General features: G+C 68.5%; 53 protein-coding genes, 1 tRNA gene, 1 other RNA gene and 1 pseudogene (1 of these 56 running past the window's edge). 28 read left to right on the plus strand and 28 right to left on the minus strand.

What is annotated here, in order from left to right; genetic code table 11:
• The 5 genes from sucB to DQP58_RS08195 all read left to right on the plus strand — a co-directional run.
• Positions 1–719: 2-oxoglutarate dehydrogenase, E2 component, dihydrolipoamide succinyltransferase (gene sucB, locus DQP58_RS08175; RefSeq protein WP_112707940.1), on the plus strand; the 719-nt coding region annotated here is incomplete at its 5' end.
• 30 nt (positions 720–749) lie between these two features.
• The gene (locus DQP58_RS08180; RefSeq protein WP_112707941.1) at positions 750–1673 is read left to right on the plus strand and encodes a TIGR01777 family oxidoreductase; all 924 of its coding nucleotides are present in this window, start codon (positions 750–752) and stop codon (positions 1671–1673) included.
• A gap of 48 nt (positions 1674–1721) precedes the next feature.
• Positions 1722–2423, plus strand: coding sequence for a lipoyl(octanoyl) transferase LipB (gene lipB, locus DQP58_RS08185; RefSeq protein WP_112707942.1), 702 nt, complete (start codon positions 1722–1724; stop codon positions 2421–2423).
• Positions 2420–3343, plus strand: a complete 924-nt coding sequence (gene lipA / locus DQP58_RS08190; RefSeq protein WP_112707943.1) for a lipoyl synthase — start codon at positions 2420–2422, stop codon at positions 3341–3343. Before lipB ends, lipA begins: the two co-directional genes overlap by 4 nt.
• Before the next feature lie 58 nt (positions 3344–3401).
• Positions 3402–4154, plus strand: a complete 753-nt coding sequence (locus DQP58_RS08195; RefSeq protein WP_112707944.1) for a DUF4191 domain-containing protein — start codon at positions 3402–3404, stop codon at positions 4152–4154.
• Between the two features lie 50 nt (positions 4155–4204).
• Here the strand turns inward: DQP58_RS08195 and DQP58_RS08200 are convergent, their stop codons facing one another.
• Complete coding sequence (locus DQP58_RS08200; RefSeq protein WP_112707945.1) at positions 4205–4627, minus strand: RDD family protein; 423 nt, start codon at positions 4625–4627, stop codon at positions 4205–4207.
• 244 nt (positions 4628–4871) lie between these two features.
• On the opposite strand from DQP58_RS08200, the gene glnA (DQP58_RS08205) reads away from it, so the two are divergent.
• The 3 genes from glnA (DQP58_RS08205) (at position 4872) to DQP58_RS08215 (ending at position 10873) form a co-directional block, all read left to right on the plus strand.
• The gene (gene glnA / locus DQP58_RS08205) at positions 4872–6308 is read left to right on the plus strand and encodes a type I glutamate--ammonia ligase (protein WP_112707946.1); all 1437 of its coding nucleotides are present in this window, start codon (positions 4872–4874) and stop codon (positions 6306–6308) included.
• Between the two features lie 179 nt (positions 6309–6487).
• Positions 6488–9661 carry an adenylate/guanylate cyclase domain-containing protein gene (locus DQP58_RS08210; protein ID WP_276310499.1) on the plus strand — a complete coding sequence of 1058 codons (3174 nt, stop codon included), beginning with the start codon at positions 6488–6490 and terminating at the stop codon, positions 9659–9661.
• 198 nt (positions 9662–9859) lie between these two features.
• Positions 9860–10873 carry a zinc-dependent alcohol dehydrogenase family protein gene (locus tag DQP58_RS08215; RefSeq protein WP_112707947.1) on the plus strand — a complete coding sequence of 338 codons (1014 nt, stop codon included), beginning with the start codon at positions 9860–9862 and terminating at the stop codon, positions 10871–10873.
• Positions 10874–10942: 69 nt separating this feature from the next.
• On the opposite strand, the gene DQP58_RS26765 is transcribed toward DQP58_RS08215, so the two are convergent.
• The 11 genes and pseudogenes from DQP58_RS26765 to DQP58_RS27595 all read right to left on the minus strand — a co-directional run bounded on the left by DQP58_RS26765 (position 10943) and on the right by DQP58_RS27595 (position 22832).
• Positions 10943–11416, minus strand: a complete 474-nt coding sequence (locus tag DQP58_RS26765) for a hypothetical protein (RefSeq protein WP_165827829.1) — start codon at positions 11414–11416, stop codon at positions 10943–10945.
• A gap of 108 nt (positions 11417–11524) precedes the next feature.
• Positions 11525–12385 (minus strand): TIGR03619 family F420-dependent LLM class oxidoreductase, encoded by an 861-nt coding sequence (locus DQP58_RS08225; RefSeq protein WP_112707949.1) that lies wholly within the window; start codon positions 12383–12385, stop codon positions 11525–11527.
• The gene (locus DQP58_RS08230; RefSeq protein ID WP_112707950.1) at positions 12382–13026 is read right to left on the minus strand and encodes a PaaI family thioesterase; all 645 of its coding nucleotides are present in this window, start codon (positions 13024–13026) and stop codon (positions 12382–12384) included. Before DQP58_RS08230 ends, DQP58_RS08225 begins: the two co-directional genes overlap by 4 nt.
• On the minus strand, positions 13023–16007 hold the full coding sequence (locus tag DQP58_RS08235; protein WP_112707951.1) for a bifunctional [glutamine synthetase] adenylyltransferase/[glutamine synthetase]-adenylyl-L-tyrosine phosphorylase: 2985 nt from the start codon (positions 16005–16007) through the stop codon (positions 13023–13025). Before DQP58_RS08235 ends, DQP58_RS08230 begins: the two co-directional genes overlap by 4 nt.
• A 73-nt stretch (positions 16008–16080) precedes the next feature.
• On the minus strand, positions 16081–17421 hold the full coding sequence (gene glnA, locus DQP58_RS08240; protein WP_066862795.1) for a type I glutamate--ammonia ligase: 1341 nt from the start codon (positions 17419–17421) through the stop codon (positions 16081–16083).
• Between the two features lie 122 nt (positions 17422–17543).
• Positions 17544–17915, minus strand: coding sequence for a DUF732 domain-containing protein (locus tag DQP58_RS08245; protein ID WP_165827830.1), 372 nt, complete (start codon positions 17913–17915; stop codon positions 17544–17546).
• A 548-nt stretch (positions 17916–18463) separates the two neighbouring features.
• Positions 18464–20032 (minus strand): alpha/beta hydrolase, encoded by a 1569-nt coding sequence (locus DQP58_RS08250; RefSeq protein ID WP_165827831.1) that lies wholly within the window; start codon positions 20030–20032, stop codon positions 18464–18466.
• A 154-nt stretch (positions 20033–20186) separates the two neighbouring features.
• Complete coding sequence (locus DQP58_RS08255) at positions 20187–21743, minus strand: alpha/beta hydrolase (RefSeq protein WP_112707953.1); 1557 nt, start codon at positions 21741–21743, stop codon at positions 20187–20189.
• Complete coding sequence (locus tag DQP58_RS27585) at positions 21701–22384, minus strand: WS/DGAT domain-containing protein (protein WP_430915741.1); 684 nt, start codon at positions 22382–22384, stop codon at positions 21701–21703. The genes DQP58_RS08255 and DQP58_RS27585 overlap by 43 nt, the downstream gene beginning before the upstream one ends.
• Before the next feature lie 60 nt (positions 22385–22444).
• Positions 22445–22650, minus strand: a pseudogene (locus DQP58_RS27590) (wax ester/triacylglycerol synthase domain-containing protein); the annotation flags it as partial.
• A 62-nt stretch (positions 22651–22712) separates the two neighbouring features.
• Positions 22713–22832 carry a wax ester/triacylglycerol synthase domain-containing protein gene (locus DQP58_RS27595; protein WP_430915733.1) on the minus strand — a complete coding sequence of 40 codons (120 nt, stop codon included), beginning with the start codon at positions 22830–22832 and terminating at the stop codon, positions 22713–22715.
• Between the two features lie 132 nt (positions 22833–22964).
• On the opposite strand from DQP58_RS27595, the gene panB reads away from it, so the two are divergent.
• Together panB and DQP58_RS08270 are read left to right on the plus strand one after the other, a co-directional pair.
• The gene (panB, locus tag DQP58_RS08265; RefSeq protein ID WP_112707994.1) at positions 22965–23813 is read left to right on the plus strand and encodes a 3-methyl-2-oxobutanoate hydroxymethyltransferase; all 849 of its coding nucleotides are present in this window, start codon (positions 22965–22967) and stop codon (positions 23811–23813) included.
• 178 nt (positions 23814–23991) lie between these two features.
• Positions 23992–25182 carry a 1,4-beta-xylanase gene (locus tag DQP58_RS08270; protein WP_112707995.1) on the plus strand — a complete coding sequence of 397 codons (1191 nt, stop codon included), beginning with the start codon at positions 23992–23994 and terminating at the stop codon, positions 25180–25182.
• Between the two features lie 10 nt (positions 25183–25192).
• Here DQP58_RS08270 and DQP58_RS08275 read toward each other — a convergent pair whose 3' ends face one another.
• The gene (locus tag DQP58_RS08275; protein ID WP_205869373.1) at positions 25193–25573 is read right to left on the minus strand and encodes a heme-binding protein; all 381 of its coding nucleotides are present in this window, start codon (positions 25571–25573) and stop codon (positions 25193–25195) included.
• A gap of 183 nt (positions 25574–25756) precedes the next feature.
• On the opposite strand from DQP58_RS08275, the gene DQP58_RS08280 reads away from it, so the two are divergent.
• Together DQP58_RS08280 and DQP58_RS08285 are read left to right on the plus strand one after the other, a co-directional pair.
• Positions 25757–26005 (plus strand): hypothetical protein, encoded by a 249-nt coding sequence (locus tag DQP58_RS08280; RefSeq protein WP_112707954.1) that lies wholly within the window; start codon positions 25757–25759, stop codon positions 26003–26005.
• Between the two features lie 99 nt (positions 26006–26104).
• On the plus strand, positions 26105–27649 hold the full coding sequence (locus DQP58_RS08285; RefSeq protein ID WP_112707955.1) for a CYTH and CHAD domain-containing protein: 1545 nt from the start codon (positions 26105–26107) through the stop codon (positions 27647–27649).
• A 4-nt stretch (positions 27650–27653) separates the two neighbouring features.
• Here DQP58_RS08285 and rnpB read toward each other — a convergent pair.
• Positions 27654–28054: RNase P RNA component class A (rnpB, locus tag DQP58_RS08290), an RNA gene on the minus strand.
• Between the two features lie 78 nt (positions 28055–28132).
• On the opposite strand from rnpB, the gene DQP58_RS08295 reads away from it, so the two are divergent.
• On the plus strand, positions 28133–28843 hold the full coding sequence (locus tag DQP58_RS08295) for a 2OG-Fe(II) oxygenase (protein ID WP_112707956.1): 711 nt from the start codon (positions 28133–28135) through the stop codon (positions 28841–28843).
• Between the two features lie 5 nt (positions 28844–28848).
• Here DQP58_RS08295 and DQP58_RS08300 read toward each other — a convergent pair whose 3' ends face one another.
• Complete coding sequence (locus DQP58_RS08300; protein ID WP_112707957.1) at positions 28849–29481, minus strand: class I SAM-dependent methyltransferase; 633 nt, start codon at positions 29479–29481, stop codon at positions 28849–28851.
• Positions 29482–29528: 47 nt separating this feature from the next.
• Between DQP58_RS08300 and DQP58_RS08305 the strand changes: the two genes are divergently transcribed.
• Together DQP58_RS08305 and DQP58_RS08310 are read left to right on the plus strand one after the other, a co-directional pair.
• Complete coding sequence (locus tag DQP58_RS08305; RefSeq protein WP_112707958.1) at positions 29529–30104, plus strand: helix-turn-helix domain-containing protein; 576 nt, start codon at positions 29529–29531, stop codon at positions 30102–30104.
• 60 nt (positions 30105–30164) lie between these two features.
• Positions 30165–32117, plus strand: coding sequence for an aconitate hydratase (locus tag DQP58_RS08310; RefSeq protein WP_112707959.1), 1953 nt, complete (start codon positions 30165–30167; stop codon positions 32115–32117).
• 3 nt (positions 32118–32120) lie between these two features.
• On the opposite strand, the gene DQP58_RS08315 is transcribed toward DQP58_RS08310, so the two are convergent.
• Genes DQP58_RS08315 through cobC form a run of 4 tightly spaced genes read right to left on the minus strand, consistent with a single transcriptional unit; the run spans position 32121 to position 36140 of the window.
• Entirely contained in the window at positions 32121–33251 is a 1131-nt protein-coding gene (locus DQP58_RS08315; protein WP_112707960.1) for a bifunctional RNase H/acid phosphatase, read from the minus strand.
• Positions 33248–33985, minus strand: coding sequence for a zinc ribbon domain-containing protein (locus DQP58_RS08320; RefSeq protein ID WP_112707961.1), 738 nt, complete (start codon positions 33983–33985; stop codon positions 33248–33250). Before DQP58_RS08320 ends, DQP58_RS08315 begins: the two co-directional genes overlap by 4 nt.
• On the minus strand, positions 33982–35115 hold the full coding sequence (locus tag DQP58_RS08325; RefSeq protein WP_112707962.1) for a Nif3-like dinuclear metal center hexameric protein: 1134 nt from the start codon (positions 35113–35115) through the stop codon (positions 33982–33984). Before DQP58_RS08325 ends, DQP58_RS08320 begins: the two co-directional genes overlap by 4 nt.
• Positions 35112–36140, minus strand: a complete 1029-nt coding sequence (gene cobC, locus DQP58_RS08330; protein ID WP_112707963.1) for an Rv2231c family pyridoxal phosphate-dependent protein CobC — start codon at positions 36138–36140, stop codon at positions 35112–35114. Before cobC ends, DQP58_RS08325 begins: the two co-directional genes overlap by 4 nt.
• 90 nt (positions 36141–36230) lie before the next feature.
• On the opposite strand from cobC, the gene DQP58_RS08335 reads away from it, so the two are divergent.
• The 3 genes from DQP58_RS08335 to DQP58_RS08345 are packed head-to-tail and all read left to right on the plus strand — an operon-like array spanning position 36231 to position 38231.
• The gene (locus DQP58_RS08335) at positions 36231–36911 is read left to right on the plus strand and encodes an HAD-IA family hydrolase (protein ID WP_205869374.1); all 681 of its coding nucleotides are present in this window, start codon (positions 36231–36233) and stop codon (positions 36909–36911) included.
• Entirely contained in the window at positions 36904–37401 is a 498-nt protein-coding gene (locus DQP58_RS08340; protein WP_112707965.1) for a low molecular weight protein-tyrosine-phosphatase, read from the plus strand. Before DQP58_RS08335 ends, DQP58_RS08340 begins: the two co-directional genes overlap by 8 nt.
• A complete protein-coding gene (locus DQP58_RS08345; RefSeq protein WP_112707966.1) occupies positions 37401–38231 on the plus strand; it encodes an SURF1 family cytochrome oxidase biogenesis protein in 831 nt (276 codons plus the stop codon). The genes DQP58_RS08340 and DQP58_RS08345 overlap by 1 nt, the downstream gene beginning before the upstream one ends.
• Here DQP58_RS08345 and DQP58_RS08350 read toward each other — a convergent pair.
• Positions 38213–39169, minus strand: coding sequence for a cobalamin biosynthesis protein (locus DQP58_RS08350; RefSeq protein WP_112707967.1), 957 nt, complete (start codon positions 39167–39169; stop codon positions 38213–38215). The genes DQP58_RS08345 and DQP58_RS08350 overlap by 19 nt on opposite strands.
• A gap of 162 nt (positions 39170–39331) precedes the next feature.
• Here DQP58_RS08350 and DQP58_RS08355 point away from each other — a divergent pair, with 162 nt between their 5' ends.
• Positions 39332–39727 carry a VOC family protein gene (locus DQP58_RS08355; RefSeq protein ID WP_112707968.1) on the plus strand — a complete coding sequence of 132 codons (396 nt, stop codon included), beginning with the start codon at positions 39332–39334 and terminating at the stop codon, positions 39725–39727.
• 5 nt (positions 39728–39732) lie between these two features.
• Here the strand turns inward: DQP58_RS08355 and DQP58_RS08360 are convergent, their stop codons facing one another.
• A complete protein-coding gene (locus tag DQP58_RS08360; RefSeq protein ID WP_112707969.1) occupies positions 39733–40851 on the minus strand; it encodes an epoxide hydrolase family protein in 1119 nt (372 codons plus the stop codon).
• 114 nt (positions 40852–40965) lie between these two features.
• Between DQP58_RS08360 and DQP58_RS08365 the strand changes: the two genes are divergently transcribed.
• Together DQP58_RS08365 and DQP58_RS08370 are read left to right on the plus strand one after the other, a co-directional pair.
• Positions 40966–41610 (plus strand): adenosylcobinamide amidohydrolase, encoded by a 645-nt coding sequence (locus DQP58_RS08365; RefSeq protein ID WP_112707997.1) that lies wholly within the window; start codon positions 40966–40968, stop codon positions 41608–41610.
• A 56-nt stretch (positions 41611–41666) separates the two neighbouring features.
• On the plus strand, positions 41667–42464 hold the full coding sequence (locus DQP58_RS08370) for a DJ-1/PfpI family protein (RefSeq protein ID WP_112707970.1): 798 nt from the start codon (positions 41667–41669) through the stop codon (positions 42462–42464).
• A 27-nt stretch (positions 42465–42491) separates the two neighbouring features.
• On the opposite strand, the gene DQP58_RS08375 is transcribed toward DQP58_RS08370, so the two are convergent.
• The 4 genes from DQP58_RS08375 to DQP58_RS08390 form a co-directional block, all read right to left on the minus strand.
• Positions 42492–42563: transfer RNA gene (locus DQP58_RS08375), tRNA-Val, on the minus strand.
• A gap of 54 nt (positions 42564–42617) precedes the next feature.
• Positions 42618–43079: a peroxiredoxin gene (locus DQP58_RS08380; RefSeq protein ID WP_112707971.1), complete on the minus strand. Its 462-nt coding sequence runs from the start codon at positions 43077–43079 to the stop codon at positions 42618–42620.
• Positions 43079–43501, minus strand: a complete 423-nt coding sequence (locus DQP58_RS08385; RefSeq protein WP_066862735.1) for a DUF3052 domain-containing protein — start codon at positions 43499–43501, stop codon at positions 43079–43081. Before DQP58_RS08385 ends, DQP58_RS08380 begins: the two co-directional genes overlap by 1 nt.
• 84 nt (positions 43502–43585) lie before the next feature.
• Positions 43586–44173: a hypothetical protein gene (locus DQP58_RS08390; RefSeq protein WP_066862732.1), complete on the minus strand. Its 588-nt coding sequence runs from the start codon at positions 44171–44173 to the stop codon at positions 43586–43588.
• Positions 44174–44358: 185 nt separating this feature from the next.
• Between DQP58_RS08390 and aceE the strand changes: the two genes are divergently transcribed.
• From aceE to DQP58_RS08425, 7 genes are all read left to right on the plus strand, one after another.
• Positions 44359–47148, plus strand: coding sequence for a pyruvate dehydrogenase (acetyl-transferring), homodimeric type (gene aceE, locus DQP58_RS08395; protein WP_112707972.1), 2790 nt, complete (start codon positions 44359–44361; stop codon positions 47146–47148).
• Between the two features lie 153 nt (positions 47149–47301).
• Positions 47302–48627, plus strand: a complete 1326-nt coding sequence (locus DQP58_RS08400; RefSeq protein WP_112707973.1) for a PucR family transcriptional regulator — start codon at positions 47302–47304, stop codon at positions 48625–48627.
• Between the two features lie 140 nt (positions 48628–48767).
• Complete coding sequence (locus DQP58_RS08405) at positions 48768–49676, plus strand: ACP S-malonyltransferase (RefSeq protein ID WP_112707974.1); 909 nt, start codon at positions 48768–48770, stop codon at positions 49674–49676.
• An 87-nt stretch (positions 49677–49763) separates the two neighbouring features.
• Positions 49764–50111 (plus strand): meromycolate extension acyl carrier protein AcpM, encoded by a 348-nt coding sequence (gene acpM, locus DQP58_RS08410; RefSeq protein ID WP_007770614.1) that lies wholly within the window; start codon positions 49764–49766, stop codon positions 50109–50111.
• Entirely contained in the window at positions 50108–51358 is a 1251-nt protein-coding gene (gene kasA / locus DQP58_RS08415; protein ID WP_112707975.1) for a 3-oxoacyl-ACP synthase KasA, read from the plus strand. The genes acpM and kasA overlap by 4 nt, the downstream gene beginning before the upstream one ends.
• Before the next feature lie 80 nt (positions 51359–51438).
• Positions 51439–52698, plus strand: a complete 1260-nt coding sequence (kasB, locus tag DQP58_RS08420; protein ID WP_205869376.1) for a 3-oxoacyl-ACP synthase KasB — start codon at positions 51439–51441, stop codon at positions 52696–52698.
• A gap of 32 nt (positions 52699–52730) precedes the next feature.
• Complete coding sequence (locus tag DQP58_RS08425; protein ID WP_066869770.1) at positions 52731–54152, plus strand: acyl-CoA carboxylase subunit beta; 1422 nt, start codon at positions 52731–52733, stop codon at positions 54150–54152.
• Between the two features lie 35 nt (positions 54153–54187).
• Here DQP58_RS08425 and DQP58_RS08430 read toward each other — a convergent pair whose 3' ends face one another.
• The 3 genes from DQP58_RS08430 to DQP58_RS08440 all read right to left on the minus strand — a co-directional run.
• Positions 54188–55765, minus strand: coding sequence for an FAD-dependent monooxygenase (locus DQP58_RS08430; protein WP_112707977.1), 1578 nt, complete (start codon positions 55763–55765; stop codon positions 54188–54190).
• 101 nt (positions 55766–55866) lie between these two features.
• Complete coding sequence (locus DQP58_RS08435) at positions 55867–57408, minus strand: glycerol-3-phosphate dehydrogenase/oxidase (RefSeq protein WP_112707978.1); 1542 nt, start codon at positions 57406–57408, stop codon at positions 55867–55869.
• A protein-coding gene (locus tag DQP58_RS08440; RefSeq protein WP_112707979.1) for a TetR/AcrR family transcriptional regulator crosses the window boundary here: on the minus strand, positions 57405–57671 show its end. Its footprint extends 303 nt past the window's final position; the window shows 267 of its 570 coding nt (coding positions 304–570); the start codon falls outside the window, past its right edge; it ends in the stop codon at positions 57405–57407. The genes DQP58_RS08435 and DQP58_RS08440 overlap by 4 nt, the downstream gene beginning before the upstream one ends.

Genomic DNA, 57671 nt, shown 5'->3' on the forward strand with positions numbered 1-57671 from the left:
GGGGCACCACCCAGAAGGCCAGCCGGATCCGGCAGATCACCGCGAACAAAACCCGCGAATCCCTGCAGGCCACAGCGCAACTCACCCAGACCCACGAGGTCGACATGACCAAGCTGGTGGGGTTGCGGGCCAGGGCCAAGGCGGCGTTCGCCGAGCGCGAGGGCGTGAACCTGACCTTCCTGCCGTTCATCGCCCGGGCGGTGATCGACGCACTGAAGATCCACCCCAACGTCAACGCGAGCTACAACGAGGACACCAAGGAGATCACCTACTACGACGCCGAGCACCTCGGCTTCGCGGTCGACACCGAACAGGGCCTGCTCTCCCCCGTCGTGCACAACGCCGGCGACCTGTCGCTGGCCGGGCTGGCCCGGGCGATCGCCGACATCGCCGCGCGCGCCCGCTCGGGCAACCTCAAACCCGACGAGCTGTCCGGCGGCACCTTCACGATCACCAACATCGGCAGCCAGGGCGCGCTGTTCGACACCCCCATCCTGGTTCCGCCGCAGGCCGCCATGCTGGGTACCGGCGCCATCGTCAAGCGGCCGCGGGTGATCGTCGACGAGTTCGGCAACGAATCCATCGGTGTCCGCTCGATCTGCTATCTGCCGCTGACCTACGACCACCGGCTGATCGACGGCGCCGACGCCGGCCGCTTCCTCACCACCATCAAGCACCGTCTCGAAGAGGGCGCGTTCGAGGCCGACCTTGGCTTGTAACGTAGGCCTGTAAGCGAAGGACAACCGACCGTGGCTCGCGCCGGCCAGCAGGCCCTCATCGCCATTGCGGGTTCGTCCGGCCTGATCGGTTCGGCCCTGGCCGCGGCCCTGCGCGCGGCCGATCACCGGGTAATGCGCATCGTGCGCCGCGCACCGGCGAATGCCGATGAGCTGCACTGGAATCCCGAGAGCGGCGCCTTGGATCCCGACACGCTGACCGGAGTCGACGCCGTCGTCAACCTGTGCGGCGTCAACATCGGCAAGCGGCGGTGGTCGGGCGCCTTCAAGCAGAGCCTGCGCGACAGCCGCATCGCCCCCACCGAGGTGCTGGCCCACGCCGTCGCCGACGCGGGGGTGGCGACCCTGGTCAACGCCAGCGCGGTCGGCTTCTACGGCAACACCAAGGACCGCGTGGTCGACGAAAACGACCGTGCGGGAACGGGTTTCCTGGCGCGGTTGTGCGAGGACTGGGAGGCCGCCACGCTGCCGGCCCAGTACGGCGGCGCCCGGGTGGTGCTGGCCCGCACCGGGCTGGTGTTCTCCCCCGCGGGCGGCTCGCTGGGCCGGTTGCGGCCGTTGTTCCGTGCCGGGCTCGGCGCCCGGCTGGGCGGCGGACGGCAATACATGTCATGGATCACCCTGGAAGACGAAGTGCGCGCGCTGCTGTTCGCGATCTTCAACCCCGACCTGTCCGGGCCGGTGAACATGACCGGGCCGGCGCCGGTCACCAACGCCGAATTCACCACCGCGTTCGGGCGGGCCGTCAATCGCCCAACGCCGTTGATGGTGCCCGGTTTTGCCATCCGGGCCGCGCTGGGTGAGTTCGCCGACGAGGGGCTGCTGACCGGGCAGCGGGCCATCCCGTCCGCGCTGGAGCGCGCCGGTTTCGTCTTCCACCACAACACCGTGGGCGAGGCCCTCGCCTACGCCACCGCCAGCCGCGACCACGACTAGCGGCACCGGACCGGGTCCGTCCGGCCCGAGCCGAGTACCGTCGCGAACGTGATCGATTCCATCCGGTCCAGCCAGGCTCTGATCGACGTCCGACCGCTCGGCATCGTCGACTACCGCGTGGCCTGGCAGCAGCAACGCGATCTGGCCGACGCCCGGGTGGCCGGCGGCAGCGACACGCTGCTGCTGCTCGAGCACCCCGCGGTCTACACGGCGGGCCGGCGCACCGAACCGCACGAACGGCCGGTAGACGGCACTCCCGTCATCGACACCGACCGCGGCGGCAAGATCACCTGGCACGGCCCGGGCCAGCTGGTCGGGTATCCGGTCATCGGCCTGGCCGAACCGCTCGACGTGGTGAACTACGTGCGGCGGCTAGAAGAGGCGCTGCTCAAGGTCTGCGCCGACCTGGGCGTGGACGCGATCCGGGTGCCGGGCCGGTCCGGGGTGTGGGTGCCGGGCACCGACGGCCGCCCCGACCGCAAGGTTGCCGCCATCGGCGTGCGGGTGTCGCGCGCGACCACCCTGCACGGGTTCGCGCTCAACTGCGATTGCGACCTGGACGCGTTCGGCGCCATCGTGCCGTGCGGCATCAGCGACGCCGGAGTGACGTCGTTGTCCGCCGAGCTGCGCCGCCCGGTGTCGGTCGAGGATGTGCAGACCGCTGTCGCCGACGCGGTGTGCGACGCCTTGGACGGGGTGCTGCCGGTGCAGGACCACGCGGCGGTCGCGCGCGTAGCATCGGCGCTGTGACTGTCGCACCGGAAGGACGCAAACTGCTGCGCCTGGAAGTGCGCAACGCCGAGACCCCGATCGAGCGCAAACCGCCGTGGATCCGGGTGCGGGCCAAGATGGGCCCGGAGTACACCCAGCTCAAGAGCCTGGTCCGGCGCGAGGGGCTGCACACGGTGTGCGAGGAGGCCGGCTGCCCCAACATCTTCGAGTGCTGGGAGGACCGCGAGGCCACCTTCCTGATCGGCGGTGACCAGTGCACCCGCCGCTGCGACTTCTGCCAGATCGACACCGGCAAGCCCGCCGCCCTGGACCGCGACGAGCCGAGGCGGGTCGCCGACAGCGTGCGCACGATGGGGCTGCGTTACGCCACGGTCACCGGGGTGGCCCGCGATGACCTGCCCGACGGCGGGGCCTGGCTGTACGCCGAGACGGTGCGCGCCATCAAGGAACTCAACCCCTCGACCGGCGTGGAGCTGTTGATCCCCGACTTCAACGGCGAGCCCACCCGGCTTGCGGAGGTGTTCGAATCGCGCCCGGAAGTGTTGGCGCACAACGTTGAGACCGTGCCGCGCATCTTCAAGCGGATCCGGCCCGCCTTTGCCTACCAGCGCAGCCTCGGCGTGCTGACCGCGGCGCGCGAGGCCGGGCTGGTCACCAAGAGCAACCTCATCCTCGGCATGGGCGAGACACCCGACGAGGTGCGCACCGCCCTGGCCGACCTGCACGACGCGGGCTGCGACATCATCACCATCACCCAGTACCTGCGCCCGTCGGCGCGCCACCACCCCGTCGAGCGCTGGGTGAAGCCGGAGGAATTCGTCGAGTTCGCCCGGCACGCCGAGGAGCTGGGCTTCGCCGGGGTGCTGGCCGGACCGCTGGTGCGCTCGTCGTATCGCGCGGGTCGGCTCTACGAGCAGGCGGCCCGCAGCCGCGCCTGACGCCGCCGGCGCCCGGTGGCGGCGTCTGCCCCATAGCGGCCCTACGTATTCTTTGACTATGGCTAAATCCCGCACCGCCGCGCAGAACAAGGCCGCCCGAGCGCAGGCGCAGGCCGCCCGCAAGGCCGCCGCGCGGGAGCGCCGCACCCAGTTGTGGCAGGCGTTCAACCTTCAGCGCCAGGAGGACAAGCGCCTCCTGCCGTACATGATCGGCGCCTTCGTGCTGATCGTGGGCATCTCGGTGGCGATCGGCCTGTGGGCCGGCGGGCTGACGATGATCACCCTCATCCCGTTGGGCGTGGTGCTGGGCGGGCTGGTCGCCTTCATCGTGTTCGGCCGCCGCGCCCAGAAGTCGGTCTACCGCAAGGCCGAGGGTCAAACCGGGGCCGCCGCATGGGCTTTGGACAACCTGCGCGGCAAGTGGCGGGTGACCCCTGGGGTCGCCGCGACCGGGCACTTCGACGCCGTGCACCGCGTCATCGGCCGGCCCGGCGTCATCCTGGTCGGCGAGGGAACGTCGACGCGGGTGCGACCGCTGCTGGCGCAAGAGAAGAAGCGCACCGCCCGCCTGATCGGCGACGTGCCGATCTACGACATCATCGTCGGCAACGGCGAGGACGAGGTGCCCCTGGCCAAGCTGGAGCGCCACCTCACCCGGCTGCCGGCCAACATCACCGTCAAGCAGATGGACACGCTGGAGTCGCGGCTGGCCGCGTTGGGGTCGCGCGCCGGCGCCGCCGTCATGCCCAAGGGGCCGCTGCCCAACGCGGGCAAGATGCGCGGGGTGCAGCGCACCGTGCGGCGCCGGTAGCGGGTCGCCGCCATCAGCTCACCCAGGTCAGCCCGGTCAGCTCCGCAAGCTCAGCGTCGCACCACGGCCGTCGCGGTCAGCCGATCCTGCATCCCCCGGCCGTCGAAGTCGGTGAACAGCGCCGGAACGACCGTCCCGACCAGCACTCCCCGCACCACCGCCCGGCCAAGGCCGACCAGGCCGCGTCCGTCCACCGTGACCACCTGCAGGCGAAGCGCCAACTGGCCTGGGGTGAACCCGAACAACCGCACGAAGAGCACGCCCAGCACGAACCAGATCACCAACACCGCGGTGGCAAGCACCGGTTGGGAGAACAGGCCGAAGCGCATGGCCAGCCCGGCCAGCCCGTAGGCGATCAACCAGTCGATCATCAACGCGCCCAGGCGGCGGCCCATCGGCGCCAACGATCCCGGGCCGCTTTCCGGCAGGCCCAGCTTTTCGCCCGGATATGCGGATCGCGATTCGGCCATCATCGGCGCGGACCGCGGTCCGAATAATCCGACGGGACGGCCTGGTAAGGAGGGCGGACCGTGCGCCCGGTCACCAGAAAAGATACGATCTTGCGATCCATGGCCCCACAATAGAACCCGCCGCCCAAGTGGCCACTTTTAGCGTGTGGCATGGTCACGTAACGTGCGCGCAACATCGGGTTGACTGACGGGCAACATCTGCTCCATAGCGTCAGGCCGCGGATCTCACCAAGTAAAGGAGCACTCTGTGACGGACAAGACGCCCGACGACGTCTTCAAACTCGCCAAGGACGAGAACGTCGAATTTGTCGACGTCCGGTTTTGTGACCTGCCCGGCATCATGCAGCACTTCACAATTCCGATTTCATTCTTCGACGAGAGCGTTTTTGAGGATGGTTTAGCCTTCGACGGTTCGTCGATTCGCGGATTCCAATCCATTCACGAATCCGACATGCTGCTCCTCCCCGACCCGGCGACCGCGCAGATCGACCTGTTCCGTGAAGCCAAGACGCTGAACCTCAACTTCTTCGTGCACGACCCGTTCACCCTCGAGCCGTACTCGCGCGACCCGCGCAACATCGCCCGCAAGGCCGAGAACTACCTGATCAGCACCGGCGTGGCCGACACCGCCTACTTCGGCGCCGAGGCGGAGTTCTACATCTTCGACTCGGTGAGCTTCGACTCGCGCACCAACGGCTCGTTCTACGAGATCGACGCGATCTCGGGCTGGTGGAACACCGGTTCGCCCAACGAGCTCGACGGCAGCCCCAACCGCGGCTACAAGGTCCGCCCCAAGGGCGGCTACTTCCCGGTTGCCCCGGTCGACCACTACGTCGACCTGCGCGACAAGATGCTGTCCAACCTGATCACCGCCGGCTTCAGCCTGGAGAAGGGCCACCACGAGGTGGGCACCGGCGGCCAGGCCGAGATCAACTACAAGTTCAACACGCTGCTGCACGCGGCCGACGACATGATGCTCTACAAGTACATCGTCAAGAACACGGCGTGGCAGAACGGCAAGACCGTGACGTTCATGCCCAAGCCGCTGTTCGGTGACAACGGCTCCGGCATGCACACCCACCAGTCGCTGTGGAAGGACGGCAGCCCGCTGATGTACGACGAGACCGGTTACGCCGGCCTGTCGGACACCGCCCGCCACTACATCGGCGGCCTGCTGCACCACGCGCCGTCGCTGCTGGCGTTCACCAACCCCACGGTGAACTCCTACAAGCGCCTGGTGCCCGGCTACGAGGCCCCGATCAACCTGGTCTACAGCCAGCGCAACCGGTCGGCGTGTGTCCGCATCCCGATCACCGGCACGAACCCGAAGGCCAAGCGTCTCGAGTTCCGTTGCCCCGACTCGTCGGGCAACCCGTACCTGGCGTTCTCGGCCATGCTGATGGCCGGCCTGGACGGCATCAAGAACAAGATCGAGCCGCAGGCCCCGGTCGACAAGGACCTCTACGAGCTGCCGCCCGAGGAGGCCGCCAACATCCCGCAGGCGCCCACCCAGCTGTCCGCGGTGATCGACCGGCTCGAAGAAGACCACGAATACCTCACCGAGGGCGGCGTGTTCACGCCCGACCTCATCGAGACGTGGATCAACTTCAAGCGCGAGAACGAGATCCTGCCGGTCCAAATCCGGCCGCACCCTTACGAATTCGCGCTGTACTACGACGTCTAAATGACGTTTAAGTCGGCTTGACGAAACCACCCGCGTGGAGATTGCCACGCGGGTGGTTTCATTTTGGTCGCGTCAAGGCCGCCCATTTCATTCGGCTGCCCCGATATCCGCCCCGCGATATCGCGGACACCGTAGGTCGGCGGTGAAACGATATCGATGTGGGTGACCGACTTCGCGGCGTGCGTCAGGCGGCGGGGTCGTGTCAGTCGTGCGGCACCGAACTGTCACCGAGCTCCAAGTTCTGTCATGAGTGCGGCATGCCCGTCACACACACGGATCGCTCGGCTGAGTACAAGCAAGTTACGGTGCTGTTCGCCGACGTGGTTCGTTCCATGGATCTCGCCGCGACCGTGGGAGCGGAGCGCCTGCGTGAAATCATGACGGAACTTGTCGATCTGGCCGCTGCGGTCGTCCAGCGTTACGGCGGCACGCTGGACAAGTTCACCGGTGACGGGATCATGGTGTTGTTCGGTGCGCCGGCGGCGTTGGAGGATCATGCAGTTCGCGCATGTCTTGCAGCGCTCGCCATCCAGCAGGCAGCGCGTCCACTAGCCGGCACGGTCAGCCAGCGGGATGCCGTCGAGTTGCAGTTACGCATCGGCCTGAACTCGGGTCAGGTCATCGCTGGTGAGATCGGTTCGGCCGCTTTGGGTTACACCGCGATCGGAGAACAGGTCGGCATGGCACAGCGGATGGAGTCCGTGGCGCCGCCAAACGGTGTGATGCTCAGCGCATCCACCGCGCGGTTGGTCGAACACACTGCGCTCCTCGCCGAACCTGAGCTGGTCCACATCAAGGGCAACGATCAGCCGGTCCAGGCCCATCGGTTGATCGCCGTGCTGGAACGTGACGCCCCCGTCGTCGGCACCGCGTCGAGTCTCGTTGGCCGGCAATGGGAGATCGCCGCCGCTGAAAGTTTGTTGGCTCGGGCCGCCGACGGTCATGGCGGGGTGCTCGCGCTGGCCGGACCCGCGGGGATCGGCAAGAGCCGGCTTGTGCAGGAGATCACCGCGCCAACGAGAACACTCGGGGTGGAGGTGTCGCGGACCTACTGCGAATCGCACACCAGCGAGATCTCGTTCCAGGTGGTATCGCGATTGCTGCGGTCGGTGACGGGCGTACGGGGCCTTGACGACGGCGCGGCCCGCACACGCATACGTGCGAACATTGCCGCCGCCGACCCGCAAGATCTGCTGCTCTTGGACGACCTGCTCGGTATCGCCCCTCCCGGCGAGACGCTGCCCGGCATCGATCCCGACGCCCGGCGCCGGCGGTTGACCGCCCTGATGCGGGATATCGTGTTGTCTCGTCGGACACCAGCGATCTACGTCATCGAGGACGTGCACTGGATCGATGAGGCCAGCGAGTCCATGCTGGCCGACCTCCTCGCGGTGATTCCCCGGACCGCGTCGCTGGCACTTGTTACCTATCGCCCCGAATACCGCGGCGCGCTGACGAATATCGATGGCGCCCAGACCTTTGCCCTTGCGCCGCTGAGTGATTCCGAGACGTCAGCGTTGGTCGCTGAGCTACTCGGCGGCGACCGGTCGGTCACCGACGTCACCACCCTGATCGCCGAAAACGCTTGCGGGAATCCATTTTTTGTTGAAGAGATGGTGCGGGACCTGGCAGAACGCGGGGTGCTCGACGGCAGCCGAGGAAGCTACCGGTGCGCCAGAGATGTGGCCGACGTTGGGGTGCCGGCGACTTTGCAGGCCACTCTGGCCGCTCGCATCGATCGGCTTGCGCCCGAAGCGAAAAGGACGCTGAATGCCGCAGCGGTGATCGGCTCCCGGCACGATGCGGGATTGCTGGCCAGCGTGGTCGCCAGCCCCGACGTGAATCCGCTGATCGAGGCCGAGCTGATCGAGCAAGTGATGACCGGCGCCCGCATTCAGTATGCGTTTCGGCATCCGCTGATCCGCGCGGTCGCCTACGAGTCGCAGCTGAAGTCCGACCGCGCCGAGCTGCATCGCCGGCTGGCCACGGTGATGGAGCGGGATCCCGGATCTGTCGACGACAACGCCGCGCTGATCGGCGAGCACCGGGAAGCCGCCGGTGACCTATCCGCCGCATACGCCTGGCGCATGCGGGCCGGTGCCTGGCTAATGGGGCGGGATGTCGTTGCGGCGCGGCGTAACTGGGAACGCGCTCGCCGGGTGGCCGACACCCTTCCTGCCGATTTCCCCGATCGTGCAGCTTTGCGCAGTTACCCCAGAGCGATGTTGTGCCAGACCGCGTGGCGGGCGGGCACCGGCATTGACGAGACCATATTCGGCGAGCTACGAGAGCTGTGCACCGCATCCGGTAACCAAGCTTTGCTGGCCGCCGGCCTATCCGGCGCCGAGTTATCGTTGACGATGGCCAACCGTCACACCGAGTCGGCGCGGTTGGCTTCCGAACAGATAGCCCTGTTCGATTCCGTCGACGATCCGATGAGCATCTTCGTGGTGATGTCGGCGTCGATGTTTGCCAAGCTGCATGTCGGTGAGGTAGGTGAGGCGCTGCGCGTGGCGCAGGCTGTGACCGATCTGCTGGCCGACGACGGATCCAAGGGCAACATCGCGCGGTGGGGATTGGGATCTCCACTAGCGGTCGCGGTGCTCTACCGGGCTATGGCCCGTGCGTGTCTCGGCGACCGCTCTTGGCGTGCAGATCTAAGGCACGCCATCGCGATACAGCGAGAGCTTGCCGATGCGGCGATTGTCATCGTGATCACCTACGGCTACTCCCTGTCCATCACGAACGGATTGCTGGTGCCCGATGCCGCGGCGCTGGCTGAGACCGACGACGTGTTGCGCCATGCCGAAAAGTCCGGCGACGCGGTCGCATTGGCGCTCGCTCAGGTGGCTCGCGGCCTTGTCCTTAGGCGCACCACGCCAGCAGATCACGGTGCCGGCGTAGAGCTCATCACCAACGGCCGCGCTGCCCTCCTGCTGCAGCGAAACCTGCTCGGCGTATCGATGGTCGACATCGACAGGACAGTTATGGAAGCAGAAACCGGGCATCTGGACGACGCCGTCGAAATCGGCCGCGCGACCGTCGATCATCTGATCGCCTCCGGCGAAATGGTGCTACGCGGGGCCGCGATTTCGGCGCTCGTGACTGCGCTACTCATGAGGGGCGACGCCGCCGATCTCCATGAAGCGGAGACGATGATCGAGCGTTTATCTTCTACGCCAACCGAACCCGGGTTTGTCATGACCGACATCTGGGTCGCTAGGTTACGCGCTCTGGTGGCGGAAGCACACGGCGACGTTCGAGCGTATTGCGACCACCGGGACCGCTACCGCACGACGGCGGCAACCTATGGTTTCGAAGGGCACATGTCCTGGGCCAAAGCAATGCCCTGACCTCGGCGCTCGCCACTGCTGCCCCCTTGCCGGCTGTCCGCGGTGTTCGTGCGATCGCCGGGAATACGACTGCACGCGATTGGTTGTGGTGTGGGATGACTGCGATCGCCGCAAGCAGTGTGCGGGCCCGGTCGCGCGAAACGCTCGGTACGGAGCGATGTCGGATTCATCGAACCCACCGTCGAAAGGACTGTCGCCATGCGGGCATACCGATTCGATCACCACGGCGGGCTGGACGGTCTGCAGTTGCACGACGAGCCCGTCCCCGCACCCCAACGCGGAGAACTGCTGCTGCGGATTAAAGCGGTCTCGCTGAACTACCGCGACATCGCGATCCCGCTGGGCCGCTACGTGCGTAAGGCCAAAACCGGTTTGGTGCCGTGCAGCGACGCCGTTGCCGAGGTCGTCGAGGTCGGTGAAGGCGTCGCCGACTACCGCCCCGGCGACAGGGTGGTAGGGACATTTCAACCCCGGTGGTTCGGTGGACCGCTGCCGGCGACCGCAGAGTCCGACAGTTACGGCAGCGGCCAGGACGGATGGCTCACCGAATACAAGGTCGTCTCCCAGGAATCGGTCGTCGCCGTGCCATCCAGCCTGTCGGACGAACACGCCGCCACGCTGCCCTGCGCCGGTGTGACCGCCTGGAACGCGCTGGGCGGTCCCGCGCCGATTCGCGCTGGCCAAACCGTATTGACTCTCGGTTCCGGCGGGGTATCGGTCTTCGCCGTGCAACTGGCGAAACTTGCTGGGGCTCATGTCATCGCGACGACTTCCAGCACAGACAAGGCGCGGGCGCTGCAGTCGTTGGGAGCTGACACGGTGATCAACTACCGCACCGACCCTCAATGGGACCAACAGGTACGCGAACTCACCGAAGGCCGCGGCGTCGACCGCGTCATCGAAGTCGGCGGGCCGGCCACCATCGAGCAATCGTTGCGGGCGGTCGCCGTCGGCGGGGAAGTGACCCTGATCGGCTTCCTGAGCGAGGGCAATCCCGGGATCGACTACTTCTTGCTCAAGGGCAGTGACGCAGTAACGCGGTCCATTACGGTCGGCGACCGCACTCAGCTGCACAGTCTCGTGCGGGCCGTCACCGCAACCGGGCTCACACCCGTCATCGACGAAATCTTCGAATTCTCTGACGCACGAGCGGCATTCGAGCGACTGCGTGACGGAAAGCATCTCGGCAAGCTCGTCATCAGGGTCAACTGAGCCGACGCGGCGAAACCACCCGCGTGGAGATTGCCGCGCGGGTGGTTTCGCATTTTGCCGCCTCGGCTGTTATCCGCGGCGCGCGCAGTCCTGCTCGGCGGGCGCCGACGGCCACGCGCAGGCGTCGATGTCCGTCGTGCCGCCGAAACCCCCTGCGGTGAAGACCCCGAATGTGTTGCCGTTCCTGGCGGTATACGTCGTGCGGCCACCGCTCGAACTGTCGACGATCAGCGTCCAGTGCCCGTCCAGAAGCGCGGTCTTGTAGGAACTCAGCACATCGGTGGGTGACCCGTTGACCCAGAAGTGCAGACGGATGCCGCCGTCATGAATGGGATCGGGGCCGTCGATCCTGTTGGTGGTCGCCGGTGTGGGGACCAGCCCCCGCAAGTACGCGTCGGCCGCGCTCGCGGGCGAGACGAGGGACGTGACCGTCGTGGCGTGGGGCCCGGACGTGAGCGTCGAAAGGCCCACATACGGGGAACCACCGCACGCTGCCGTCACCACGGCGACGGCCGCGGCCGCAACGCAGACAGTTTGGCGCATCTCCGACTCCGTTCGGGGCAAGGATTCCCGAAACATAGGCGATGCCGCGCCGCACGAGCATGTCTCTGCCGCCGGTTAGGTGCCCCGCGGGGCCGAATTAGGTGTGATTCAGCCGTCGAGCGCGAGGTCCTTGCGGAAGCGCTGCATGCCGTCGATCTTGTCGTCCAGGCTGGCGTCGGGCCCGGCATAGAACATCCACGGCATCGTGATGATGCCGGTGATGCCGGCGTCCTCGACCCGCCGGTAGTCCGCGGTGGTGAACGCGTCGGTTAGCGGTGTCAGGATGGTGAAATCGTCCATGGTCAAACCGTTTTCGGCGCGCAATTCCCGCAGCCGCCCAACCGCCTCGATGGCCCGCTCGGTCTTGATCAGATCGCCGATCCAGCCGTCGTTGCGGGCGGCGCGACGCAGCGCGATATCGGACAGGCCGCCGACATACACCGGGATCGGCGGCGGGGTGGGTTGCATCTCGAGGCGGGGCGCGGAAAAGAACTCGCCGTGGAACTCCGTCCACCCGGGCGACCACAGCGCCCGCATCAGCTCGATGATCTCGTCGGTGCGCTTGCCGCGGGCCTCGAATGGCTCACCCATCAGAGCGAATTCCTCGCGGCACCAGCCCACCCCGATGCCCAGCTCCACTCGGCCGGACGCCAGAACCGCCGCGGTGCCAATGGCTTTGGCCGCCGAGAAGGGGTTCCGCATGGCGGGGATGTAGACGGTGTTGACGAACCTCAACCGCGTGGTGACCTGAGCCAGCGCACCCACCAGCACCCAGGGATCTGGCCAGTCGGTGAACGGCTGCCAGCGCCGCTGGCCGTCTTTGGTGTACGGGTACGGGGTCTCCAGGCTCTCGAGATTGACGACGTGGTCGGGTATGCCGATCCCGTCGTAGCCGAGCTCGTCGGCCGCCTTGGCCAGCTCGATGATCTCGCGGGTGTTCAGAAACGCGCTGCTGATGTAGAACTTCACTGCAGCTCCTGCGCCCAGGCCGGCTCGATGAAGACGCCGTCGGCCTCGACGGTGACACCGGCGGCATCCGAAATGGTGCCGCGCGCAAAGACTTTGCGGCCCTCTTTGCCGTCGACCCAGGCGTCGCAGCGCAGCGGACCGAGCGGGGTGCCGCGCAGATATTTCACGGTGATGGTTCCGGTGAACCGCGCCTTGGACAGCCCCTCGCTGGCCGCCTCGCCGAGCATGTGGTCGAGCACCAGGGCGCTGACGCCGCCGTGCACCAGTTTGGGCGGACCCTCGTAGGCCGAGCCGAGGGTGAATTCGCTCCAGCAGCGTCCCTCGCCCTCGTGGTGCACGACGATCGGCGGGGCGATGGGATTGCACACGCCGATCGCGGCGTTGCCCAACGGCAACGGGCGACCGTTGACGCGGTAGCTCACCCCCATCGGCCGAGTGCGTTGCCGCAGCGCCGCGGTGACGGCCTCGATCGTGCGCCGGGCCTCGGCGACGACGTCGTCGTCGGCCTCGGTGCGGATGGTGGCGTCGACGAGTTCGCGGACCGCATCGGCCAGCGGAGCGTACAGCGCGGTCACGCGATCGGCCTCCGCCGCGCTGAGCACCTCGAATATGGCGTCCAACGCGCCGGACTCCTGACTCAACTTCCGAACACCTTGCGCACCACCGCTTTTGCCCTTCGCGTCACCCGTAGATAGTTGTCCAGGAACTCCCCGCCATCGTCGGTGGGCCAGCCCGCGGCCACGGCCACGGCGTTGAGCTGGCGTCCCGGCCCGGGCAGCTGGTCGGTGGGCTTGCCGCGGACCAGCACCAGCGCGTTGCGGGCCCGGGTGGCGGTCAGCCAGGCCTGCCGCAACAGGTCGACCTCGTCGGCGGGCACCAGCTCGGCGGCGGCGATCGCGTCCAGGCATTGCAGGGTCGACGTGTTGTGCAGCGCGGGAATCTCGTGCGCGTGCCGCAGTTGCAGCAGCTGCACGGTCCATTCGATGTCGGCCAGTCCCCCGCGGCCCAGCTTGGTGTGCGTGTTGGGGTCCGCGCCGCGCGGCAACCGCTCGGCATCTACGCGGGCCTTGATCCGCCGGATCTCCTGCATCGCCTCAGTAGACACCCCGCCGGGCGGATAGCGCGTCTTGTCCGCCGCCAACAGGAACCGCTGGCCCAGCTCCGCGTCGCCGGCCACCGCGTGCGCGCGCAGAAGCGCCTGGATCTCCCACGGCTGCGCCCACTGCGCGTAATAGGCCGCGTAGGCACCCAGGGTGCGCACTAGCGGGCCCTGGCGCCCCTCGGGCCGCAGGTTGGCGTCGACCTCCAGCGGCGGATCGACGCTGGGCGTGCCCAGCAGCGCCCGAACCTGCTCGGCGACCGTCGTCGCCCACCGGATCGCCGCCGACTCCTCAACACCATGGCCCGGCTCGCAGACGAACATCACGTCCGCGTCGGACCCGTAACCCAACTCGGCGCCGCCCAGCCGGCCCATGCCGATGACCGCGATGGCCGCCGGCGCCCTGCCGCTCACCGGCAGGTTGGCCCGGATCATCGCCTCCAGTGCGGCCTGCAGCACCGCCACCCACACCGAGGTCAGCGCCGCGCAGACGTCGGTGACCTCGAGCATGCCGAGCAGGTCGGCCGACCCGATGCGGGCCAGCTCGCGGCGCCGTAGGGTGCGCGCCCCGGCGATCGCCCGGACCGGGTCCGAATAGCGGCCGGCCGAGGCGACCAGCGCGCGGGCCACCGCGGCGGGCTCGGTGTCGAGCAGCCTGGGGCCCGACGGCCCGTCGCCGTAGTCCTGAATCACCCGGGGGGCACGCATCAGCAGGTCCGGCACGTACGCCGAGGTGCCCAGCACGTGCATGAGCCGGCGGGCCACGGCGGGCTTGTCGCGCAGCGTGGCCAGGTACCAGCTCTCCCCGGACAGCGCCTCGGACAGCCGCCGGTAGGCCAGCAATCCGCCGTCGGGGTCGGGCGTGTACGACATCCAGTTCAGCAGCCTGGGCAGCAGCACCGACTGGACCCGCCCGCGCCGGCCGCTCAGGTTGACCAGCGCCGACATGTGCTTCAGCGCGGTCTGCGGGCCCTCGTAGCCCAGCGCCGCGAGCTGGCGCTCGGCGGCTTCGGAGGTCATGCCGTGCGCGATCTCCAGCCCGGCCGGGCCGATCGATTCCAGCAGCGGCTGATAGAAGAGCTTGGCGTGCAGCTGGGAGACCCGCAGGTTCTGGTGGCGCAGCTCCTCGCGCAGCACCCCGGCCGCGTCGTGGCGTCCGTCCGGCCGGATGTGGGCGGCCCGCGCCAGCCAGCGCACCGCTTCCTCGTCGTCGGCCTCGGGCAGCAGGTGGGTGCGCTTGAGGCGCTGCAGCTGCAACCGGTGCTCGAGCAGCCGGAGGAACTCGTAGGAGGCGGTCAGATTGGCGGCGTCCTCGCGTCCGATGTAGCCGCCCTGGCCCAGCGCCGCCAGCGCGTCCACCGTCGACGCCACGTGCAGCGAGTCGTCGCCGCGGCCGTGCACCAGCTGCAGCAGCTGCACGGCGAATTCCACGTCGCGCAGCCCGCCGCTGCCCAGCTTGATCTCGCGGCCGCGGACCTCGGCGGGCACCAGCTGCTCGACCCGGCGGCGCATGGCCTGTACCTCGACCACGAAGTCCGCACGCTCGCAGGCGACCCACACCATCGGCATCAGCGCGTCCAGGTAGCGCCGCCCCAGCTCCGCGTCGCCCACGGCCGCACGGGCTTTCAGCAGCGCCTGGAACTCCCAGGTCTTGGCCCAGCGCTGGTAGTAGGCGATGTGCGACTCGACGGTGCGGACCAGTTCCCCGCTGCGCCCCTCGGGCCGCAGCCCGGCGTCGACCTGGAAGAACGCCTCGGAGGCCAGCCGCATCATCTCGCTGGCCACCCGGGTGGTGACGGTGTCGGCCTGCTCGCCGACGAAGATGACGTCGACGTCGCTGACGTAGTTCAGTTCGCGGGCACCGCATTTGCCCATGGCGATGACCGCCAGCCGCGGCGGCGTCCGGTCGCCGCACACGCTGTTCTCGGCCACCCGCAGCGCGGCGGCCAGCGCGGCGTCGGCCAGGTCCGAGAGGTGGGCCGCCACCACGGTGAACGGGACCACCGGTTCGTCCTCGACGGTGGCGGCCAGGTCCAGCGCGGCCAGCACCAGCAGCTGGTCGCGGTAGAGGGTGCGCAGGCGCACCATCGCCGAACCCGGCGCGGCCAGCGCCTCATCCACGCAACCGGTGAACACCGCGCGCAGTTCGTCGCGGGTGGGCAGTTTGACGTTGCCGCGCAACAACTTCCAGGATTGCGGCTGGGCGATCAGGTGATCGCCGAGGGCCAGCGACGCGCCGAGCACGCCGAACAGGCGGCCGCGCAGCGGGCGTTCGGCGAGCAGGGCGGCGTTGAGCTCGTCCCACCCGGCGTCAGGGTTCTCCGAGAGCCGAACCAGGGCCAGCAGCGCGGCGTCGGGGTCGGCCGCGCGCGACAGCGACCACAGCAGGTCGACGTGCGCCTGGTCGTCGTGCTCGTACCACCCCAGTTGCGCCATGCGTTCGGCCGCTTGCGGATCGACCAACCCGAGCCGGCCGACGCTGGGCAGCCGGGGGCGCTGCGTCGCGGGTTTGGTCACGACCACGACCGTAGCGCAAGCCGCCCGCCTTCAGGCACGAGCGGCGCTAGTGCACAACGGGATATGCCCGAAGCCGGACCTACAAGGAGAGGTAAGTGCTCAGCTCGTACGGGGTGACGTGGCTGCGGTAGTTGGCCCACTCCGTACGCTTATTGCGCAGGAAGAAGTCAAACACGTGCTCCCCCAAGGTTTCCGCGACCAGCTCGGAGGACTCCATGGCGCGCAGCGCGCTGTCCAGGCTCGTCGGCAGCTCGCGGTATCCCATCGCGATGCGTTCCTCGGCGGTCAGGTCCCAGACGTTGTCCTCGGCCTGCGGCCCCAACACATAGCCCTTCTCCACCCCGCGCAGCCCGGCGGCCAGCAGCACGGCGAAGGCCAGGTACGGGTTGCAGGCCGAGTCGGGGCTGCGCACCTCGACGCGCCGCGACGACGTCTTGTGCGGCGTGTACATGGGCACCCGCACCAGCGCGGACCGGTTGGCCGCGCCCCAGGACGCGGCGGTGGGCGCCTCGCCGCCGCCGACCAGTCGCTTGTAGGAGTTGACCCATTGATTGGTGACGGCGCTGATCTCCGAGGCGTGCTCGAGGATTCCGGCGATGAAGGACTTGCCCACGTCGGACAGCTGCAGCGGGTCGTCGGGGCTGTGGAACGCGTTGACGTCGCCCTCGAACAGGCTCATGTGCGTGTGCATCGCGGACCCGGGATGCTGCCCGAACGGCTTGGGCATGAAGGTCGCGCGGGCGCCGTTCTCGATCGCCACCTCCTTGATGACGTAGCGGAACGTCATCACGTTGTCGGCCATCGACAGGGCGTCGGCGAAGCGCAGGTCGATCTCCTGCTGTCCGGGCGCGCCCTCATGGTGGCTGAACTCCACCGAGATGCCCATGAATTCCAGGGCTTCGATGGCGTGACGGCGGAAGTTCGAGGCGGAGTCGTGGACCGCCTGGTCGAAGTAGCCGGCGTTGTCGACGGGAACGGGCGGCGTCCCGTCGTCGGGGCCCGGCTTGAGCAGGAAGAACTCGATCTCGGGGTGCACGTAGCAGGAGAAGCCCAGGTCGTTGGCCTTCTGCAGCTGGCGGCGCAGCACGTGGCGGGGGTCGGCCCACGACGGCGAGCCGTCCGGCATGGTGATGTCACAGAACATCCGCGCCGAGTGGTGGTGGCCGTTGGCCGAGGCCCACGGCAGCACCTGGAAGGTCGACGGGTCGGGGTTGGCCACGGTGTCGGATTCCGAGACCCGCGAGAAGCCCTCGATCGAGGAGCCGTCGAAGCCGATGCCCTCCTCGAAGGCGCCTTCGAGCTCGGCCGGGGCGATGGCGACCGACTTGAGGAAACCGAGCACGTCGGTAAACCACAGCCGAACGAAGCGGATGTCTCGTTCCTCGAGGGTGCGGAGGACGAATTCCTTCTGTCGATCCATAACCCGAACACTATGCAACTGCTGTTAATTCTGTGTTACCGATGCCCGCTCAGAACCATTGCCCACATTGCGGCCGCGACGCCACGCGCCGGGGAGCCGTGCGCAAACACACGTGGTCGCCGCTAGGGCAGCTCGCCTTGATGGCCTGGGCAGTAGATAACCACCGATGCCGTCACGAATTTGACCGCGGTGCGGGTAACGCGGTCGGCGACTATCCGCAGGGACGGGTTTTCCCGGTAAGCCGTGTTCACCTCCTCGTCCACGGCGGCCTGGACCGAGGAACCGTGATCGAGTTCCCCGCAGATCTCACGGGCCCGGTACACCAGGCCCGGCACGTTGTCGGTGGCCGGAATCTGTTTTTGTGCGAGCAACGCCACGAACTGCGCGTCCTGATCCGGGTCGGCCGCCGCGCCGCCCGCGCAGATGACTGCGGTGGCAAGCAGCACCGAAGTGTTGACCAGAGTCTCGGCGGATCGGGCGATTCGGATGCGCACGGCAGAATTTTCGCTTCTTTGTGTCACCTGCCGGCCGCTCTCACCTAATGGATACCGAGTGGTAACAGTGGAGGCGGCCGGCGCCTGGAATGATCGACATCGTAACCGGTTGTCATCGTGAGTCACCACAGCGCTTTCGCGCGAACCCGCAGTTGAGCGGCGCGGCGCGACGGCGGCGTCGGCGCATGACCGCTCTCGCTGCGTATGCGGCGATCGCCGCCTTGATAAGCGCGGCCCCGACGGTGGCCGGCGTCCAGGACAGCGTGCTTGCCGCGCCGATCAAGCCCGCTCCGGTAGGAGAGCTCACACCCGATCCGCCCCAGATCCCGCCACCGCCGACGGTCAAGCCGCTCGAGCCACCCGTTGTGGCGCCGCCGCCACCTCGCGCGCAACAACCGCTCTCCCCGCCGCGGCAACAAGGACCCACACCACAACAGGACGGGCCGCCGCCGGCACCACCGCCTCCGCCTGAGCCTGCACCGCCGCCTCCGCCGCGCGGCCATGTCCAGCTCTCACCCTGAGCAAAACCCTGCGGGAGCCCGCGCAGATCAGGACTGGCAGTGGTAGGAGGCCGGCGGCGGCGTGCCGGCGACCAGATACCGGACGACGGCGGTGTCCACGCACTGGTGGCCGTTGAACACCGCGGTGTGCTGGGTGCCGTCGTAGGTGATCAGCGGGCCACCGAGCTGGCGGGCCAGGTTCACCCCGGCCTGGTACGGCGTGGCCGGGTCGTGCGTGGTAGAGACGACGATGACCTTGCCCGGCGCCATGGGCGACGCGGCGTGCGGCGCCGACGTCGCCGGCACCGGCCACAGCGCGCACAAATCGCGCGGAGCATTTCCGGTGAACTGCCCGTAGCTCAGGAACGGCGCGGCCTGCCGGATCCGCTGATCGGCGCTCACCCAGCTGGCTTGATCCGTCGGGTTGGGCGCGTCGACGCAGCGGATCGCGTTGAACGCGTCCTGGTCGTTGGCGTAGTGCCCGTTCTTGTCGCGCCCGTCGTAGTCGTCGGCGAGCAACAACAGGTCGCCGGCGTCGGTGCCGCGGGCCAGGCCGAGCAGGCCGCTGGTCAGGTATTTCCAGTGCGCCGGGGTGTAGAGCGCGTTGATGGTGCCGGTGGTCGCGTCGGCGTAGCTCAGGCCGCGCGGGTCCGCGGTTTTCCCGGGCCTGGTGGCCAGCGGGTTGACCAGCGCGTGGTAGCGGTTGACGAATTGGCTCGGGTCGGTGCCCAGCGGGCAGCCTGGTGAGCGCGCGCAGTCGGTGGCGTAGTCGTTGAAAGCCGTTTGGAATCCGGCCATTTGGTTGACGTTCTCGTCGATCGGCCCGACGGTCGGGTCGATGGCGCCGTCGAGCACCATCGCGCGCACGTGATTGCTGAACTTCTCCAGGTAGGCGGTGCCCAACTCGGTGCCGTAGCTGTAGCCCAGGTAGTTGATCTGGTCGTCGCCCAGCGTCTGGCGCACGAGGTCCATGTCACGCGCGACCGAGGCGGTGCCGGTGTTGGCCAGAAACGCCGCGCCCATCCGGTTGACGCACTGCTGGGCCAGTTGCCGGTAGAGCTGCTCGATATGCGCGACGCCGCCGGGGCTGTAGTCGACCATCGGCTCGCGCCGGTAGGCGTCGAACTCGGCGTCGGTGCGGCAGCGCAGCGCGGGCGTCGAGTGGCCGACGCCCCTGGGGTCGAAGCCGACCAGATCGAAGTTGCGCCGGATCGGAGAGTTCTCCAAATCCGGGCCCATCGCGGCCACCATGTCGACCGCCGAGCCGCCTGGGCCGCCGGGGTTGACCAGCAGCGACCCGACCCGCTGCCCGGACGCCGGAATCCGGATCACCGCCAGCTTGGCCTGCGCCCCGCCGGGATTGTTGTAGTCGATCGGCACCGACACGGTGGTGCACTGCGCGGTGGGGATTTCGCTTGTGTCACTGACGAATTGGCCACAGCTCCCCCAACCCTGCGGCACCGCGGCCGAGGGCGGGTTCGGGCCCGGCGTCTGCCCGGCACCGGGCTCGGGGGTGGCCGCGGCCACCGGCAACGCGACGACGAAGGGGCCACCGAGCAGCAGCCCGAATGAAAACAGCGCCGAGCTCAACGATCTCAGGCGCGACATGGCTGTCATCGTTGCAGCCGCGGGTACCCGTCACAGCGCGAAACGATTACGCCTTGGTCTCGGCTCTCAAGTGGCCCGCGCCCTCGCCGAGCGTGCACTCACGGCGAAGAATCGGCGAAAACACCGCCGTGAGTGCACGTTCGACGTCAGCGTCACCGGGTGGCTAGCACTTGGCGCCGCTCGGCGGGATGGAGCCACTGACCAGATACGCCGTCACGTAGTTGTCGATGCAGCCGTCGCCCTGGAACACCACCGTGTGTTGGGTGCCGTCATAGGTGAGCAGCGAGCTGCGCAGCTCGTTGGCGAGATCGACGCCGGCCTTGTACGGGGTGGCCGGGTCATGGGTTGTCGACACCACCACCGTGGGCGCCAGGCCGGGCGCGGAAATGGTGTGCGGCTTGCTGGTCGGCGGCACCGGCCAGAACGCGCAGGTGCCCAGCGGCGCGTTGCCGGTGAACTGGCCGTAGCTCATGAACGGCGCGACCTCACGGGAACGGCGGTCTTCGTCAATCACCTTGGCGCGGTCGGTGATTGGCGGCTGGTCCACGCAGTTGACCGCCACCCGCGCGTCGGTGGCATTGCTGTAGTGGCCGTGCGAGTCGCGGCGCATGTACATGTCCGCCAAGGCGAGCAGGGTGTCGCCGTGGTGGTCGACGAGCTCGGCCAGCCCGTCGGTCAGGTGATGCCACAGGTTCGGCGAATACAGCGCCATGATCGTCCCGATGATCGCGTCGCTGTAGCCCAGGCCGCGCGGGTCGTTGGTCGGGACGGGCCGGCCCACCATCGGGTTGTTCGGGTCGACCATCGGGTCGACCAGGCTGTGGTAGACGTCAACGGCTTTGGCCGGATCGGTCCCCAGTGGGCACGTCGGCTGCTTGGCGCATTCGGCGGCGTAGTCGTTGAACGCGTCCTGGAATCCCTTGGCCTGGCGCAAGTCCGCCTCGATCTGATCGGCGTTGGGGTCGACGGCTCCGTCGAGGATCATCGCCCGCACGTTGTGCGGGAAGGCCTCCGCGTACGCCGAACCGATCCGGGTGCCGTAGGAGTAGCCGAGGTAGGTCAGCTTCTCGTCGCCGAGCGCCGCGCGGATGGCATCGAGATCGCGTGCGACGTTGACAGTCCCGACGTTGGCCAGGAAATCCTTGCCCATCTTGTCGATGCAGCGGCCGACGAACTGCTTGGTCTCGTCTTCCATGTGCGCCACACCCGCCGGGCTGTAGTCGACGTTGGGCTCGGTGCGCAGCCGGTCGTTGTCGGCGTCGGAGTTGCACCACACCGCCGGGCGCGACGCCCCCACCCCGCGGGGGTCGAAGCCGACCAGGTCGAAGCGTTCGCGAACCTTCTTGGGCAACGACTGCACGACACCCAGCGCCGCCTCGATGCCGGACTCCCCCGGTCCGCCGGGGTTGATCACCAGCGAGCCGATCTTGTCCCCGGTCGCGGGGAAACGAATCATCGCCAGCGTCGCCACGTCGCCGTCAAGGTGGTCGTAGTCGACCGGCACGGCCAGTTTGCCGCACAGCGCACCGGCCGGAAGTTTGACCTTCGGGTTCGCCGCCCGGCACGGCGTCCACTCCACGGCCTGGCCCAGCTTCGGCCCGGCCATGACGGCGCGTCCCACCACCACACGGACACAGCCGGCGAGCAGCAGCGCGACGGCAGCCATCGACGTCCAGATCAGCAGCGTGCGCGCGATCTTGGCGCGGCGAGACAGGCCCATGCCAACCTATGCTGCCAGAGGAAACCTGAGATCCGGATGAGCGGCACCGCCGCCGAAGCTACCGCGCCAGCGCGCGCAGCTCTTCGAGCCCCACCGCGAACTCGTCGGCAATCTCCCACAGGTCCGGCACCAGATCCGGGCAGGCGACCAGCCCGACGTCGAGTTTGCCCTGCAGCGACATCGCGGCGATGTTGAGCCCCGAGCCGTGAAAAATCGGCCCCAACGGGTACATCGATTTGACCTCCAGCCAGCATGTACAGCGGAACCTGCGGCCCGGGCACGTTGGAGACGACCAAATTGTGCACCGGCATGCTGTCGGTGCACCGGGTTCTGGCGCACAACCGCATCGCGATACCGAAAACCGCCGGCGCGGCGAATTGCGACCAATCCTGCAGCAGTGACGCGCCGATAGCTGAACTGTGTTCTTTGGCAATCGAATTCGCCTCGGCGATGGCTTTCAGGCGTTCCACAGGATCGTCGATCTGGGTATGCAAACTGGAGAACATCGCCGATACCTGATTGCGGCCGGGCCGGTCGGATTTGCCGTGCACCGAAACCGGGACCGAAGCCACCAGCGACGACTTCGGCATTTCGTTTCGGTCGATCAGGTATTGGCGCGGCACACCGGAAACCAAGGCCATCACGACGTCATTGACTTTGACGTCGAAATGGTTCTTTACCGTTTTGATGTCGTCGAGATCCAATTCGGCATACGCGACGTTGCGGCGGTCGCTGATTCTGGCGTTGACGGCGGTCCGCGGCGCCGCGAAGGGACGGGCCATGGTGAGGCCGTCGCGCGCCCGTCGCACCGTGGCGAGCACCGACGAGACGGCTCGGTCGCGCACAACTGCGACATCAGGCTCGCGCCGGTCACCCCGTCGACGCCGGCGTGGTGCACCTTGGTCATCACCGCCAACCGCCCGTCCCGGTGGCAGTCCGTGCCGCAGCGCCAGGGCGTCGCGCAGCCGGTCAGGCGTAACCGCCCGGCACCGTCGGGGTGTCCAGTTCGATGATCGAGCACACATGCAGGGGCTGCGACGACGTCTCGAGATACAGGAAGCTGGCGTCCAGTCCACTCAGCCGCCGCATGCGCAGCATGGTATGTGTCACACCGCCGCGGCGGTGCAACTGCGCAAAAGAAATGGCAGAATCGACTAGTCAGACGAACCCGGGGACCTTTATCGGCCACGAGGATCGAACCGACCACCACTAGGGACAATGATGTCTGAGCACAACGTTTACGGTGCCAACCCGCCTGCGCAGCCCGAAAAGGCGCGGCCCAAGATTCGCACCCATCACCTGCAGAAGATGAAGGCCGAAGGCCACAAGTGGGCCATGCTGACGGCCTACGACTATTCGACCGCCCGCATTTTCGACGAGGCCGGCATCCCGGTCCTGCTGGTCGGCGACTCGGCGGCCAACGTGGTGTACGGGTATGACACCACCGTCCCCGTCTCGATCGACGAATTGATTCCGCTGGTGCGCGGCGTCGTACGAGGTGCCCCGCACGCGTTGGTCGTCGCCGACCTGCCGTTCGGCAGTTACGAGGCCGGGCCAGCCGCCGCGCTGGCTGCCGCCACCCGCTTCATGAAGGAGGGCGGCGCGCACGCGGTCAAGCTCGAGGGCGGCGAGCGGGTCGCCGAGCAGATCGCCTGCCTGACCGCCGCCGGCATCCCGGTGATGGCGCACATCGGGTTCACCCCGCAAAGCGTGAACGGCCTGGGTGGATTCCGGGTGCAGGGCCGCGGTGACGCCGCGGAGCAGACCGTGCACGACGCGATCGCCGTCGCCGAGGCGGGCGCGTTCGCCGTCGTCATGGAGATGGTGCCCGCCGAGCTGGCCACCCAGATCACCGGCAAGCTGACCATCCCCACGGTCGGGATCGGCGCCGGACCCAACTGCGACGCCCAGGTCCTGGTGTGGCAGGACATGGCCGGCATGAGCAGCGGCAAGGCCGCCCGCTTCGTCAAGCGGTTCGCCGACATCGGCGGGGAATTGCGCCGGGCCGCAACGCAATATGCGCAAGAGGTGGCCGGCGGAACCTTCCCCGCCGACGAGCACTGTTTTTAGATCCACCCGGCGAATTCCTCACCACACACGCTGCACGCCTGGTCGGCGGCGTTATCGCTGTCACACCCCAACCACTGAAAAGCGTTGCGCTACAGCGCTGTACGATTGCCCGCAGAGACCAACCGAACTCTGACGAGCAGGGGTGGACCACATCGACCGGGGGAATCGCGGTGACTTCGTGCACCGTCGAGCGGTGTTGACGTTGCCGCTGCTGGTGGCAGGAGGCATGGCTTTGGCCCAGACACCGCGCGCGTCCGCCCAACCTCCCCGCACCACGCCGCAGGCGGCCCGGTGGTCACCCGAGCGGGCCAACCGCTGGTATCAGGCGCAGGGCTGGCCGGTCGGCGCGAACTACATCACCTCCAACGCCATCAACCAGCTGGAGATGTTCCAGCGCGAAACCTTCGACCCCCGGCGCATCGACACCGAACTGGGCTGGGCGCGGACCAACGGGTTCAACGCGATACGGGTGTTCCTGCACGATCAGCTCTGGGCGCAGGATTCCCGCGGGTTTCAGGGGCGCCTCGCCCAATTCGTCGACATCGCGGCACGGCACGGCATCAAACCGCTGTTCGTCCTGTTCGATTCGTGCTGGGATCCGTTCCCCCAGGCGGGCCCGCAGCGCGCGCCGCGACCGGGCATCCACAACTCCGGCTGGGTGCAGAGCCCGGGGGCGGCGCGCCTCGACGATCGTGGCTACCTGCACACCATGCGCGGCTATGTCACCGGGGTGCTGACGCAGTTCCGCAGCGACGACCGCGTCCTGGGTTGGGACCTGTGGAACGAGCCGGACAACCCGGCCGATGCCTACACCAAGGTCGAGCGCAAAGACAAGGTGGACCTGGTCGCGGGGCTACTCCCCCAGGTGTTCGAGTGGGCGCGGCTGGTCGATCCCTGCCAGCCGTTGACCAGCGGCGTCTGGCACGGCCAGTGGGCCGACCCGGGTCGCCGCAGCGTCATCAGCGGCATCCAGCTCGACAACTCCGACGTCATCACCTTTCACTCCTATGCCGCGTCGGCGGAGTTCGAGAGCCGCATCGCCGAACTCGTACCGCAGGGCCGGCCCATCTTGTGCACCGAGTACATGGCCCGGCCGTTGGGCAGCACGGTGCAAGACATCCTGCCCATCGCCAAGCGCGCAGGCGTCGGCGCGTTCAACTGGGGACTGGTCGCCGGCAAGACGCAGACCTACTTTCCCTGGGATTCCTGGGACCAGCCGAACCCGGACCCGGCGATGCCGCAGGAGTGGTTTCACGATCTGCTGGGCCCGGACGGGCGGCCATTCCGCGACACCGAGATCCAGACGATCCTCGAGTGCGGCGACCTGGCGATGCACCTGCAGCCGCCGCCACCACCGCCGGCGGGCTGACGGCGCTCGGTCAGCGGCACCGATTCTGAAAGTCGGTCAACGGCTGGCGGATGCCCTCGAGGTCGGCGTGGGTCTGCGGGTTGGCGTCCATGTACTGCTTCAGCTGCGCCCGCATGTCGTCGCGCGGCTGCCCCTTCAAACTGGTGAAGTACGCGTTGACGTCCGGGTGGGTGAACAGATACGCCGACGTCGCCGCGGCGACGCCCGAGGACACCTGGGCAAGGTCGGCCGCCGTGCAATTCGGTTGCGACGAGGGCGCCGGTTCCGGATCGTCCACCGGCCAATCCGCGGCGGCCGAACCGGCCGTGGTGAAAAGCATCGCCACGCTGACCGCGCCGGCCGCTATTGCGCCAGACACAACCCGGGCCGCCGGGCGAACAACAGACACCATGGAAACGCTCCTTCGTCTTCGCGTCCGCAGGCGCGGCCGTTCGTACCGCAAACCATAAGGGGTTTTCTTGCCACGCATGCGCGGATTCGGGCGCATGGAAATGCGGATCCATTCCTCGATCCCGGCCCGCCCGCCGCGCTTCGACGGCACAATGCATGCAGGGTGGCTGGAAGGAGACCGCAGATGAATCGGCGCCGCTGGTTTGCCGCGTTGCTGGCGTTCTCGGGCTTGGCCGCGATTCCGGCCATTGTTGGTCCGGCCCATTCCGCCGGTCGGGTGGAGGCGACGGTGTGCGTGGGCGCGGGCCGGCGCATTTCGGTGAGTGGGTGCACCAACATCGCCGACAACATTCAACGCTATGTCCCGCCGCCGGCGGTGTATGCGTCGCTGCCCGAAGACGACACGACGGCCCCTCCTCCGCCGCCGCCGTAAGCCGCGGCCGCCGCCGGCCGATCCGCGGCGGCAGCGTCTTTTCGGTATGGCAGGCTATGGGTGCCCTACGCGCCCGCCCCGCCCTCAGTGGAGCCGAAGATGCCTGCAAAAGCGCCGCAGACCTCGCGTCATCTCGAGGTCGAGCGCAAGTTCGACGTGGTCGAGTCCACCGTGTCGCCCTCGTTCGAAGGGATCGCCGCGGTGGCCCACGTCGAGAAGTCGCCGATGCAAACCCTGGACGCGACGTACTTCGACACGCCCCTACACGATTTGGCGCGCAACAAGATAACGCTGCGGCGCCGCACCGGTGGCACCGATGCCGGGTGGCACCTGAAGCTGCCGTCCGGACCCGACGCCCGCACCGAGGTGCGCACACCGCTGGACGCCTCGGGCGCAAACGACAGCGTGCCCGACGAGCTGACCGACGTGGTGTTGGCGATCGTCCGCGACCGGCCGTTGCAGCCGGTCGCGCGCATCACCACCCGCCGCGAGAGCCAGGTGCTCTACGACGCCGCGGGCACCGCGCTGGCCGAGTTCAGCAACGACCATGTCGTCGCGTGGTCGACGAAGGACTCCGACGACGCCGAGGCGCCGACCGAGCAGGAATGGCGCGAGTGGGAGCTGGAGCTGCTGGAGGCCGGCGGGCTGTCCAGCGGCACGGCCGGCGTCGAGTTGCTGAACCGGTTGAGCAACCGCCTGCTGGACGCCGGCGCCGCACCGGCGGGTCACGGCTCCAAGCTGGCGCGGGTGCTGGGCAGCACGCCGGCGGCCGACGGCGTTGCGCCGCCGGAAGATCCGCTGCAGCGCGCGATCGCCGAACAGGTGCGTGAGCTCCTGGTGTGGGACCGCGCGGTGCGCGCCGACGCCTACGACTCCATCCACCAGATGCGGGTGACGACCCGCAAGTTGCGCAGCCTGCTGCGGGACTACCAGGAGTCGTTCGGGCTGCCCGACGACGGCTGGGTGCTCGACGAGTTGCGTGAGCTCGCCGGGATCTTGGGGGTGGCGCGCGACGCCGAGGTGCTCGCCGAGCGATACGAAAGCGACTTGGACTCGCTCGCACCGGAATTGGTGCGCGGGCCGGTGCGCGAACGTCTGGTCGGGGGTGCGCAGCGGCGCTACCAGACCGGGCTGCGCCGGTCGCTGATCGCGATGCGCTCGCAGCGATACTTTCGCCTGCTCGACTCCCTCGACCTGATAGTGGCCGAGATCCCCGGCGCGGCCACCGCCGAGGCGCCGGCGCCGGTGACCATCGACGCCGCCTACAAGAAGGTCCGTAAGGCCCAGAAGGCCGCCGCCCAGGTGGACCGCGAGCACCCGGACGACCAACGCATCCGCGACGAGGCGATCCATCGGATCCGCAAGCGCGCCAAGCGACTTCGCTATACCGCCTCGGCGACCGGCGCGGCCGGGGTGTCCGAACGTGCCAAGGCGGTCCAGTCGCTGCTCGGCGATCATCAAGACAGCGTTGTCAGCCGCGAGCACCTGCGTCAGGAGGCGGAAGCCGCGCACGCCGCCGGCGAGGACACCTTCACCTATGGACTGTTGTATCAGCGGGAGGCCGACCTGGCCGACCGCTGCCGCGACGAACTCGACGACACCCTGCGCGAACTCGCCAAGGCGGTCCGGAAAGCCGGGCATTAGAAGGCGGACGAGTTGGCCTGTAAGCCGGATTCTGTTCCCCGCCGCCGCGCATAAGCAACGGCGGCGCGGCGGCGACCATCCATCTGGACACACCGTCACCGGGTGCCTCGAGCGGCCTACCCGCAGGCTCGGGCGAGCAACCCTCGAACGCCTGCGCGGCCACACCTTGGGTGCGGCCTTCTTGGCCTTGCTTCGGGTGGGGTTTGCCGAGCCACCCCGGTCACCCGGGATGCTGGTGCGCTCTTACCGCACCGTTTCACCCTTACCACCGCGAGGGTGGCGGTCTGTTTTCTGTGGCACTTTCCCGCGAGTCACCTCGGATTGCCGTTAGCAATCACCCCGCTCTGTGAAGTCCGGACTTTCCTCGAACCGCTTGCGACGGTCCGCGGCCGCCCGGCCAACTCGTCCGCGACGAACCACGGTACTACCTGCACCCATGCCGGGGCCAGCAACCATGGTCCCCGCCGCTCTATCGTGGACCGGATGGACCGATGGCAAAAGCGCGTCGACTCGGGTGATTGGAATGCCATCGCCGCGGAGGTCGACGAGTACGGCGGCGCGCTGCTGCCGCGGCTGGTCACGTCCACCGAAGCGGCCCGGCTGCGCAAGCTCTACGCCGACGACGGCCTGTTCCGGTCGACCATCGACATGGCGCCCAAACGCTATGGCGCCGGACAGTACCGCTACTTCCACACGCCCTACCCCGAACCGATCGAGGCGCTCAAGCAGGCTCTGTATCCCCGGCTGCTGCCGATAGCGCGCGAGTGGTGGGGCAAGCTCGGCCGCGACGCACCATGGCCGGACAGCCTCGACGACTGGCTGGCGACCTGCCACGCCGCCGGCCAGCACAGGTCCACCGCCCTGATGCTCAAATACGGTGCGGGCGACTGGAATGCGTTGCATCGAGATTTGTACGGTGACTTGGTTTTCCCGCTCCAGGTCGTCATCAGCCTGAGCGACCCCGACACCGACTACACCGGCGGCGAATTCCTGCTCGTCGAACAACGGCTGCGAGCCCAATCCCGCGGCATGGCAACACAACTGCCGCAGGGACACGGGTATGTGTTCACCACCCGGGAACGGCCGGTGCCCTCGGCACGGGGTTGGTCCGCCGCGCCGGTGCGCCACGGCGTCTCGGTGGTCCGCTCCGGTGAGCGCTATGCGATGGGGCTGATCTTTCACGACGCGGCGTAACAGTCCTACCCGGTTCGTCGCAGGACCATCACGTTGTCGGCCATCGTTCCGAGTTCCCCGTTCGGGCCGACCATTTCGCGCTCGACGGCCTCGGTCCGCAGCCTCGTCCACCGCGGCGCGTCGAGATCCAGCGACCCGAGGACCTCCTCGATCCCGGCGAAGTGGTGATCGTGATGCTCCGCCCATGGCGGGGGCGCGCCGTGGTCGACGATCAACAGCACGCCACCGCGATTCACCCGCTCGGCGGCCCGCTGCAGCACCCCGTCGCGTTCCAGCCGGGCCGGTGAGTGCAGATATTGCGCGGACACCAGGTCGAAGGTCCCGTCCGGGAAGCTTTCGTTGAGATCATGGCGCGCAAAGTGGATGTACGCGAGCAGATTCCGGGCCGACGCGGCCTCGGTCGCCCGGCGCAGCGCGGTGGCCGAGACGTCCACGGCCACCACCTGCCACCCGCGCTCGGCCAACCATAAGGCGTCGGCCCCCTCCCCGCAGCCCAGGTCGAGGGCCCGGCCCACCGGCAGGTCTGCGGCCACCTCGGCCAGCCGGGGATTGACCCGTCCGCTCCACACCCGCTCCGCCGAGCGGTAACGCTCCTCCCAAAATTGCACGGCATCATCAGGTTTGCACGAATTCTCCATACCGCGAGCTTGCCTACCCCGTGCCACATTTGCCAAGCTGAATTGCCATGCAGGCAAAAACCACCCCCGACATCGACCTCCTGGTGCGCCAGCGGCTTCGGGAACTGCGCGCGCAGCGCGGCCTGACGCTGCAGGAGGTCGGCGAGCGGGCCGGGATCGACGTCTCGACGCTCAGCCGTCTCGAATCCGGAAAGCGCCGGCTGGCGTTGGATCACCTACCCCGGCTGGCCGGCGCCCTGTCGGTCAGCACCGACGAACTGTTGCAGGCGCCACCGGCTCCCGACCCGCGGGTGCGCGGCGCCGCGCGCACCCACCACGGCGTCACCTATTGGCCGCTGACCCGGCAGGGCCCCGCCGGCGGCCTGCACGCCTTCAAGGTCCGGGTCAGCGCGCGGCGCCGCACCCCGCCCGCCGAGCTGCCGGTGCACGAGGGCCAGGACTGGATGTATGTGCTTTCCGGGCGGATGCGGCTCATTCTGGGCGAGCGCGACTTCACCATCGACCCCGGCCAGGCCGTCGAGTTCTCGACGTGGACGCCGCACTGGTTCGGCGTGGTGGACGGCCCGGTGGAGGCCATCGTCATCTTCGGCCCGCACGGCGAGCGGCTCCACCTGCACAGCTGATCGGCATCAGACCATTGCGCACGAGGTGTCCGGCGAACTCGAAACGGGGTAACCCCGGATATGGCCATGAACGTCGCCCACAAGCTCATCAGCTCGCACCTGGAATCCGGGGAGATGTTCCCGGGCGAAGAGATCGCGATCCGCATCGATCAGACGCTCACCCAGGATGCGACAGGCACGCTGGTGATGCAGGAGCTCGAGGCGCTCGAGCTCGACCGCGCCCGCACCGAGGTGAGCGTGCAGTATGTGGACCACAACCTGCTGCAGGGCGACGAGAAGAACGCCGAGGACCACGAGTATCTGCGTACCGCGGCCCAACGCTTCGGCCTGTGGTTCTCCAAACCGGGTAATGGAGTCTCGCACCCAACCCACATGCAGCGCTTCGGCATCCCCGGCAAGACAATGGTGGGCTCCGACTCCCACACCCCGGCAGCCGGATCCCTGGGCATGCTGGCGATTGGCGTCGGCGGTCTCGAGGTGGCGCTCGCCATAACCGGTCAACCGCTGCACATCCGCATGCCGGAGGTGTGGGGCGTGCGGCTCGAAGGCGAACTGCCCAAGTGGTGTTCGGCCAAAGACGTGATCCTGGAGATGCTGCGCCGCTATGACGTCAAAGGCGGGGTGAACCGGATCATCGAGTATCACGGGCCCGGCGTGACGACACTGACGGCAATGGACCGCCACGTCATCGCCAACATGGGGGCCGAACTCGGCGCGACGACGACGGTGTTTCCCTCCGACGAAGCAGTACGCGAATTCCTGCGCGCGGAGGGACGCGAGGACGACTGGACGGAGCTGCTGGCCGACGAAGGCGCGGGCTATGACGTCGAGGACACCATCGACCTGTCGCAGATCGAGCCGCTGATCGCCAAACCTTCGTCGCCGGGCAATGTGGTGCCGGTCCGCGAAGTGGCCGGAGAGGATATCGCCCAGGCGGTGATCGGTTCCAGCGCCAACCCCGGGCTGCGCGATTTCGCGATCGCGGCAGCAATGGTGGCGGGACGCCAGACCGCCCCACAGGTCAGCTTCGACATCAATCCCACGTCGCGCGAGATCCTGGCCGACCTGACCAAGATGGGCGCCACCCTGGAACTGGTGGTGGCCGGCGCGCGCATCCACCAGGCGGGTTGTTTGGGGTGCATCGGCATGGGCCAGGCTCCGGCCGTCGGGCGCAACTCGCTGCGCACGATGCCCCGCAACTTCCCCGGCCGGTCGGGCACCAAGGAAGATGCGGTCTGGCTGTGTTCGCCCGAGACCGCGGCGGCATCGGCGCTGACGGGCGTGATCACGGATCCGCGGGACTGGGCAGCAGAGGTGCAGATGGAGTATCCGAAACTCGATCTGCCCGAACACAATTCCGTCAATACCGCAATGCTGGTCCCCCCGCTGGACGCCGAGGAGGCGAAAAGTGTCGAACCGGTCAAGGGCCCCAACATCTCCAGCCTGCCCGAGTTGTCGCCGCTGCCGGACGAACTCGAGGCACCGGTGCTGCTCAAGGTCGGCGACAACGTGTCCACCGACGAGATCTCTCCGGCCGGCGTGCAGGCGCTTCCGCTTCGATCCAACATCCCGAAGCTGGCGATGTTCAGCTTCACCCGGATCGACGACTCCTACCCCGAGCGGGCCCAACAGGCCGGTGAGGGTGGGCACGTCATTGTCGCCGGGGAGAACTACGGCCAAGGCTCCTCACGTGAGCACGCCGCGATCGCACCGCGCTACCTCGGGTTGCGGGTCGTCGTCGCCAAGTCCTTCGCACGCATCCACTGGCAAAACCTGGCCAACTATGGAGTTTTGGCGCTCGAATTCGAAAATCCCGACGACTACGACTCGATCGACCAGGATGACACCCTCCGCTTCCAGGATCTGGACGCGATCGATAAAGAAGATGTCCTGCAGGTCGACAATGTCAGCAAGGAATCGTCATTCGCGGTGCGGCATCGACTGTCGCCACGGCAAGTCAAGGATGTGTTGGCCGGTGGCCTGATCCCGCGACTCAACCAAGAGCAGGGGTGACGTTTACAGGTACGCCGTCTGGTTGACCAGGCGCACCGAAGACGCTCCGTCGGAATAGAATTCGGCGATGCTCAGCGACGCGAGGTCGAGGTGCAACCGGTACAGGATGCCGGGCCCGGCGTCCAGCGCCTCGCGCAGCAGCATCTTGATGGGTGTCACGTGCGAGACCACCAGCACCGTCGTGCCCTGCTGGGCCGCGACGATCCGGTCACGAGCCGTCGACACCCGATCGGCCACCGCGTCGAAGCTCTCCCCGCCCGGCGGGGCGGTGCTGGTGTCACGCAGCCACCGGCCGTGCAGTTCGGGGTCGCGCTCGGCCGCCTCGGCGAACGTCAGCCCCTCCCAGGCCCCGAAGTCGGTCTCGATCAAGTCGTCGTCGACGGTGACGTCCAGCCCCAGCGCCTTGGCGGCGGCCGCCGCGGTGTCATAGGCCCGTTGCAACGGCGAGGCGAAGACCGCCGAAATGCCGCCGCGCTGCGCCAGATAACGCGCCGCCGCGTCGGCCTGCCGGCGCCCCAGCTCGGTCAGCGCCGGGTTACCGCGCCCCGAATAGCGCCGGTCCACCGACAGCTCGGTCTGGCCATGCCGCAGCAACAGCAGCCGGGTCGGGGTGCCACGCGCGCCGGTCCAGCCGGGCGCGGACGGGGACGGCGCCGCCACGGGCTCGGCCGGTTCGGGTTGCGGCGTCGGCTCAGGCTTTGGCGCCGGCTCGGGCGGTTCCGTCACAGCCTCGGCCGCGGCGTCCATCGCCTCGTTGGCCAACCGATCGGCGTGGGTGTTGCGCTCGCGGGGGATCCATGAGTAGCTGATCCGCGCGAACCGCGCCGCGCGGGTTCGGGCCTGGTTGTGCAGCTCGATCAGGTCGGGGTGCTTGACCTTCCACCGTCCGGACATCTGTTCCACCAGCAGCTTGGAATCCAGGTACACCGCGGCCTCGGTGGCGCCCAAATTCAGCGCGTCGTCCAAACCGGCTATCAGACCTCGGTATTCGGCAACGTTGTTGGTTGCCCGGCCGATGGCCCGCTTGGCCTCGGCGAGCACGGTCGTGCGGTCCTGGTCCCACACCACCGCGCCGTATCCGGCCGGTCCGGGGTTGCCGCGCGATCCACCGTCGGCCTCGATGATGACCTTCACTGATCAAAACCCTTGACCCGCAGCAGGATCGCACCGCATTCCGGGCAGCGCACCACCTCGTCCTCGGCGGCGGCCGAGATGCGGGACAGCTCGCCGCGGTCGATCTCGAGCCGGCAGGCCCCGCACCGACGGCCCAGCAGCTGCCCGGCGCCCGGGCCTCCCCCGGCACGCTGGCGTTCGTACAGGGCGGACAGCGCCGGATCCAGTGCGGCGCTCAGCGAGTCACGCCGCGACGACTGAAGCTCGCGGGCCTCGCTGAGCTCGGCGACCGCGGCATCGAGAGCCCCGCGCGCGCTGGCCATTTCGGCCTCCAGTGACGCCAGCGTCTGCTGCTCACCGTCGAGCTGGGATTGCAGCTCCTCGCGACGTTCCATCACCTCCAGCAGCGAGTCCTCCAGGCTGGTTTGACGACGCTGCAGGGTCTCCAGCTCGTGCTGGAGGTCCGAGAGTTGTTTGGCGTCGGTCGTTCCCGACTGCAGCAGCGAGCGGTCGCGGTCTTCGCGCTGGCGCACCGCGTCGATCTCCGCCTCGAGCCGCGCCACGTGGGCGTCGATGTCTTCCACGGCGATGCGCACGGCGGCCAGCCGGTCACCGGCGGCCTCGTATTCCGCCTGCAACCGCTCGCAGGCCTGTTGCTCCGGCAGATGCGTGGCCCGGTGTGCGATGCGGGACAGTTCGGCATCGAGTTTCGACAACTCGAGTAGGGAACGCTGCTGCGCCACTTCGGCTTTCATGAACTCTCATCCCCGTGCTCGACGTTCCAAGGGTCGGTGCGAATCGAGCTCACTCGCACGGGAAGCTCCGCACCGAAACGCGACCGCAGCAGGCCGGCGGCCTGTTCACACCAGGGGAATTCACTTGCCCAATGTGCCACATCGATCAAAGCCACCTCGGAGGCCCGCCGGTGCTCGTCGGCCGGGTGGTGCCGCAGATCGGCCGTCACGAAAGCCTGCACGCCCGCACGGGCCGCGGCGGCCAGCAACGAATCCCCGGCGCCGCCGCAGACGGCGACCCGCGAGACCGGCATGTCGGGGTCCCCCGCCGCCCGCACCCCCCACGAGGTGCGCGGCAGCGCCGAGCTCACGCGAAAGACGAAGTCGCGCAACGGTTCCGTACGCGCCAGCGTCGCGACGCGGCCCAGCCCGGTATCGCCGGGCGGGGGCACCAGCGCGAAGATGTCGAAGGCGGGCTCCTCGTAGGGATGGGCGGCGCGCATCGCCGCCAGCACCGCGGCCCGCGAACGAGCGGGCGCGACCACCTCGAACCGGTCTTCGGCCACCCGCTCGACATTGCCCACACTGCCCACCGCCGGTGCGGCGCCTTCGTGCGGCAGGAACTGCCCGATGCCGCCGACGCTCCAGCTGCAGTGCGAATAGTCACCGATATGTCCGGCGCCGGCCGCGAACACCGCCGCCCGCACCGCGTCGGCGTTCTCGGCGGGCACGTAGACCACCCACTTGTCCAGCTCGGGTGCGTCCGTCGCCGGCTCGAGCACGGCCTCGACGTCAAGGCCCAGGGCCGCGGCCAGCGCGTCGGACACTCCCGGGCAGGCGGAGTCGGCGTTGGTGTGTGCGGTGAACAGCGAGCGTCCGGTCCGGATCAGCCGGTGCACCAGCGCGCCCTTGGGGTTGCTGGCCGCCACGGTGTCCACGCCGCGCAACAGCAACGGGTGATGGGCCAGCAGCAGGCCGGCGTCGGGAACTTCGTCGACCACCTCCGGCGTGGCGTCGACCGCGACGGTCACCGACCGCAGCTCGTCGTTGGGGTCCCCGCACACCAGCCCCACCGAATCCCAGGACTCGGCCAGCCGCGGCGGGTAGGCCTCGTCGAGCACCGCGATGACGTCGGCCAGCTTCACGCTCACCGGTCAGCCCCCGCGATCGCCTGTACCAGCAACGGCCACTCGCGGCGCACCGCGGCGCGCAGGTACCGCTCGTCCAGGCCGACGAATGTGTCACAGCGACGGATGGCAATCCCCCTGTCATGCAGTCGTTTTCGTAATTGAACGGCCTCCGGCGTGCGGAACAGCACGAACGGAGCCGAACCGTCGACCACGTCGGCGCCCACCGAGGCCAGCCCGGCCACCATCTCGGCGCGCAGCTGCCCCAGTCGGGCCGCCCCGGCCGCCGCGTCGGCGACCGCCTGCCGGCCACAACACTGCGCGATGGCCGTCAGCTGCAACGTCCCCACCGGCCAGTGCGCCCGCTGGGCGGTCAGCCGCGCCAGCACCTCCGGGGAACCTAGCGCGTAGCCCACCCGCAGCCCGGCCAGCGCCCAGGTCTTGGTCAGGCTGCGCAGCACCAGCACGTCGGGCAGCGCGTCGCCGGCAAGCGATTCCGGCTCGCCGGGAATCGAGTCCGCGAACGCCTCGTCGACCACCAGGATCCGCCCGGGCCGGCGCAACGCCAGCAGTTGCTCGCGGGTGTGCAGCACCGAGGTGGGGTTGGTCGGATTCCCCACCACGACGAGGTCGGCGTCGTCGGGAACGATCGCGCCGGCCAAGCCGAACGGCGGCTCCAGCACCACGTGGTGCACCGGCACCCCGGCCGCGGTCAGCGCGACGGCCGGCTCGGTGAATGCCGGGGCGATGATCGCCGCCCGCTGCGGGCGCAGGTTGCCCAGCAGGGCGAACGCCTCGGCCACCCCGGCCAGCGGCAACACCTCGTCGCGGGTCCGGCCGTGTCGCTGGGCCGCGGCGTCCTGCGCCCGATGCGCGTCCTCTCGGCTCGGATAGCGCGCCAGGTCGGGCAGCCGCTCGGCCAGCCGGCGCAGCAGCCACTGCGGCGGTTGGCCGTGTCGAACGTTGACGGCGAAATCGAGCATCCCGGGCGCGACGGCCTGATCGCCGTGGTAGCGCGCCGCAGGCGGGCTCAGGTTCAGACTCGCCATCCGTGAAACACTAGTGCGCCGCGCGGGTCGCCCGGACGTACACCGGCATCACCGTCACGCCCGATCGCACCCATCGAGGACAATGGTGAGGTGACAGGCACAACGTCCGCCGATCCCCAGGCGCCAGGGGCGCAGCTGGTGATCTTCGATCTCGACGGCACCCTGACCGATTCCGCGGAGGGGATCGTCGCCAGCTTCCTGCATGCGCTGGACCACATCGGCGCGCCCGTGCCGCCCGGCGACCTGGTTGCCCAGATCGTCGGCCCGCCGATGGACGACACCTTTCGGGCCATGCAGCTGGGCGATGACACCGAGGAGGCGATCGCGGCCTTTCGCGCCGAGTACGGCTCCCGCGGCTGGGCGATGAACGCGCTCTTCGACGGGATCGAGGCGCTGCTGGCGGACTTGCGCGCCGCCGGTGTCCGGCTGGCCGTGGCCACCTCGAAGCTGGAAACGACGGCGCGGCGCATCCTCGCCCACTTCGGGCTCGACCAGCACTTCGAGGTGATCGCCGGCGCGAGTCCCGACGGGGCACGCAAGGCCAAGGTCGAGGTGCTGGCGCACGCCCTGTCGCAGCTCGAGCCGCTGCCCGAACGGGTGCTGATGGTCGGTGACCGCAGCCACGACGTGCACGGCGCGGCCGCGCACGGCATCGACACCGTGGTGGTCGGCTGGGGTTACGGCAAGGCCGACTTCGCGGACGCGTCGCCCGCGGCCGGCGTGCTGCACGCCTCGACCATCGACGAACTACGGAGGGCGCTGGGTGTCTGAGCGTGAACGGCTGCACGTGACGTTCGTGTGCACCGGCAACATCTGCCGTTCGGTGATGGCCGAGAAGATGTTCGCCGATCAGCTGCGCCGCCGCGGCCTGGCCGACGCGGTGCGGGTGAGCAGCGCCGGCACCGGGAATTGGCACGTCGGCGAGTGCGCCGACGAGCGCGCCGCCGACGTGCTGCGCGCCCATGGCTACAGCTGCGAGCACCGCGCCGCGCAGGTCGACGCCGAGCACCTGGGTGCCGATCTGGTGGTCGCCCTGGACCGCAACCACGCCCGAATGCTGCGGCACCTCGGCGCCGACGACGACCGCGTCCGGATGCTGCGGTCCTTCGATCCGCGCTCCGGCGCCCACACCCCCGACGTCGACGATCCCTACTACGGCGACGCACAAGACTTCGAACGCGTCTACGCCGTCATCGAGGCCGCGCTGCCCGGCCTGCATGACTGGGTCGATGAACGGCTCGCGCAGAACGGATCGCCGTGATGCGTCGGTTCGCCTTTCTGCTGCGTCCGGGCTGGATAGCGCTGGCGGTGGTGGTGGTCGCCTTCGCGTACCTGTGCTTCACGGTGCTCGCGCCCTGGCAGTTGGGTAAGCACAGCAGGACCTCGCAGGAGAACCATCAGATCGAATCCTCGCTGAACACCGCGCCTGTCCCATTGAAAACCCTGCTGCCACAGCAGAATTCGGCAGCCCCGGGCGCGCAGTGGCGCCAGGTCACCGCCACCGGGCACTACCTGGCCGACGTGCAGGTGCTGGCCCGCCTGCGGGTGATCGACTCGAAGCCGGCGTTCGAGGTGCTGGCGCCGTTCGTCGTCGACGGCGGGCCCACGGTGCTGGTCAACCGCGGCTACGTGCGGCCGCTGGAGGGGTCGCACGTCCCGCCCATCCCCCCGCCCCCGACGCAGACGGTGACCATCACAGCGCGGCTGCGCAACTCCGAGCCCGCCGCCGTGAACAAGGACCCGTTCGTGGGAGACGGTGTGCAGCAGGTGTATTCAATCGACACCGAACAGGTCGCGGTGCTCACCAGGGTCCCGCTGGCCGGGTCCTACCTGCAGTTAATCGACGGGCAGCCCGGCGGGCTCGGCGCGGTCGGCGTGCCCGCACTGGACGCCGGCCCGTTCCTGTCCTACGGCATCCAATGGATCGCGTTCGGCATCCTGGCCCCGATCGGGTTGGGCTATTTCGCCTACTCTGAGCTCCGGGCCCGCCGCCAGGAGAAGCAACAGCGGGCCGCCCCCGCCGCCGAGACGGCGCCCGCGCCGCAAACGGTGGAGGCCAAACTGGCCGACCGCTACGGCCGGCGGCGGTAGCCCGCCAGCGAAAGCGCCAGCTCGGCGAGCGCCGCGGCGCCCGCCTGCACCAGCGACGACAGCATCACCGCGCGCCGCAGGTCGGTCACCGTCGGTTCCCGGCCGTCGCCGAGTGTGGGCCGTATCTGCAGCTCATGGCGGTATTGGGTGGGACCGCCCAGGCGCACGCCCAGCGCCCCGGCGAAGGCCGCCTCGACGACGCCAGCGTTGGGGCTGGGATGACGGCCGGCGTCCCGGCGCCAGGCCCGCGCCGCACCGGACGGTGATCCGCCCACCAGGGGCGCCAACAGCACCGTCAGCGACGCGGTCGCCCGCGCGCCGACGTAGTTGCTGACGTCATCCAATCTCGCTGCAGCCCAACCGAATCGGAGATAGCGCGGCGAGCGATACCCGATCATCGAATCCAGGGTGTTGACGCCGCGATACACCAGCACCGCGGGCACCCCGCCGGCCGCCGCGCACAGCAGCGGCGCCACCTGGGCGTCGGAGGTGTTCTCGGCGATCGATTCCAGCGACGCGCGCGTCAGGCCCGCGGCGTCCAACGACGCCGGATCACGCCCACACAGCGACGGCAGCAGCCCGCGGGCGGCCTCGACGTCGCCGCGTTCCAGCAGCTCCGACATCTCTAGGCCGGTGCGCACCAGCGAGGTTCCCCCCACCGCCACCCAGGTGGCCGCGGCGGTCGCCGCGATCGACCACCCCCGGCCCCGACGCCCGGCGCCGCGTTGCACCGCCAGCCCGAGCAGGCCGACCGCCGAAATCAGCACGCCGACATGGACCGCGCCGGCAAGCCGGCTGTCGCGGTAGGTCACGCGTTCCAGCGCGGCGGCGGCTTGGCCGAACAGCGCGACCGGATGGCCCCGTCGCGGGTCGCCCAGCGCACGGTCGGCCAGGTAGCCGATCATCACGCCCGCGATCCGGGTCCGCGTCACAACCACCCCGGCAGCGTCTCACACTGAATCCATGAGGCCGTTGCGGCGACAAGTGCCCGACCGGATGTGGGGGCGACGAAGCATCGCTGGTCACCGGTGCCGCGCCGGCCACTCGGCCAGCGGCCCGATGGTCGGCGCACCCCGCAAAGCGGACTAGCGTAGCCAGCCATGACCTTTCCAGCGCTCAACCACGTCGCGGTCACGGTGCGCGACATCGCGATCAGCGGCCCGTGGTATCGCAGCCTGCTCGGCGCCGACCCGATCCTCGACGAGCACACTGACGCCGGCTTTCACCACCAGGTGTGGATGCTCGACGGCGGCACCATATTCGGCATTCACCAGCACGACCGACCGGCGCCCGACGAGCAGTTCAGCGAACACCGCGTCGGGCTCGACCACGTCGGCTTCGGCTGCGCCAGCCGCGCCGAGCTGGAAAACTGGGTCACCCGGCTGGGCAAGCTGGGCATCGAGCACGGCGGCATCGTGGATGCGCCCTATGGCTCGGGGTTGAGTTTTCGCGACCCCGACGGCATCGCGCTGGAGTTCTTCGCCCCGCCCGGCTGACCGGCTCAGCGCACCGTTGCGAAGAACGCGCGCAGGTCCTCGACGAACAGCTCCGGTTGTTCGAATGCCGCGAAATGCCCGCCGCGTGGCATGTCCGTCCAATGGGTGATGTTGTAGACCGGCTCGCACCAGCTGCGTGGCGCCTTGAGTAGCTCCCCGGGGAATGCCGCTACGCCCGTGGGCAATTCGACTCGATCGCCGCCGCCCCACACCGCGAAGCTCTCCCAGTACAGGCGGGCCGAGGACGCGGCGGTATTGGTCACCCAATAGACCATCACGTTGTCGAGCAGCTCGTCACGGCTGAGCGCATTCTCGGGGTGCCCGTGGCAATCTGCCCAGTCCCAGAACTTTTCGACGATCCAGGCCAGCTGCCCCACGGGCGAATCGGCCAGGCCGTAGCCCAGGGTTTGCGGCCGGGTGGACTGCTGCTTGGAATAGCCGGTGCCCCACTTTCGGTGATTGGCCAACCCGGCCAGCGCTCGCTGCTCCTCCTCGGTCGGGTTGGTCAGCGCCTCCTTGGTGGGCCGGCCGACCGGCATGTTGAGGTGGATCGCCACGCAGTGGCCGACATTGCGGCCGATTTGGGTCGTGACCGCGGCACCCCAGTCACCACCCTGGGCGCCGTAGCGGTCGTAGCCCAGGCGCAGCATCAGCGTTTCCCAGGCCTCGGCGATCCTTTCCACGCCCCAGCCGGTGTCGGTGGGTTTTCCGGAGAAGCCGTAGCCGGGCAGCGACGGACACACGACGTGGAAGGCGTCCTTGGCACGGCCGGACGCGGGGTTGGTCAACGGCTCGATCACCTTGTGAAACTCCACGATCGAGCCCGGCCAGCCGTGCGTGATCACCAGCGGGAAGGCGTCGGCGTGCGGCGAGCGCTGGTGGACGAAATGGATGTCCAGCCCGTCGATTTCGGTGGTGAACTGATCGAAGCGGTTGAGCGCGGCCTCCCGCGAGCGCCAGTCGTAGTCGTTGGCCCAGTAGTCGGCCAGGTCGCGGGTGTAGGCCAGCGGCACGCCCTGGCTCCAGTCGTCCACGCATTCGGCCTCGGGCCAGCGCGTGCGGGCCAGCCGCGCTCGCAAGTCGTCGAGGACCTCGTCGGAAACGTCGATGCGGAACGGTTTCACGCGTTCATAGTGCCGCTGACGGTGACACCGGCGACGCGCGGGGCCTTCCCCCGGCGAACCGGGCGCGCCTTGGCACGCGAGGATGTAGCCATGGAACCCAGGCTGGCCGCACGGGTGGAGCAGAGGCGGTCGATCCCGGTCCTCGTCTGGCGATTCGCCGAGCCGCGAATGTGCATCTCGTCGGGCCCGCTCGGCGGCGGTATCGGCGCTCGGGATTGGCTCGTCAACGCAACGGTCCCATTGGATTACGACCGGACCGACCCGGAACACCACCTGACCGAGATCGGCGCCGCGCTCGGGCTGGACGGCGCCGGGTGCGGGTTGCTCACCGCGGTCGACGTGACCCGCCACCACCTCGCCGCGGACGGCGGCGTGCATGCGACGGCGACCGTCGGGCTCTCCAGCCCCGCCTGGGCCGCGGCGCCCGATCACCACTTCCGCCGCGAGGCGCCGTACCGGGTGGGCACGATCAACATCGTCGTCGCGGTGCCGGTGCGGCTCTCCGAGGCGGCGCTGGTCAACGCCGTCGCCACCGCCACGGAGGCGAAGGTGCAGGCGTTGCACGAGGCCGGGATACGCGCCACCGGCACCGCCTCGGACGCGGTCGTCGTGCACTGCTCCAGCGACGGGGCGGCGGAGCCGTTCGGTGGGCCACGGTCGACGTTCGGCGCCCGGATCGCCCGAGCGGTGCACGCCGCCGTGCACGCGGGCAGCCGGTCCTGGCTGTCGGGGCACGCGCCCCGGCCCGACTGGGCTTAGCGGTCGTAACTGCCCGCCGGCGATTGTCGCGCCCGCGCTGGGGGTATCGCTGCCCCATGGCAACGACGACGGCGCCCCGAGTACTGGTGGTGGTGTCCGCGGCCGACCGGATTCCGCTACGGAACGGCCGCAGCGAGCTGACCGGCACCTACCTCGGTGAGCTGATCGAACCGACCGACGCGATGCGTCGGGCCGGCTTCGAGCTTGCGTTCGCCACCCCGGGCGCGCGGGCGCCGGCCATCGATGGCACCTCGTGCAGCCTGATGTACTTCGCCGGCTCCCGGAAAAGGCGTGACGCCGCCCTGAGCAGCTATCGCGAGCTGCTCGAACTCGGCCTGGCCGCCCCGGCCAAACTCGAAGAGATCAGCCACGACGCCCAGCGCCTGGACGGCTTTGACGCCATGTTCGTGCCGGGCGGCCATGCGCCCTTGGTCGACCTGCTGCACCGCGACGCCTTTGCCGACGACTCGCTCAACGACGACTTCGGCGCGCTGGTCCGGCACTTCCACGACGCCCGGCGCCCCACCGGCCTGATCTGTCACGCTCCTGCCGCGCTCGCCGCGGCGCCCACCATCGACGGTCGCTGGACCTATGCGGATTACCGGATGACCTGCTTCAAGACCGGCGTCGACACGATGTTGTCGACGGTCCCGTTAGCGCGCCGCTTCAAGGGGCGCCTGAAGGATGACCCGACCGAACTGTTGAGGTCTCGCGGCGCCCACGTCGAACAGACGGTCCTGCCGATGGGCAGCAAGGTCGTCGAGGATCGCGAGCTGATCACCGGCCAGGACCCCTACTCGGCCAAGGCGTTCGGAGCCGCCTTCGTCAACAAGGTCCGCGCCGCACGCGCCTGACGCGTATGTGCCGCCGGCCAAATCGCGTGGGCGCGGACGGTATCGAACCGCCGACCGCTGGTGTGTAAAACCAGAGCTCTACCACTGAGCTACGCGCCCGTTGCTGCGGGCAGGCTACCCGCCCGACGGCCAACTCCCCAAAATCAGGCCCTCTCAGGACCGCAACGCCGCCAGGGCGTCGGTCCAGAGCCGCTGGTCGCGCGACTCGCCCGGCTGCTTCATCTCGGCGAAGCGGATGATCCCGGACCGGTCGACCACGAAAGTCCCGCGGTTGGAGTAGCCGGCGTCCTCGTTGAACACGCCATAGCTCTGGCTGACCGCACCGTGCGGCCAGAAGTCCGACAGCACCGGAAAGGTGAAGCCGCTGTCCAGCGCCCAGACCCGGTGCGTGGGCGGCGGTCCCACCGAGATGGCCAGCGTGGCGCTGTCGTCGTTCTCGAAATCGGGCAGATGGTCACGCAACTGATCCAGCTCGCCCTGGCAGATCCCGGTGAACGCCAGCGGGAAGAACACCAGCAGCACGTTCTTGGCGTTCCGGTAGGAGCTCAGCGTGACTCGCTGCTGGTTCTGGTCGCGCAATGTGAAATCCGGGGCGGGGGTGCCGACGGACAGCATCAACGCTTCCCGGCCCGGGATTTGGGCTGTACCAACCGGCTGGCGCTCCAGTCGCCCAGGTTCACCGACGAGGTCGGCATCAAACCGGCGGTGGGTGCGGCCTCGGCGATTTCGGCGGGCAGAACGTGGCCCGGCTTGCCGGTCTTCGGGGTCAGCACCCAGATCACGCCGTCTTCGGCCAGCGCAGTGATCGCGTCCATCAGGGTGTCCACCAGGTCGCCGTCACCGTCTCGCCACCACAGCAGTACGACGTCGACTACCTCGTCGGTGTCCTCGTCGAGTAGGTCACTGCCGCAGGCTTCCTCGACCGCGGCGCGGATCTCGTCATCGGTGTCTTCGTCCCAGCCCCACTCCTGGACAACATGGTCGGGTTGGATGCCCAGTTTGCGAGCGTAGCTCGGGGCGTGATCCGCCGCGACCACCGTGGAGCCTCCTTCAACGTCCGAACGCTGTGCGATTCGCGATTATCGTCGCACAGCCAGAACTCGGTCCATACTTCCGCATCATCAGGTTGCCAGGCACAGTTTTACTGCGTTCTTTTTCGTGTCGTTGAGTTGGTCGACCCGTTTGTTGAATTCCGACGTCCCCGCGTGCGTCCCAATGGCGTTGGCCACGGCGCGGGCGGCGTCGATGTAGGCGTTGAACGCGTCCTTGATCTGCTGCGACATCGCGTCGCTGAAGCTGTTGCCCACCGTGGTGGCGCTGTCGTTGAGGGCGTCGATGGCCGGGCCCTCGGTCGGTCCGGTGCCCCGGCCCGCGTTGAACGCCTTGACGAATTCGTTGGTCTTGTCGATCGCGTTCTTGCTGGTGGTGATCAGTGTGGCGCAGGCGGTGCGAACCGCCTTGGTGGTCAGCGATTGCTGCCGCTGGGATTCGCGGACGCTCGACGTCGCCGACGACGCGGACACCGACGCCGACACCGACTGCCGGTAGGCCGGAGCCACCTTGGTGTCGGGCGTTGCCGTGCCGTTGGTGACGGAGGTGCATCCCACGATGCCCATCAGCGCCACCGCGAGACAACCGAGGGCCAAAGCCCCGCGCCGGGGGAAGTCCCCCACCTGCGTCTGAGGGACGGCACGCCACCGGATGAGCACAAGGCTGACGTTACCGGGTGACCCCTGTGCTTGCCCCAGACCCGCCGGACTTGGTGTTCGCCGGCTGACGCCCAGCCGGCTACCCGACGTCGGCTATCCGCGCGCAACGCCGGTGCGGCACGATGGTGGGCAGGGTGCGACCCACCCGTTACGGCACACATTCCGCCAACAACAGGAGTAGTGCGTTGACAACTGAGTTCGTGCGCCACGATCTGGCCACAAACCCCAACGGCGCAACCGAACCCGACCGCGTTCGGGTGATCCGCGAGGGGGTGGCCTCCTACCTTCCCGACATCGATCCCGAAGAGACGTCGGAGTGGCTGGAGTCCTTCGATGAACTGCTGGAGCGCTCCGGCCCGTCGCGGGCGCGTTACCTGATGCTGCGATTGCTGGAGCGGGCCGGCGAGCAGCGCGTCGCCATCCCGTCGCTGACCTCCACCGACTACGTCAACACGATTCCGACCGAGCTGGAGCCGTGGTTCCCCGGCGACGAGGACGTCGAGCGGCGCTACCGGGCGTGGATCCGGTGGAACGCCGCGATCATGGTGCACCGCGCCCAGCGCCCGGGAGTCGGTGTGGGCGGGCATATTTCGACCTACGCCTCGTCCGCGGCGCTGTACGAGGTCGGCTTCAACCACTTCTTCCGCGGCAAATCGCACCCCGGCGGCGGCGACCAGGTGTTCATTCAGGGCCACGCGTCGCCGGGCATTTACGCGCGCGCCTTCCTGGAGGGCCGGCTCACCGCCGACCGGATGGACGGCTTCCGGCAGGAGCACAGCCACGCCGCCGGCGGGCTGCCCTCCTACCCGCACCCGCGGCTGATGCCCGACTTCTGGGAATTCCCCACGGTGTCGATGGGTCTGGGCCCGCTCAACGCCATCTACCAGGCGCGGTTCAACCACTACCTGCACGACCGCGGCATCAAGGACACCTCCGACCAGCACGTGTGGTGCTTTTTGGGTGACGGCGAGATGGACGAGCCCGAAAGCCGCGGCCTGGCGCACGTCGCGGCGCTGGAGGGCCTGGACAACCTGACGTTCGTCGTCAACTGCAACCTGCAGCGCCTCGACGGCCCGGTGCGCGGCAACGGCAAGATCATCCAGGAGCTGGAGTCGTTCTTCCGCGGCGCCGGCTGGAACGTCATCAAGGTGGTCTGGGGCCGCGAATGGGACGCCCTGCTGCACGCCGACCGCGACGGCGCGTTGGTGAACCTGATGAACACCACCCCGGACGGGGACTACCAGACGTACAAGGCCAACGACGGCGCCTACGTGCGCGACCACTTCTTCGGCCGCGATCCGCGCACCAAGGCCCTCGTGGAGAACATGAGCGATTCCGAAATCTGGAACCTCAAGCGCGGCGGCCACGACTATCGCAAGGTCTACGCCGCCTATCGCGCCGCCGTCGACCACAAGGGTCAGCCCACGGTGATCCTGGCCAAGACCATCAAGGGCTACTCGCTGGGTGCGCATTTCCAGGGCCGCAACGCGACGCATCAGATGAAAAAGCTTGCGCTGCAAGATCTTAAGGACTTCCGCGACGCGATCCGGATTCCGATCAGCGACGCGCAGCTCGAAGAGGACCCCTACCTGCCGCCCTACTACCACCCCGGCTCGGACGCCGAGGAGATCCGCTACATGGTCGACCGCCGGCGCACCCTCGGCGGGTTCTTGCCCGAGCGGCGGACGAAGGCCAAGGCGTTGCGGCTGCCCGGGCGCGAGACCTACGCCGCGCTGAAGAAGGGGTCGGGAACCCAGGAGGTCGCCACCACCATGGCGACGGTGCGGACCTTCAAAGAAGTGTTGCGGGACAAAGAAGTTGGACCGCGGATCGTGCCGATCATTCCCGACGAGGCGCGCACCTTCGGCATGGACTCGTGGTTCCCGTCGTTGAAGATCTACAACCGCAACGGCCAGCTGTACACCGCCGTGGACGCCGAGCTGATGCTGGCCTATAAGGAAAGCGAAGCGGGGCACATCCTGCACGAGGGCATCAACGAAGCCGGGTCCGTGGGATCGTTCATCGCGGCGGGCACGTCGTATGCCACCCACAACGAGCCGATGATCCCGATCTACATCTTCTATTCGATGTTCGGCTTCCAGCGCACCGGCGACGGATTGTGGGCCGCCGCAGACCAAATGGCGCGCGGGTTCTTGCTCGGAGCCACCGCGGGGCGCACCACGCTGACCGGCGAAGGGCTGCAACACGCCGACGGTCACTCGCTGCTGCTGGCCAGCACCAACCCCGCGGTGGTCGCCTACGACCCGGCCTTCGCCTACGAAATCGCCTACATCGTGGAAAGCGGGCTGGCGCGGATGTTCGGGGACAACCCGGAGGACGTGTTCTTCTACATCACCATCTACAACGAGCCGTACGTGCAGCCGCCCGAGCCGGAGAACTTCGATCCCGAGGGCGTCTTGCGGGGCCTCTACCGCTACCACGTCGCCACCGAACAGCGGGCCAACAAGGCGCAGATCCTGGCCTCGGGGGTGGCGATGCCCTCGGCGCTGAAGGCGGCCGAGATGCTGGCCGCGGAGTGGGACGTTGCCGCCGACGTGTGGTCGGTGACCAGTTGGGGCGAGCTGAACCGCGACGGCGTGGCCGTCGACAGGGCGAGGCTGCGGCACCCGGAGCGGCCGGCCGGTGTCCCGTACGTCACCCAGGCGCTGTCGAACATCAGCGGCCCGGTGGTCGCCGTCTCGGACTGGATGCGCGCCGTCCCCGAGCAGATCCGGCCCTGGGTGCCGGGCACCTTCGTCACCCTGGGCACCGACGGGTTCGGCTTCTCCGACACCCGGCCGGCGGCGCGGCGGTACTTCAACACCGACGCCGAGTCGCAGGTGGTCGCGGTGCTCGAGGCGCTGGCGCGCGACGGCGAGATCGACCCGTCGGTGCCGGCCGCGGCCGCCCGCCAGTACAAAATCGACGATGTGCAGGCTGCCCCGGAACAGACCTCCGACCCCGGGGTGGCCTGACTCTGCCTGTAACTCGCAGCTAGGAGCGCCGACGGCCCGGCTGGCCGGGCGCGGCGCACTGAACGCCCGGCCAGCCGGGCACACAAGCCAGATGCCCAACGCCACGCCCCGCCTTTGGCGGAAACTTCCAGAAAAGTCGCGTAGGTTTTAGGGGTGAATGACAACCCCTTCGCCGGTCCGTTCGCCAAGCAGCCCCGATCGCCGCTGGAGCTGCTCGACACGGTGCCGGAGTCGGTACTGCGGCGGCTGAAGCAGTACTCCGGCCGGCTGGCCACCGAGGCGGTCTCGGTCATGGGCGATCGGTTGCCGTTCTTCGCCGACCTGGAAGCGTCGCAGCGGGCCAGCATGGCGCTGGTGGTGCAGACGGCGATCAACAACTTCGCCGAGTGGATGCAAGACCCGCACAGCAACGTCAGCCACACCGCGCAGGCCTTCGAACTGGTGCCCCAGGACCTCGCCCGCCGCATCGCGTTGCGCCACAGCGTCGACATGGCGCGCGTGACCATGGACTTCTTCGAGGAGGTCGTCCCGCTGCTGGCCCGCTCCGAGGAGCAGCTGACGGCGCTGACCGTCGGCATCCTGAAGTACAGCCGCGACCTGGCGTTCACCGCCGCCACCGCCTACGCGAACGCGGCCGAGGCGCGCGGGACGTGGGACAGCCGGATGGAGGCCAGCGTCGTCGACGCGGTGGTCCGCGGCGACACGGGTCCGGAGCTGCTGTCCCGCGCCGCGGCGCTGAACTGGGACACCACCGCGCCGGCCACGGTCGTGGTCGGCACCCCGGCCCCCGGGCGTGACGGATCCACCGGTCCCGACGACAGCGAACGGGCCAGCCAGCGCGTCCGCGACATCGCCGCACAGCACGGGCGCGCGGCCCTCACCGACGTGCACGGCACCTGGCTGGTCGCGATCGTGTCCGGCCAATTGTCGCCGACCGACAAATTCCTGGGCGATCTGCTGGTGGCGTTCGCCGACGGCCCGGTCGTCGTCGGGCCCACCGCGCCGATGCTGACGGCGGCCTATCACAGCGCCAGCGAGGCGATCTCCGGCATGAACGCCGTCGGTGGCTGGCGCGGCGCGCCGCGTCCCGTGCCGGCCCGCGAGCTGCTGCCCGAACGCGCCCTGATGGGCGATGCGTCGGCCATCGTGGCGCTGCACACCGACGTGATGGGCCCACTGGCCGACGCGGGTCCGACGCTGATCGAAACTCTTGACGCTTACTTAGATTGTGGCGGCGCTATTGAGGCGTGTGCCAGAAAGTTGTTCGTTCATCCAAACACCGTGCGCTACCGGCTCAGGCGGATCACCGACTTCACCGGCCGCGATCCCATGCAGCCCCGTGATGCATATGTGCTGCGAGTAGCGGCGACGGTCGGCCAGCTCAACTACCCCGCCGCCCCACCTGGCGCCGCCAACAACGCTATGCCCGCGGTTCCACTGCCGGTCAAAGCGGCCGTGGCGGGGCAATTCGGGAGATAGTGACCCAGGCAACAGGTCGCGGCACGATATCAAACCCGTAGCTTACGGAGCCGTTTTGTAGGGTGTACACAAAAACCTAAGACGAGGTTCATAATCTGTTACACCCGCCAAAACCGTTTCCACAGTGTTCTCTTAAACACGTGATTGCATTGCTTGCGCCCGGACAGGGTTCGCAGACCGAGGGGATGCTCTCGCCATGGCTGGAGCTCGCCGGCGCCGCTGACCAGTTGGCGCTGTGGTCCAAGGCCAGTGGCCTCGACCTCGTGCGCCTGGGCACCACCGCATCGACCGAAGAGATCACCGACACCGCGGTCACCCAGCCGCTGGTGGTGGCCGCCACGCTGCTGGCCCACCAGGAGCTGGCCAAGCGCGGCCTGCTGTCGGACGCGGAACTGGTCGTCGCCGGCCACTCCGTCGGAGAGATCGCCGCCTACGCGATCGCGGGCGTGATCGCCGCCGACGACGCCGTCGCGCTGGCCGCCACCCGCGGCGCCGAGATGGCCAAGGCTTGCGCCGTCGAGCCGACCGGCATGTCCGCGGTGCTCGGTGGCGACGAGGGCGAGGTGTTGGCCCGCCTCGAGCAGCTCGACCTGTTCCCCGCCAACCGCAACGCCGCCGGGCAGATCGTCGCCGCCGGCCCGCTGACCGCGCTGGAGAAGCTGGCCGAGGACCCGCCGGCAAAGGCCCGGGTGCGCGCGCTCGGGGTGGCCGGAGCGTTCCACACCAAGTACATGGCGTCGGCGCTCGACGGCTATGCCGCCGCGGCGGCCGCCGTCCAGACGTCCGAGCCCACCGCCACGCTGCTGTCCAACCGCGACGGCAAGCCGGTCGCGTCGGCGGCCGCGGCGATGGAGGCGCTGGTCGCTCAACTGACCCAGCCGGTGCGCTGGGACCTGTGCACCGCGACGCTGCGTGACCTGGAAGTCACTGCGGCCGTGGAGTTCCCTCCCGCGGGCACGCTCACCGGTATCGCCAAACGAGAACTTCGGGGGGTTACGGCTCGTGCCGTCAAGTCGCCCGCAGACCTGGACGCTTTGGCCGAGCTCTAAAGCCAGCTCGGCCAGTTGCACAACCAGTACAACCGCATATCACGTCAATTCGACTAACACGCAACACATTACGAAGGGAAGAAAGCTGTGGCTGTCAGCCAGGAAGAAATCATCGCCGGTATCGCCGAGATCATCGAAGAGGTGACCGGTATCGAGCCCTCCGAGGTCACCCCGGAGAAGTCGTTCGTCGACGACCTGGACATCGACTCGCTGTCGATGGTCGAGATCGCCGTGCAGACCGAGGACAAGTACGGCGTCAAGATCCCCGACGAGGACCTCGCCGGTCTGCGCACCGTTGGTGACGTCGTCTCCTACATCCAGAAGCTCGAGGAAGAGAACCCCGAGGCTGCCGAGGCGCTGCGCGCCAAGCTGGAGACCGAGAACCCCGAGGCGGTCGCCAACGTCAAGTCGAGGCTGGAAGCGGACAGCAAGTGAGCAAGCCTTCCACTGCTAATGGCGGTTACCCCAACGTTGTGGTAACCGCCGTCACGGCGACGACGTCGATCGCGCCGGACATCGAGAGCACGTGGAAGGGTTTGTTGGCCGGCGAAAGCGGCATCCACGTCCTCGAAGACGAGTTCATCACCAAGTGGGACCTGCCCGTCAAGATCGGTGGACACCTCAAGGAGCCCATCGACGAGCACATGAGCAGGCTCGACTTGCGGCGCATGTCCTACGTCCAGCGGCTGGCGAAGTTGCTCAGCACTCAGCTCTGGGAGTCGGCCGGCAGCCCGGAGGTCGACCCCGACCGGTTCTCGGTCGTGGTCGGCACCGGGCTCGGTGGCGCCGAAAGGATCGTGGAGAGCTACGACCTGATGAACGAGGGCGGCCCCCGCAAGGTGTCGCCGCTCGCGGTGCAGATGATCATGCCCAACGGCGCCGCGGCGGTGGTGGGATTGCAGCTGGGCGCCCGCGCCGGGGTCATCACCCCGGTGTCGGCGTGCTCGTCCGGCTCGGAGGCGATCGCGCACGCGTGGCGCCAGATCGCAATGGGTGACGCCGATTTCGCCGTCTGCGGCGGGGTCGAGGGTCCCATCGAGGCGCTGCCGATCGCGGCGTTCTCCATGATGCGGGCCATGTCCACTCGCAACGACGAGCCCGAGCGTGCGTCACGGCCGTTCGACAAGGACCGCGACGGGTTCGTGTTCGGCGAGGCCGGGGCCCTGATGATCATCGAGACCGAGGATCACGCCAAGGCCCGCGGCGCCCAGCCGCTGGCCCGGTTGATGGGTGCCGGCATCACGTCGGACGCGTTCCACATGGTGGCGCCCGCGGCGGACGGCGTGCGCGCCGGCCGGGCGATGCAACGGTCGCTCGAGTTGGCTGGCCTGTCCCCCAAGGACATTGACCACGTCAACGCGCACGGGACGGCAACGCCGATCGGTGACACCGCCGAGGCGAACGCCATCCGGGTCGCCGGCTGCGAGCAAGCGGCGGTGTACGCACCGAAGTCGGCCCTGGGGCACTCCATCGGTGCCGTCGGGGCTCTGGAATCTGTCCTCACGGTATTGAGCCTTCGGGACGGCGTGATACCGCCAACACTCAACTACGAAACACCCGATCCCGAAATCGATCTGGATGTAGTCGCGGGCGAACCTCGCTACGGCGATTTCCAATACGCGATCAACAACTCGTTCGGATTCGGTGGCCACAACGTGGCACTCGCCTTCGGGCGGTACTGAGTACTACGTCCGGCGACGACGCGGGCCGCAGCAGGCCCGCGGAGGAGCCGGACAACATGGAAGGAACGTTCGCAAGACCCATGACAGAGCTGGTTACCGGGAAAACGCTCCCGAACGTGGTCGTCACTGGCGTTGCCATGACGACCGCGTTGGCTACTGACGCCGAGAACACCTGGAAGCTGTTGCTGGACAGCCAAAGTGGTATCCGCAAACTCGAGGATCCATTCGTCGAGGAGTTCGACCTGCCGGTGCGCATCGGCGGACACCTGTTGGAGGAATTCGACAGCCAAATGACCCGTATCGAGCTGCGTCGGACGGGTTATCTGCAGCGGATGTCCACCATTCTGGGCCGGCGGGTCTGGGAGAACGCCGGCTCACCCGAGGTCGACCCCAACCGCCTGATGGTGTCCATCGGCACCGGCCTGGGGTCGTCGGAAGAGATGGTCTTCAGCTACGACGACATGCGCGCTCGCGGCATGAAGGCCGTCTCTCCGCTCGGGGTGCAGAAGTACATGCCCAACGGCGCCTCGGCGGCGGTGGGCCTGGAGCGCCAGGCCAAAGCCGGGGTGATCACGCCGGTGTCGGCGTGCGCGTCGGGCTCCGAGGGGATCGCGCAGGCCTGGCGCAACATCGTCTTCGGCGAGGCCGACATCGCCATCTGCGGTGGTGTGGAAACCCGTATCGAGGCGGTGCCGATCGCGGCGTTCGCCCAGATGCGCATCGTGATGTCGACCAAAAACGACGACCCGGTAGGGGCCTGTCGCCCGTTCGACCGCGACCGCACCGGATTCGTCTTCGGCGAGGCCGGCGCGCTGATGGTCATCGAAACCGAAGAACACGCCAAGGCCCGCGGCGCCAACATCCTGGCCCGCATCATGGGCGCCAGCATCACCTCCGACGGCTACCACATGGTCGCCCCGGACCCCAACGGCGAACGCGCCGGCCACGCCATGAGCCGCGCCATCCAACTCGCCGGCCTGAGCCCGTCTGACATCGGCCACGTCAACGCCCACGCCACCGGCACCTCCGTCGGTGACGTCGCCGAGGCCAAGGCCATCAACAACGCCCTGGGCCCCCACGGCGGCAACGCCGCCGTCTACGCCCCCAAGGCCGCCCTGGGCCACTCGGTGGGCGCGGTCGGCGCCGTGGAATCCATCCTGACCGTGCTCGCCCTACGCGACCAGGTCGTCCCGCCCACACTCAACCTGGAAAACCTCGACCCCGAAATCGACCTGGACGTCGTGGCCGGCAAACCACGCCCCGGCAACTACGAGTACGCCATCAACAACTCGTTCGGCTTCGGCGGACACAACGTGGCCATCGCCTTCGGGCGGTACTGAACCGAGCAACACCGAATATCAGGAGACCTGCGATGACTATCACGGCCCCCGAGACGGTTGGCGAGTCGCTCGACCCTCGCGACCCGCTGTTGCGCCTGAGCAATTTCTTCGACGACGACACCGTCGAGCTGTTGCACGAGCGCGATCGCTCCGGCGTGCTGGCCGCCGCGGGGACCGTGAACGGTGTACGCACCATTGCGTTCTGCACCGACGGCACCGTGATGGGCGGTGCCATGGGCATCGAGGGCTGCACGCACATCGTCAACGCCTACGACACCGCCATCGAGGAGCAGAGCCCGATCGTGGGCATCTGGCACTCCGGCGGTGCCCGGCTGGCCGAGGGGGTGAAGGCCCTGCACGCGGTGGGCCTGGTCTTCGAGGCGATGATCCGGGCGTCCGGCTACATCCCGCAGATCTCGGTGGTCGTCGGCTTCGCGGCCGGCGGCGCCGCCTACGGGCCGGCCCTGACCGACGTCATCGTGATGGCACCGGACAGCCGGGTTTTCGTCACCGGGCCCGACGTGGTGCGCAGCGTCACCGGCGAGGACGTGGACATGTGCTCGCTGGGTGGCCCGGAGACCCACCACAAGAAGTCCGGGGTGTGCCACATCGTCGCCGACGACGAGCTCGACGCCTATGAGCGAGGTCGCCGGTTGGTCGGGTTGTTCTGCCAGCAGGGGCATTTCGACCGGAACAAGGCCGAGGCCGGTGACACCGACATCCACGCGCTGCTGCCCGAGTCGGCACGGCGGGCCTATGACGTGCGCCCGATCGTGACCGCGATCCTCGACGACGAGACGCCGTTCGACGAGTTCCAGGCCAATTGGGCGCCGTCGATGGTGATCGGCCTGGGCCGGCTGTCCGGCCGCACGGTCGGCGTGCTGGCCAACAATCCGTTGCGCCTGGGCGGCTGCCTGAACTCCGAAAGCGCCGAGAAGGCAGCGCGTTTCGTGCGCCTGTGCGACGCGTTCGGTATTCCGCTGGTGGTGATCGTCGACGTGCCCGGCTACCTGCCCGGCGTTGACCAGGAGTGGGGCGGCGTGGTGCGCCGCGGCGCCAAGCTGTTGCACGCGTTCGGTGAGTGCACCGTTCCGCGTGTCACGCTGGTGACCCGTAAAACCTACGGCGGGGCCTACATTGCGATGAACTCCCGGTCGCTGAACGCCACCAAGGTGTACGCGTGGCCGGACGCCGAGGTGGCGGTGATGGGCGCCAAGGCGGCCGTCGGCATCCTGCACAAGAAGAAGCTGGCCGCCGCGGCCGATCACGAGCGCGAAGCGCTGCACGACCAGCTGGCCGCCGAGCACGAGCGGATCGCGGGCGGCGTGGACAGCGCCATCGAGATCGGCGTGGTCGACGAGAAGATCGACCCGTCGCACACCCGCAGCAAGCTCACCGAGGCGCTGGCCCAGGCGCCCGCGCGCCGCGGCCGTCACAAGAACATCCCGCTGTAATTTCTCGGCCCGCGAGCGTAAGGGCACTGCGAAAATTAGCGGGCAAAATCGCAGTCCGCTTCCGCTCGCGTAGGTGGCGGGCCCAGGATCGTCGAAAGCGCTTGCCGCAGTTCCCCTTCGGGGTCGGCGGGGAGTCGCTCGGCGCGCCATCCGACGAAATCGTCCGGACGGATCAGCAGCGCCCCTTCCGGCGCCAGGCCGGTGATCGCCGCCCACGCGTCGTTGTAGCAGCGATGCGCCGCCAGCGACGCCGAAGCCGCTGCCGCACACCATCGCTCGTCGCCGGACAGCACGGTGAATTGGGGCCCCAGCAGGTCGAGCGTCGACACCCCGTCACGCACCCAGACGTGCGGCAGCCGCGTGCCCGGCTGCGCTCGTAACTCGTCCACCAGGCCGCCGCCTTCCGCGTCGCTCGTCGCGACCGCCGCCGAGCGGTACCGGTATCCGATGAGCAGGGTGAACATCGAGCATTCTTCGTCGGCCGGTAGTTGCGGAGCGTCACGGCCCGGCCGCAGCAGGGCCATCGACGGCCCGGTGAGCGATTGGCGCGCGGCGAATCGGCCCACCGGATGACGCTCGGCGTGGTAGGTCGCCAATAGCTCGGGTGCGGCCGTGCCGTGCAGGACGGCGGCGAGTTTCCAGGCCAGATTATGTGCACTCTGGATGGCGGTGTTGGCTCCCCCGGCCTTGAACGGCGGCATGGTGTGCGCCGAATCACCGACGAGAAACGCTCGCCCACAATCGAATTGATCGGCCACCTGCTCGTAGGGCTGCCACGCCGCGACCTCGATGATGTCGATGTCTATCCGCTCCCCGATCGCCTTGGTGAGCAGCTCGCGGCAGCGCTGCGGGGTGAACTGTTCGGCCGACTCGCCCTCGCCGGGAAAGTAGGTGGTGATGAACATGCCGAGATCACCCTCGGCGACCAGGAATATGCCGTCCACATCGTCGTTTTTGACCTGCACGCCATCACCGTCGTGCAGCTCCGGGATGAAGCGGCGCCACGGGGCCCGGAAGTAGATGAAGACGACATAGATCGGCAGCGCGCCATACCCGGATGTGCTGATGCCCAACGTTTTACGGATCGGGCTGTGCACGCCGTCGGCGCCGACGAGATAGTCGGCGCGGACGGTCTGCGACTCCCCCGAGTCGACGTCACACACCACCGCGGTGACGCCGGTGTCGTCCAGCTCGAACGAGGACAACTGTGTGCCGTAGCGCACCTCGCTGCCGGCTCGCCGCGCCGCGTCGATCAAAATCGGCTCGAGCCGGCTCTGTGGGCAATACTGCGCCGCCGGCTCGGGGCTGAGCGTGTCCAGGCCGGCGAAGATCGCGCCGACGTCGAGCGCCGGCTCTTGCATGGTGCTGTTGAGCGTGGGCCGGACCACCACGGTCGAGACGTGCTCCGCGGCCGCCCGCACCTCGTCCCGAAGGCCGAGGCCGCGCAGGATCTCCGAGCTTCGGAAACTCAGGTTGCGGGCCTTGGGGTACAGGAAGATCTCCGGCCGCTTCTCGACCAGCAGTGAATGGATGCCGTGTTGGGCCAGCAGCGCCGACGTAGCCAGGCCACCAACGCCGGCGCCCACAATCAACACCGGGACTCGGATGGTCATCGGCCCTCCCTCCACTAGCACCCCATAAAATGACAGTCCCTATCATAAGATAGTAACTATCAATACCCGGCGGCGTGGCGGGAAGCCATCGGGCGGCCGCCCTAGCCGAAGCGCGCCACAAACTCCTCGGCCACGGCGGCCACTCGCCCCCGATCCCGCGCTACCAACCCGATCCGCGTGCGCCGCTCGAGGATGTCGGAGACATCCAGCGCGCCCTCATGCGTTATCGCGTATTCGAATTCCGCTCGGCTGACATCGATTCCGTCCGCGACCGGCGCGGTCGCTCGCTCGCAGGCCGCGGTGGCAACCACCTTGGGCGCCTCGGCGCCGAAGCGCTGCACCAGCGAAGCCGGCAACCCGACGCCGGACTCCGCGATCACACCGGGATTGGCCGGCGCCCCGATCAGCGGCAAGTTGCGGGTTCGGCATTTGGCGGCGCGCAGTCGCCGCACCCGCACGGCGCGATCCAGCACGTCCTGTGCCATGTGGCGGTACTCGGTCAGCTTGCCGCCGATCACGCTGATCACCCCGGACGCCGATTCCACGACGGCGTGTTCACGCGAGACGTCGGCGGTGCGGCCCTCGCCGGTGTCGATCAGTGGGCGCAGCCCGGCGTAGGCGCCGATCACATCGGTGGCGGTGAGCGCGGTGCCCAGTGCGGTGTTGACCGTGTCGAGCAGGAAGGTGATCTCGTCGACCGACGGTTCGGGCACATCCGGAATGGGACCGGGGGCCGCCTCGTCGGTCAGCCCCAGATAGACCCGGCCCAGTTGTTCGGGCATGGCGAAGACGAAGCGGTTCAGCTCACCCGGAATCGGAATCGTCAGCGCCGCAGTCGGATTGCCGAAGGACTGGGCATCGAAGATCAGATGGGTGCCGCGACTCGGCCGCAACCGCAACGAGCCGTCGATCTCGCCCGCCCACACCCCGGCCGCGTTGATGACCGCGCCCGCCGCGATGTCGAACGACTCACCGCCGCGCATGTCGGTCAGCCGCACCGAGGTGCCGGTGGCCCGCGAGGCCGACACGTGGGTCAGGATTCGGGCGCCGTGCTGCGCCGCGGTGCGGGCGACGGCGGTGACCAGGCGGGCGTCGTCGACCAGTTGACCGTCGTAGGCCAGCAGGCCGCCGTCCAAGCCGTCCCGCCGTACGGTCGGCGCCATCGCCACGACGCGTTGCGCCGAAATCCGTTGTGAGCGCGGTAGTGTCGAGGCCGGCGTGCCGGCAAGAAACCGCAGCGCGTCACCGGCCAGGAAGCCGCCCCGCACCAGGGCCCGCTTGCCCGGACTCATCGACGGCAGCAGCGGCACCACCTGCGGCATGGCATGAACCAGGTGGGGCGCGTTGCGCGTCATCAGGATTCCGCGCTCGATGGCGCTGCGCCGGGCGATGCCCACGTTGCCCGTTGCCAGGTAGCGCAGGCCGCCATGGACGAGCTTGGAACTCCACCGGCTGGTCCCGAAGGCCAGATCGTGTTTCTCCACCAGCGCCACCCGCAGCCCGCGCGCCGCGGCATCGAGCGCGATCCCGGCACCGGTGATGCCACCGCCAATCACCACGACGTCCAGTGGCTCACCGTCGGCGAGTGCGGTCAGGTCGGCGGCGCGCCGCGCGGCGTTCAGGGCGGTCGGATCAGCTATCACGACAGATATCCGTTCAGCGAGTAGGCGAGTTCGGCGGCCAGCGCGTCTGCGTCGAGCATCGGCTCGACGATCCGGGCCGACTGGATGGTCGACTGCGCGATCAGCAGCACCATGGTCGCCATCTGGACCGGATCGCCGAGCCGGACGCTGCCGTGCCGCTGGGCCGCCCGCAGCCGGGCGGCGAGGGCGTCGATCAGCATCCGCTGGCTGGTCCCCAGGCGTTCGGTGATATAGGTCGACGCGAGGTCCGAGTGCAGCACCGA

This window comes from Mycobacterium colombiense, assembly GCF_003284975.1.
Classification (GTDB): Bacteria; Actinomycetota; Actinomycetes; order Mycobacteriales; family Mycobacteriaceae; genus Mycobacterium; species Mycobacterium europaeum_A.

What these genes read in the sequence shown, in the direction of transcription:
- DQP58_RS08195 (WP_112707944.1), top strand. Translation starts at nt 3,402, where the DNA reads ATGGCTAAATCCCGCACCGCCGCGCAGAACAAGGCCGCCCGAGCGCAG.
- DQP58_RS08200 (WP_112707945.1), bottom strand. Translation starts at nt 4,627, where the DNA reads ATGATGGCCGAATCGCGATCCGCATATCCGGGCGAAAAGCTGGGCCTG.
- DQP58_RS08215 (WP_112707947.1), top strand. Translation starts at nt 9,860, where the DNA reads ATGCGGGCATACCGATTCGATCACCACGGCGGGCTGGACGGTCTGCAG.
- DQP58_RS26765 (WP_165827829.1), bottom strand. Translation starts at nt 11,416, where the DNA reads ATGCGCCAAACTGTCTGCGTTGCGGCCGCGGCCGTCGCCGTGGTGACG.
- glnA (WP_066862795.1), bottom strand. Translation starts at nt 17,421, where the DNA reads ATGGATCGACAGAAGGAATTCGTCCTCCGCACCCTCGAGGAACGAGAC.
- DQP58_RS08250 (WP_165827831.1), bottom strand. Translation starts at nt 20,032, where the DNA reads ATGACAGCCATGTCGCGCCTGAGATCGTTGAGCTCGGCGCTGTTTTCA.
- DQP58_RS08255 (WP_112707953.1), bottom strand. Translation starts at nt 21,743, where the DNA reads ATGGGCCTGTCTCGCCGCGCCAAGATCGCGCGCACGCTGCTGATCTGG.
- DQP58_RS27585 (WP_430915741.1), bottom strand. Translation starts at nt 22,384, where the DNA reads ATGGCCTTGGTTTCCGGTGTGCCGCGCCAATACCTGATCGACCGAAAC.
- DQP58_RS27595 (WP_430915733.1), bottom strand. Translation starts at nt 22,832, where the DNA reads ATGCGGCGGCTGAGTGGACTGGACGCCAGCTTCCTGTATCTCGAGACG.
- panB (WP_112707994.1), top strand. Translation starts at nt 22,965, where the DNA reads ATGTCTGAGCACAACGTTTACGGTGCCAACCCGCCTGCGCAGCCCGAA.
- DQP58_RS08275 (WP_205869373.1), bottom strand. Translation starts at nt 25,573, where the DNA reads ATGGTGTCTGTTGTTCGCCCGGCGGCCCGGGTTGTGTCTGGCGCAATA.
- DQP58_RS08280 (WP_112707954.1), top strand. Translation starts at nt 25,757, where the DNA reads ATGAATCGGCGCCGCTGGTTTGCCGCGTTGCTGGCGTTCTCGGGCTTG.
- DQP58_RS08285 (WP_112707955.1), top strand. Translation starts at nt 26,105, where the DNA reads ATGCCTGCAAAAGCGCCGCAGACCTCGCGTCATCTCGAGGTCGAGCGC.
- DQP58_RS08295 (WP_112707956.1), top strand. Translation starts at nt 28,133, where the DNA reads ATGGACCGATGGCAAAAGCGCGTCGACTCGGGTGATTGGAATGCCATC.
- DQP58_RS08300 (WP_112707957.1), bottom strand. Translation starts at nt 29,481, where the DNA reads ATGGAGAATTCGTGCAAACCTGATGATGCCGTGCAATTTTGGGAGGAG.
- DQP58_RS08305 (WP_112707958.1), top strand. Translation starts at nt 29,529, where the DNA reads ATGCAGGCAAAAACCACCCCCGACATCGACCTCCTGGTGCGCCAGCGG.
- DQP58_RS08310 (WP_112707959.1), top strand. Translation starts at nt 30,165, where the DNA reads ATGGCCATGAACGTCGCCCACAAGCTCATCAGCTCGCACCTGGAATCC.
- DQP58_RS08320 (WP_112707961.1), bottom strand. Translation starts at nt 33,985, where the DNA reads ATGAAAGCCGAAGTGGCGCAGCAGCGTTCCCTACTCGAGTTGTCGAAA.
- cobC (WP_112707963.1), bottom strand. Translation starts at nt 36,140, where the DNA reads ATGGCGAGTCTGAACCTGAGCCCGCCTGCGGCGCGCTACCACGGCGAT.
- DQP58_RS08345 (WP_112707966.1), top strand. Translation starts at nt 37,401, where the DNA reads ATGCGTCGGTTCGCCTTTCTGCTGCGTCCGGGCTGGATAGCGCTGGCG.
- DQP58_RS08355 (WP_112707968.1), top strand. Translation starts at nt 39,332, where the DNA reads ATGACCTTTCCAGCGCTCAACCACGTCGCGGTCACGGTGCGCGACATC.
- DQP58_RS08370 (WP_112707970.1), top strand. Translation starts at nt 41,667, where the DNA reads ATGGCAACGACGACGGCGCCCCGAGTACTGGTGGTGGTGTCCGCGGCC.
- DQP58_RS08380 (WP_112707971.1), bottom strand. Translation starts at nt 43,079, where the DNA reads ATGCTGTCCGTCGGCACCCCCGCCCCGGATTTCACATTGCGCGACCAG.
- kasB (WP_205869376.1), top strand. Translation starts at nt 51,439, where the DNA reads ATGACAGAGCTGGTTACCGGGAAAACGCTCCCGAACGTGGTCGTCACT.
- DQP58_RS08425 (WP_066869770.1), top strand. Translation starts at nt 52,731, where the DNA reads ATGACTATCACGGCCCCCGAGACGGTTGGCGAGTCGCTCGACCCTCGC.
- DQP58_RS08430 (WP_112707977.1), bottom strand. Translation starts at nt 55,765, where the DNA reads ATGACCATCCGAGTCCCGGTGTTGATTGTGGGCGCCGGCGTTGGTGGC.